The 55,273-nt window shown below is 32.5% G+C and carries 40 protein-coding genes; 24 read left to right on the top strand and 16 right to left on the bottom strand.

All coding sequences use genetic code 11. The annotated features are described in order from the left end of the window. The 9 genes from ABY285_RS04325 to ABY285_RS04285 all read left to right on the top strand — a co-directional run. Positions 1 to 1,101: glycoside hydrolase family 30 beta sandwich domain-containing protein (locus ABY285_RS04325; protein WP_372767385.1), on the top strand; the 1,101-nt coding region annotated here is incomplete at its 5' end. Positions 1,102 to 1,129: 28 nt separating this feature from the next. Further along, a complete protein-coding gene (locus tag ABY285_RS04320) occupies positions 1,130 to 2,605 on the top strand; it encodes a glycoside hydrolase family 30 beta sandwich domain-containing protein (protein ID WP_372767383.1) in 1,476 nt (491 codons plus the stop codon). A 4-nt stretch (positions 2,606 to 2,609) separates the two neighbouring features. Then, on the top strand, positions 2,610 to 4,124 hold the full coding sequence (locus ABY285_RS04315; RefSeq protein WP_372767381.1) for a sugar porter family MFS transporter: 1,515 nt from the start codon (positions 2,610 to 2,612) through the stop codon (positions 4,122 to 4,124). A 7-nt stretch (positions 4,125 to 4,131) separates the two neighbouring features. Beyond that, positions 4,132 to 5,448 (top strand): glycoside hydrolase family 2 TIM barrel-domain containing protein, encoded by a 1,317-nt coding sequence (locus ABY285_RS04310; RefSeq protein WP_372767379.1) that lies wholly within the window; start codon positions 4,132 to 4,134, stop codon positions 5,446 to 5,448. A 90-nt stretch (positions 5,449 to 5,538) separates the two neighbouring features. Next, positions 5,539 to 9,000, top strand: coding sequence for a hypothetical protein (locus ABY285_RS04305; RefSeq protein WP_372767377.1), 3,462 nt, complete (start codon positions 5,539 to 5,541; stop codon positions 8,998 to 9,000). 52 nt (positions 9,001 to 9,052) lie between these two features. After that, positions 9,053 to 10,060 (top strand): glycoside hydrolase family 2 TIM barrel-domain containing protein, encoded by a 1,008-nt coding sequence (locus ABY285_RS04300; RefSeq protein ID WP_372767375.1) that lies wholly within the window; start codon positions 9,053 to 9,055, stop codon positions 10,058 to 10,060. A gap of 54 nt (positions 10,061 to 10,114) precedes the next feature. After that, the gene (locus tag ABY285_RS04295) at positions 10,115 to 11,557 is read left to right on the top strand and encodes an MFS transporter (protein WP_372767373.1); all 1,443 of its coding nucleotides are present in this window, start codon (positions 10,115 to 10,117) and stop codon (positions 11,555 to 11,557) included. 341 nt (positions 11,558 to 11,898) lie between these two features. Further along, a complete protein-coding gene (locus ABY285_RS04290; protein WP_372767371.1) occupies positions 11,899 to 13,161 on the top strand; it encodes a glycosyl hydrolase family 17 in 1,263 nt (420 codons plus the stop codon). 73 nt (positions 13,162 to 13,234) lie between these two features. Continuing rightward, on the top strand, positions 13,235 to 15,466 hold the full coding sequence (locus ABY285_RS04285) for a glycoside hydrolase family 3 N-terminal domain-containing protein (RefSeq protein ID WP_372767369.1): 2,232 nt from the start codon (positions 13,235 to 13,237) through the stop codon (positions 15,464 to 15,466). Between the two features lie 50 nt (positions 15,467 to 15,516). Here ABY285_RS04285 and ABY285_RS04280 read toward each other — a convergent pair whose 3' ends face one another. The 4 genes from ABY285_RS04280 to ABY285_RS04265 form a co-directional block, all read right to left on the bottom strand. Continuing rightward, positions 15,517 to 16,209, bottom strand: coding sequence for a DUF6873 family GME fold protein (locus ABY285_RS04280; RefSeq protein WP_372767367.1), 693 nt, complete (start codon positions 16,207 to 16,209; stop codon positions 15,517 to 15,519). Next, complete coding sequence (locus ABY285_RS04275; RefSeq protein ID WP_372767365.1) at positions 16,193 to 17,197, bottom strand: elongator complex protein 3; 1,005 nt, start codon at positions 17,195 to 17,197, stop codon at positions 16,193 to 16,195. Before ABY285_RS04275 ends, ABY285_RS04280 begins: the two co-directional genes overlap by 17 nt. A gap of 32 nt (positions 17,198 to 17,229) precedes the next feature. Then, on the bottom strand, positions 17,230 to 18,348 hold the full coding sequence (locus tag ABY285_RS04270; protein ID WP_372767363.1) for a DEAD/DEAH box helicase: 1,119 nt from the start codon (positions 18,346 to 18,348) through the stop codon (positions 17,230 to 17,232). A gap of 200 nt (positions 18,349 to 18,548) precedes the next feature. After that, on the bottom strand, positions 18,549 to 18,986 hold the full coding sequence (locus ABY285_RS04265) for a cold-shock protein (protein ID WP_372767361.1): 438 nt from the start codon (positions 18,984 to 18,986) through the stop codon (positions 18,549 to 18,551). Positions 18,987 to 19,484: 498 nt separating this feature from the next. Between ABY285_RS04265 and ABY285_RS04260 the strand changes: the two genes are divergently transcribed. Both ABY285_RS04260 and ABY285_RS04255 read left to right on the top strand, forming a co-directional pair. After that, positions 19,485 to 19,916, top strand: coding sequence for a hypothetical protein (locus tag ABY285_RS04260; protein WP_372767359.1), 432 nt, complete (start codon positions 19,485 to 19,487; stop codon positions 19,914 to 19,916). 103 nt (positions 19,917 to 20,019) lie between these two features. Next, complete coding sequence (locus ABY285_RS04255; protein ID WP_372767357.1) at positions 20,020 to 21,255, top strand: glycosyltransferase family 4 protein; 1,236 nt, start codon at positions 20,020 to 20,022, stop codon at positions 21,253 to 21,255. A 19-nt stretch (positions 21,256 to 21,274) separates the two neighbouring features. On the opposite strand, the gene ABY285_RS04250 is transcribed toward ABY285_RS04255, so the two are convergent. The 5 genes from ABY285_RS04250 to ABY285_RS04230 all read right to left on the bottom strand — a co-directional run bounded on the left by ABY285_RS04250 (position 21,275) and on the right by ABY285_RS04230 (position 27,149). Continuing rightward, positions 21,275 to 21,676, bottom strand: a complete 402-nt coding sequence (locus ABY285_RS04250) for an acyl-CoA thioesterase (RefSeq protein ID WP_372767355.1) — start codon at positions 21,674 to 21,676, stop codon at positions 21,275 to 21,277. 707 nt (positions 21,677 to 22,383) lie between these two features. Next, entirely contained in the window at positions 22,384 to 22,611 is a 228-nt protein-coding gene (locus ABY285_RS04245) for a hypothetical protein (RefSeq protein WP_372767353.1), read from the bottom strand. A gap of 369 nt (positions 22,612 to 22,980) precedes the next feature. After that, a complete protein-coding gene (locus tag ABY285_RS04240) occupies positions 22,981 to 23,427 on the bottom strand; it encodes a MarR family winged helix-turn-helix transcriptional regulator (protein ID WP_372767351.1) in 447 nt (148 codons plus the stop codon). Between the two features lie 492 nt (positions 23,428 to 23,919). Then, the gene (gene typA, locus ABY285_RS04235; RefSeq protein WP_372767349.1) at positions 23,920 to 25,689 is read right to left on the bottom strand and encodes a translational GTPase TypA; all 1,770 of its coding nucleotides are present in this window, start codon (positions 25,687 to 25,689) and stop codon (positions 23,920 to 23,922) included. A gap of 293 nt (positions 25,690 to 25,982) precedes the next feature. Beyond that, on the bottom strand, positions 25,983 to 27,149 hold the full coding sequence (locus ABY285_RS04230) for a proline dehydrogenase family protein (RefSeq protein ID WP_372767347.1): 1,167 nt from the start codon (positions 27,147 to 27,149) through the stop codon (positions 25,983 to 25,985). An 85-nt stretch (positions 27,150 to 27,234) separates the two neighbouring features. Here ABY285_RS04230 and aroB point away from each other — a divergent pair, with 85 nt between their 5' ends. After that, positions 27,235 to 28,302, top strand: a complete 1,068-nt coding sequence (gene aroB / locus ABY285_RS04225; protein ID WP_372767346.1) for a 3-dehydroquinate synthase — start codon at positions 27,235 to 27,237, stop codon at positions 28,300 to 28,302. Here the strand turns inward: aroB and bshA are convergent. The 4 genes from bshA to dnaB all read right to left on the bottom strand — a co-directional run bounded on the left by bshA (position 28,299) and on the right by dnaB (position 33,300). After that, positions 28,299 to 29,432: an N-acetyl-alpha-D-glucosaminyl L-malate synthase BshA gene (gene bshA / locus ABY285_RS04220; protein WP_372767344.1), complete on the bottom strand. Its 1,134-nt coding sequence runs from the start codon at positions 29,430 to 29,432 to the stop codon at positions 28,299 to 28,301. The two genes, aroB and bshA, sit on opposite strands and share 4 nt — an antisense overlap. A 111-nt stretch (positions 29,433 to 29,543) precedes the next feature. Continuing rightward, complete coding sequence (locus ABY285_RS04215; protein WP_372767342.1) at positions 29,544 to 30,389, bottom strand: transketolase; 846 nt, start codon at positions 30,387 to 30,389, stop codon at positions 29,544 to 29,546. 90 nt (positions 30,390 to 30,479) lie between these two features. Continuing rightward, positions 30,480 to 31,745: an asparagine synthetase B gene (locus tag ABY285_RS04210; protein ID WP_372767340.1), complete on the bottom strand. Its 1,266-nt coding sequence runs from the start codon at positions 31,743 to 31,745 to the stop codon at positions 30,480 to 30,482. A 31-nt stretch (positions 31,746 to 31,776) separates the two neighbouring features. Continuing rightward, the gene (gene dnaB, locus ABY285_RS04205; protein ID WP_372767338.1) at positions 31,777 to 33,300 is read right to left on the bottom strand and encodes a replicative DNA helicase; all 1,524 of its coding nucleotides are present in this window, start codon (positions 33,298 to 33,300) and stop codon (positions 31,777 to 31,779) included. Between the two features lie 327 nt (positions 33,301 to 33,627). Here dnaB and ABY285_RS04200 point away from each other — a divergent pair, with 327 nt between their 5' ends. The 11 genes from ABY285_RS04200 to ABY285_RS04150 all read left to right on the top strand — a co-directional run bounded on the left by ABY285_RS04200 (position 33,628) and on the right by ABY285_RS04150 (position 48,655). Continuing rightward, entirely contained in the window at positions 33,628 to 34,701 is a 1,074-nt protein-coding gene (locus tag ABY285_RS04200; RefSeq protein ID WP_372767336.1) for a DUF3810 domain-containing protein, read from the top strand. Between the two features lie 162 nt (positions 34,702 to 34,863). Then, on the top strand, positions 34,864 to 37,830 hold the full coding sequence (locus tag ABY285_RS04195) for an amidohydrolase family protein (protein ID WP_372767334.1): 2,967 nt from the start codon (positions 34,864 to 34,866) through the stop codon (positions 37,828 to 37,830). Positions 37,831 to 37,845: 15 nt separating this feature from the next. After that, complete coding sequence (locus ABY285_RS04190) at positions 37,846 to 39,147, top strand: amidohydrolase family protein (RefSeq protein ID WP_372767332.1); 1,302 nt, start codon at positions 37,846 to 37,848, stop codon at positions 39,145 to 39,147. Between the two features lie 99 nt (positions 39,148 to 39,246). Beyond that, on the top strand, positions 39,247 to 40,053 hold the full coding sequence (locus ABY285_RS04185; protein ID WP_372767330.1) for a TrmH family RNA methyltransferase: 807 nt from the start codon (positions 39,247 to 39,249) through the stop codon (positions 40,051 to 40,053). A gap of 57 nt (positions 40,054 to 40,110) precedes the next feature. Then, positions 40,111 to 40,455, top strand: coding sequence for a four helix bundle protein (locus ABY285_RS04180; protein ID WP_372767328.1), 345 nt, complete (start codon positions 40,111 to 40,113; stop codon positions 40,453 to 40,455). A 49-nt stretch (positions 40,456 to 40,504) separates the two neighbouring features. Continuing rightward, positions 40,505 to 41,737, top strand: a complete 1,233-nt coding sequence (locus ABY285_RS04175; protein ID WP_372767326.1) for a M48 family metallopeptidase — start codon at positions 40,505 to 40,507, stop codon at positions 41,735 to 41,737. A 44-nt stretch (positions 41,738 to 41,781) separates the two neighbouring features. Beyond that, complete coding sequence (locus ABY285_RS04170; RefSeq protein WP_372767324.1) at positions 41,782 to 44,001, top strand: bifunctional (p)ppGpp synthetase/guanosine-3',5'-bis(diphosphate) 3'-pyrophosphohydrolase; 2,220 nt, start codon at positions 41,782 to 41,784, stop codon at positions 43,999 to 44,001. Between the two features lie 102 nt (positions 44,002 to 44,103). After that, entirely contained in the window at positions 44,104 to 44,547 is a 444-nt protein-coding gene (locus ABY285_RS04165; protein WP_372767322.1) for a Fur family transcriptional regulator, read from the top strand. Between the two features lie 17 nt (positions 44,548 to 44,564). Continuing rightward, positions 44,565 to 45,836, top strand: a complete 1,272-nt coding sequence (locus tag ABY285_RS04160) for an adenylosuccinate synthase (protein WP_372767320.1) — start codon at positions 44,565 to 44,567, stop codon at positions 45,834 to 45,836. Between the two features lie 99 nt (positions 45,837 to 45,935). Further along, on the top strand, positions 45,936 to 47,465 hold the full coding sequence (locus ABY285_RS04155) for an OstA-like protein (protein ID WP_372767318.1): 1,530 nt from the start codon (positions 45,936 to 45,938) through the stop codon (positions 47,463 to 47,465). Beyond that, positions 47,462 to 48,655, top strand: coding sequence for an aspartate aminotransferase family protein (locus ABY285_RS04150; protein ID WP_372767316.1), 1,194 nt, complete (start codon positions 47,462 to 47,464; stop codon positions 48,653 to 48,655). Before ABY285_RS04155 ends, ABY285_RS04150 begins: the two co-directional genes overlap by 4 nt. Before the next feature lie 358 nt (positions 48,656 to 49,013). On the opposite strand, the gene ABY285_RS04145 is transcribed toward ABY285_RS04150, so the two are convergent. The 3 genes from ABY285_RS04145 to fabG all read right to left on the bottom strand — a co-directional run bounded on the left by ABY285_RS04145 (position 49,014) and on the right by fabG (position 52,751). After that, positions 49,014 to 49,844, bottom strand: a complete 831-nt coding sequence (locus ABY285_RS04145) for a prohibitin family protein (RefSeq protein ID WP_372767314.1) — start codon at positions 49,842 to 49,844, stop codon at positions 49,014 to 49,016. Between the two features lie 120 nt (positions 49,845 to 49,964). Then, positions 49,965 to 51,992, bottom strand: a complete 2,028-nt coding sequence (locus ABY285_RS04140) for a VWA domain-containing protein (protein WP_372767312.1) — start codon at positions 51,990 to 51,992, stop codon at positions 49,965 to 49,967. Between the two features lie 12 nt (positions 51,993 to 52,004). Then, positions 52,005 to 52,751 carry a 3-oxoacyl-[acyl-carrier-protein] reductase gene (gene fabG / locus ABY285_RS04135; protein ID WP_372767310.1) on the bottom strand — a complete coding sequence of 249 codons (747 nt, stop codon included), beginning with the start codon at positions 52,749 to 52,751 and terminating at the stop codon, positions 52,005 to 52,007. 287 nt (positions 52,752 to 53,038) lie between these two features. On the opposite strand from fabG, the gene ABY285_RS04130 reads away from it, so the two are divergent. Beyond that, positions 53,039 to 55,273: TonB-dependent receptor domain-containing protein (locus tag ABY285_RS04130; RefSeq protein ID WP_372767308.1), on the top strand; the 2,235-nt coding region annotated here is incomplete at its 3' end.

The following is a 55,273-nucleotide window of genomic DNA, read 5'->3' as shown; positions in this document are numbered from 1 at the left end:
TTTGGTACCAATGAAAATGACATTTCTATAAGCTATTTAAGAATAAGTATTGGCGCGTCTGATCTAGACGAATCCGTTTTTTCCTACAATGACTTGCCTGATGGACAAACTGACATGAACTTAACACAGTTCAGCCTTGCCTCTGACATGGTTCATTTAATACCACTTTTGAAAGAAATTTTAACAATCAATCCGTCCATAAAAATAATGGGATCCCCTTGGTCTCCGCCTGTTTGGATGAAAGACAACAACAGCAGTGTTGGCGGTAGTTTACAGCCAAAATACTACGGTGTTTACGCACAGTATTTTGTTAAATATGTTCAAAAAATGAAGGAACAAGGAATCACTGTTGATGCAATTACAGTGCAAAATGAACCTTTGCATCCAGGAAATAATCCAAGTTTATTAATGACAGCTCCACAACAAACTGAATTCATCAAAAACCACCTTGGCCCTGCTTTTCAAACAGCTGCCATTTCCACAAAAATTATTATCTATGATCATAATTGTGATAAACCTGAATATCCGATTTCGGTATTAAATGATCTTGCAGCCAAACAATATATTGCTGGTTCGGCATTTCATTTATATGCTGGAGATATTAGCGCTTTATCAACTGTTCACAACGCACATCCCGACAAAGATTTATATTTTACTGAGCAATACACACCAAGTTCAGGTGATTTTTCAGGCGATTTAAAATGGCATATAAAAAATGTAGTGATAGGTTCCATGAGAAACTGGAGCAAAACCGCTCTTGAATGGAATTTGGCCAACGATGCTTCTTTTGGTCCTCATACACCTGGCGGTTGCACTACGTGTAAAGGTGCCTTAACCATCAATAGCAGTTCAAATTATGTACAAAATGTCGGCTATTATATTATAGGCCATGCTTCTAAGTTTGTACCGGCAGGTTCTATAAGAATTGCAAGTAATTTAAGTGGAAATTTAAACAATGTCGCTTTCAAAACACCCAATGGAAAAAAAGTTTTAATTGTAATAAATGATGGCAATGAATCAGCAATGTTTAACATTAAATACAATGGCAAATGGATTACAACATCATTAAGCGCTGGGGCTGTTGGAACCTATGTTTGGTAGAAAATAATTATATAAATATTATTATAAAATGAAAAAAATAACAATACTCTCACTTTTGATAATCACATTTTTTGGGTGTACCCAGAAAAAAAGTGATGTAAAAACTGAAATGGATGAAGCTATAGTTATAAAAAATAAAACAGCAATGGTTTATACATCTGCCCACAGCACAAATCTAAAACTTACACTTACAGATACGCTTCAATTCAATGATTTTAAACAGCCATTGGAGACTGAATCAGCTATTTTAATAGATCCAACCAAACAATTTCAAACTTTTGTTGGTATTGGGGCTGCATTGACGGATGCTTCCGCAGAGACATTCTATAAATTATCTGAAGAAAACCAAAAACTGTTTATGGAAGCCTATTTCAGTATTGATAAAGGAATTGGATATTCATTAGCGCGTACAATAATACATAGTTGTGATTTTTCAAGTGAAAGTTACACGTATGTAGATGAAGGTGATGCTGAATTAAATTCATTTAGTATAGAACACGACAGAAAATACAGGTTGCCATTTACAAAACTTGCCATTCAGGCTGCAGGTGGTAAATTAACCATGTATGCAAGCCCTTGGAGTCCACCGGCATTTATGAAAACAAATAATAGTATGTTACAGGGCGGGAAATTAAAAGCCGAATTCTACCAACCTTGGGCAAATTATTATGCAAAATTTATAAAAGCCTATGAAAAAGAAGGAATTCCAATTTGGGGTTTAACAATTCAAAATGAACCAATGGCTGTACAACGTTGGGAATCTTGTATTTATACCGCTGAAGAGGAAAGAGATTTTTTAAAAAATTATTTAGGCCCTACTCTGGAAAAAGAAGGGCTCGGTGATAAAAAAATTATTGTTTGGGATCATAACAGAGATTTATTGTTTGAAAGAGCTAACGTAATTTTAAATGATCCTGAGGCAAGTAAATATGTTTGGGGTACTGGATTTCATTGGTATGAAGACTGGAAAGATGGTACACCAATGTATAAAAATGTTGCTGCTGTAAATGAAGCATTTCCTGATAAAAAATTAATTTTCACTGAAGGTTGTAACGAAAAATATGATTTAAGCAGAATTGAAAATAATGATCCAAAATTAGCAGAACGTTATGGTAAATCCATGATTAATGATTTTAATAACGGAACCGTTGCTTGGACAGATTGGAATATTTTGTTAGATGAAACAGGAGGCCCAAATCATGTTGGGAACCTATGCTTCTCCCCTGTTCACGGAGACACAAAAACAAATGCGCTCACGTTTACGAATTCCTATTACTATATAGGGCATTTTTCAAAATTTATTAGACCAGGGGCCAAAAGATTGTCAACAGGAACAACTGCAAATCACTTAAGTGCAACTTCTTTTGTAAATACCGATGGTAGTATTGTAATTGTGGCTTTAAATGAAAGCGACAATACAATTGATTATATGTTAACATTAAATGGTAAAACGGCAAAATTAAATATGCCAGCACATTCAATACAAACGATAGTTTTAAACTAAAAAAATGAATAAATTATATACAATTACCATAAGTCTTGTAGTAGCAATGGGAGGCTTTCTTTTAGGCTTTGACAGCGCTGTAATTTCAGGAGCCGTAAACGGAATCAGAACCTATTTTGAAATGTCTGATTGGGAACTTGGATTCTCGGTGGGCTGCGTAATTTTCGGAGCTATGGCAGGAAACATTTTTGCAGGCCCTTTAAGCGACAAATTCGGAAGAAAAAAATTATTGATTGTAACCGCAATGCTCTTTACCGTTTCTGCGATTTGGTCAGCAACAGCCACAGATTATCTTTCGTTTGTCATCGCCCGAATTATTGGTGGCGTTGGTATTGGTGGCGCTATATTGATTGCTCCTATTTACATTGCAGAAATTGCACCACCTAAATTGCGAGGAAGCTTGGTTTCTTTAAATCAGTTAAATATTGTTTTGGGTATTTCCGTAGCTTATTTTTCTAATTATTTTTTAAAAGATTTGGAAGGTGAAAGCTGGAGATGGATGTTGGGCGTAGAAGCTATTCCTGCAGCTATTTACTTTTTTGCGCTTTTCTTGGTTCCTAGAAGTCCAAGATGGCTCATCCAAAAACTAAATGAGATAACCCTAGCTAAAAAAATACTGATAAAAATTGGTGGTGAAGAATTTGCAGATACGACCATTGGGGAAATTAAAAGAGGAATTGCAAAAAAAGAAGCCAAAGGAACTTATGCAGATTTTTTCAGCAAAAGAATGAGCGTTATTGTAATTATTGCTTTTGGATTGGCCTTTTTTCAACAAATAACAGGAATCAACGCTATTTTTTATTACGCGCCAACCATTTTTGAACAAGCAGGTGGAAGCACGGATGCTTCATTTTTACAGGCGATTGTTGTTGGACTTACCAATTTGGTGTTCACTTTTGTGGCTATTTGGTTTATAGATAAATTGGGCAGAAAACCTTTGCTGATTATAGGAACTTCGGCCATGGCAATTGCTTTAACTATGGCAACTTTAGCCTTTAACAATGCAACTTATAGCTTTAATGACGCCACCATTGAAAAGATTGGAAATATGGACATTAAATCATCTCTAACACCGTTAAACGGATCAACATTTTCTTCACAAAGTGAATTATTTTCAAATGTCGCTCCGCTTTTAAGTGAAGTGCAATTCAATGAATTTAAACAAAATGAAGTTAAACATTTCATTAGCATCAACGCCAATTTGGTATTGATTGCCATATTGCTTTATGTTGCGGCATTTGCAATTTCTTTAGGACCAGTTATGTGGACCATGTTGTCTGAAATTTTTCCAGGAAACGTAAAAGGAATTGCCATTTCCATTGTTGGATTTTTCAACTCATTGGTAAGCTATACTGTTACACAGTTTTTCCCTTGGGAACTCACCAATTTAGGTCCAACGGTAACTTTTGCAATTTATGCCGGAATGGCTGTTTTATCCGTTATGTTCGTTTATAAATACGTGATAGAAACGAAAGGAAAAACTTTGGAAGAAGTTGAAGAATTATTAATAAGATCATAACCATAAAATGAAAATTATTCCTACCTTATTAGTATGTTTATTTTGTCTGTTTGCTTGTGCCGAAGCGCCTCAAAAAACATCAACAGAATTACCTATGGAAAAACCAGCCAAAGTAACCTTAACTAATACTGAAGGAAAATACCAACTTTTTGTGAATGGCGAGCCTTTTTATATCAAAGGCGCCGGATTGGAATATGGGAATATCGCAGCTGTAGCTAAACATAATGGAAATTCCTTTAGAACGTGGAGAACGGAAAACGGGAAGCAAACGGGTGCAGAGGTCCTGGATGAAGCCAACAAAAATGGACTGATGGTTACAATGGGAATTGAAGTTGCCAGAGAACGACACGGATTTAATTATGATGATGAGGTTGCTGTAAAAGAACAGCTAGAAAGAATTAAACAGGAAGTTTTAGAAATTAAGGATCATCCTGCGCTGTTAATGTGGGCAATTGGAAATGAATTGAATTTACGTTCTAAAAATCCAAAAGTATGGAATGCAGTGAATGATATTTCAAAGATGATCCATGAAATAGATCCAAATCATTTAACAACCACAGCTCTTGCAGGAATATCCAAAAGAGAAGTAGATTTAATAAAAGAGAGAAGTTCAGATTTAGATCTTTTGTGTTTTCAAATCTATGGTGATTTAGTAAAATTACCTTCATTAGTAAAAGAAAGTGGTTGGAAAGGAGCTTATATAATTACTGAATGGGGCGCTACAGGTCATTGGGAAGTTCCTAAAACTTCCTGGGGAGCTCCTATTGAAGAAAACAGCACAGTTAAAGCTTCAAATTATTTAGCAAGATATAATCGAGGAATTGCAGCAGACCCAAATCAGTGTATTGGTTCTTACGTTTTTCTTTGGGGACAAAAACAAGAACGTACACCTACTTGGTACGGTGTTTTTTTAGAAGATGGCAGTGAAACAGAATCAGTTGATGTCATGCATTATGTCTGGAGTTCAACTTGGCCAGAGAATAGAACGCCCCAAATTCAATCATTTCAAATAAACAATAAAACAGCATATGATGATGTAACCGTTGAGTCAAATCAAGAATGTGTTGTGAATATAAAAATTCAAGATCTTGAAAAGGATGACTTAAATTATAGATGGGAAATTTTGAATGAAAGTACAGATTTACAAGATGGTGGTGATTTAGAGAAGAAACCTGATGCAGTTGACTTTGAAGTAATCAGCAACAATGAAGGAAATTTAATTTTTAAGGCACCAAAAAATAAAGGAGTTTACAGATTGTTTGCCTATGTAAATGATGGTAAAAACCATTCAGCAACAGCAAATATTCCTTTTAAAGTGTATTAAAAAAAGAGAACAAATTAAAAATTATAACCGCTTCTAAATAAGAATTTAAAAGAGGTTTTTATTAAAATAAAATAAGTAAAAAATATTTCAATGTATATAGGAGAAAATAAAGCTTCTTTTGAAGCGAATGACGTAAAAGGAGATTTAATAACTATCGGAAACGAAAGTTATTATAAGATTTCGAATGTAAGTGAAATGAGACCATTTTTCATGAGTATTGTTAGTAATTCAAATCATTGGATGTTTATTTCCAGTAATGGTGGATTGTCTGCAGGAAGAAAAAATAGCAATTATGCATTATTTCCTTATTACACTGATGATAAAATTACAGAAAGTGCTGAAATTACAGGTAGTAAAACAATAGTGCAAATTCATTTAGAAGGAAAATCATATTTGTGGGAACCATTTTCAAATAGGTATGAAGGTGTTTATAAAATCAGCAGAAATTTGTACAAAAATAGCTATGGAAATAAAGTGATTTTTGAAGAAATAAATCATGATTTAGGAGTTACTTTCAAATACCAATGGTGCTCAAGTAATGAATATGGTTTTGTGAAAGCATCAACCATAATTAATAACACCAAAAAGGATCTTAAAGTAACTGTATTAGACGGAATTCAAAATATTCTGCCTTATGGAGTTTCAGCCGATTTGCAAAACGCCAGCAGTAACTTAGTAGATGCCTATAAGAAATGTGAATTAGAAGCTGAAGTAGGATTAGGAATTTACGCTTTAAGTGCTATAATTGTTGATAAAGCAGAACCAAGTGAGGCTTTAAAGTCAAATATTGTTTGGTCTTTAGGAGTTGAAAACCCAATCTATTTATTGTCATCATTACAATTAAATAATTTCAGAAAAGGAAAAGAAATTCAACAGGAAGTTGATGTAAAAGCTGAAAAAGGGGCTTATTTTACCTGTTCAAATTTAACTTTAAAAGGGAATGCAGAGAAAAATTGGACGCTTGTAGCAAATGTGAATCAAACCATTGTTGCTGTTAATGAAATTGTGGAAACTATCAGAAATGAAAAGAATTTAGCAAACTTAATTCAAGAAAACATTGAAATTGGTACCAATAAGCTAATTCAGCTTACAGGAGCTGCAGACGGAATACAATTATCAAATGATAATTTAATTAATTCACGACATTTCTCAAACACACTTTTTAATATCATGCGTGGTGGTATTTTTGATAATAACTACCAAATTGAAAAAAACGATTTCATAAAATACATAGCAAAAGCCAATAAAAAAGTTTTAAAGAAAAAAGGTGAATTATTAGAACAATTACCGGACTTGTTTTCTCTTAGTTATTTAAAAGAATTTGCCGAACAAAGTGAAGATAAAAATTTAAAAAGACTTTGTTTTGAATACATGCCATTGAAATTTAGCAGACGCCATGGAGATCCAAGCAGACCTTGGAACAAATTTTCTATCAATACAAGAAGTGAAGTGGATGGTTCAAAAATTTTGGATTATGAAGGGAACTGGAGAGATATTTTCCAAAACTGGGAAGCCTTGGCACACTCCTACCCTGCTTTTATTGAAAGTATGATTCATAAGTTTTTAAATGCTACAACATTTGATGGCTACAACCCGTACCGTGTAACAAAAGATGGTTTTGACTGGGAAACAATTGAACCGGATAATCCGTGGTCATATATTGGTTATTGGGGAGATCATCAGATTATCTATTTATTGAAGTTTTTAGAAATTATTGAAAATTATTACCCAAATAAATTAGCTAAATATTTTAATGAAGAAATTTTTGTTTATGCCAATGTACCTTACAAAATTAAAAGTTATGAGGATATATTAAAGAATCCAAAAGATACCATTGAATTTGATGAAGAATTGGATGAAAATATTAACCAAAAGAAAATTCAGCTAGGTGCAGATGGTGCTTTGTTAAGAGATGAAAATTATTTTATTTATAAAGTAAACTTTATTGAAAAAATATTAGCGACAGTATTGGCAAAAGTATCAAACTTCATTCCTGAAGGCGGTATTTGGATGAATACACAACGTCCGGAATGGAATGATGCCAACAATGCTTTGGTAGGAAACGGTGTTTCGATGGTAACCTTATATAATTTAAGACGCTTTTTGAAATTCTTAGAAAAGTTGGTTTCAAAATCAGATTTAGATACTGTTGAAATTTCTGATGAATTGGTGGAATTTTTTAATGGTGTTTTAACAGTACTTGGGGACAATAAAAACATATTAGCAGGGAAAATTTCAGACAAAGACAGAAAAACAGTTTTAGATGGACTTGGAATTGCCGGAAGCACTTATAGAACAGCCATTTATGAAAACGGATTTTCAAGCAATAAAGGAACAGTTTCTAAAAAAGATTTAGTACGTTTTACAAAATTAACACTTCAATACATTGAACATTCAATTGATGCGAATAAAAGACCTGATAATTTATATCATGCTTACAATTTAATGACCCTTGAAAACGAAGAAGAAGTATCAATTTCGCACTTGCCTGAAATGTTAGAAGGTCAGGTAGCTGTTTTAAGTTCAGGATATCTTTCATCTGCTGCCAGTTTGGAACTGTTAGATAGTTTAAAAGCCAGTGCATTGTTCAGGCCCGATCAGTACAGTTATATTTTATATCCAAATAAAGAACTGCCGAGATTTAGAGATAAAAACAACATTTTGACAACCGATGTTAATAAATCATCGTTGTTAAAACAACTTATAAAAGATGGAAATTCTCAAATAGTTGAAAAAGATTGTTTAGGTAACTACCATTTCAATGCTAGTTTCAACAATGCCAATATTCTAAAACAAAGATTAAATGAACTTCCTGAGTCATATCAAACGCTAATTGAAAAAGACACGGAATTGGTTTTAGGTGTTTTTGAAAAAATATTTAATCATAAAGCATTTACTGGCAGATCCGGAACATTTTTTGGGTATGAAGGCCTTGGTTCAATTTATTGGCATATGGTTTCAAAACTATTGTTATCAGTTCAGGAAAGTTGTTTGATGGCTATTGAAAATAAGGAAAGTGATGTTCTTATTGGTAAAATGTTCGATCATTATTTTGAAATATACGAAGGGATTGGAGTTCATAAATCACCTAAATTATATGGCGCTTTTCCAACCGATCCATATTCACATACACCAGCAGGTAAAGGAGCGCAACAGCCTGGTATGACAGGTCAGGTAAAAGAGGATATATTGAGTAGAATTGGAGAGCTAGGTGTGTTCGTTAAGAATGGAGTGCTTCTGTTTAACCCTCAATTATTAAGAGGGGAAGAATTTTTAAAGGAGTCAAGAACTTTTAAATATGTAAATATTAATAAAGAAGTGAAAGAAATTGAATTAGATCCTAATTCCCTTTGTTTCACCTATTGTCAAATTCCTGTAATTTATAAATTGGCATCTGAAACTGGAATTGATGTGATTTTTACCGATGGTTCAAACATGCATTTTGACACATTAAGTCTTGATAAAGAAAGAAGTAATCAAATATTTGGAAGAACAGGAGAAGTTGTAAAAATAGTTGTGTCATTTCATAAAACAGTGACGTCACTTTTTTGAGCAAACAATGGACTGTAAATAAAGGAGATACTAAATATTAACAAGCATTTAAATGATAAATAAGATCAAAATAATAGTTATAATAGCTTTATGTATGGTTTCTTGTACAACAATTGTTGAGTCTCAGGTTGTGAAATTAGTGGATAACCAATTGTTTGTAAATGAATCTCCTTATTTTATTAAAGGGATTTGTTATCATCCTGTTCCAAAGGGAAGTAACCAAAGAAGTTTTTACAATTTAACGAATGACTTGGCTTTAATGGTTGAAGCAGGTATTAACACTATTAGAGTTTATGAGCCTATTGATGATGTAAAAGTTCTTGATGAAATAAATGAAGCTGGAATTAAAGTTATTATTGGTTTTGGATACAATCAAAATGGAAATTTCGATATACTGTCAGGGTCTTTTATCAATTATATAGAAAAATATAAAAACCATAAAGCAATTTTATTTTGGGAGTTAGGCAATGAATATAATTACCATCCTGAATGGTTTGAAAATGACATCAAAAATTGGTACACTTCCTTAAATAATGCTGCTGATAGTATTCATAAAATGGATACCAATCACCCAGTTGCAACTGCGCACGGTGAATTACCTGAAAATTTAGCTTTAACAATTTGTCTGAATATAGATATCTGGGGAATTAATGTTTACAGATGGGACAATCCTGAAAGCCTGTTTTCTGAATGGAAAAAAGTGAGTAAAAAACCATTATATCTTTCGGAAGCGGGTGCAGATAGTTATATGACTATTTCAAAAGATCGTTTTGAACAAGGTAATAATCAAGATGCACAAGCTGCTGCTACTAAAAATATTTTACAAGCAATTTTCAATTCCAAAGAAAGCACTTTAGGGGTTACACTTTTTTCATTTACCGATGGTTGGTGGAAAGCAGGTGAAAATGACGTACAAAATCCAGGTGGCTGGGCGCCAAATAGCAGTGGCGTTCCATATGATGGAATACCTAACGAGGAGTATTGGGGAATTGTTGATCTGGGAAGAAATAAGAAAAAAGCATTTGATGTTGTGAAGCAAGTGTATACAAAAACTAATTAATTGAAATTTGAAATAAACAAGTAATAACCAACTATATAAACTTAAGATAATAATATGAAACATTATAAAACAGCACTGGAAGACATTGTTCCTTTAGGACAAAAATTAGCTTTTGGATCAGGACATTTAGCCAATCAATTATTTCCAGCGGCCTTAGGTGTTTTCATGGTTGTGCTAGTAATGTCATTAGGAATGAATCCAATTCTTGCTGGAATATTAGGGGCACTTCCAAGATTTATCGATGCATTAACAGATCCAATAATGGGCTTCATTTCAGATAATACAAAATCTAAATGGGGCCGCAGAAAACCTTATATTTTATTGGGAAGTGTAATTTCTGGAGTTATGTACATGATTATGTGGCAATTAAATCCAGAAAATTCTGAAATGTACAATTTCTTTTATTTCTTAGTTGTTTCTATTTTCTTTTATGTTGGTTATACCATTTTTGCAACTCCACTAATTGGTTTAGGCTACGAAATGACTCCTGATTATAATGAACGAACTCGTTTAATGGCTGTTTCACAATTTATGGGGCAATTGGCTTGGGTTATTGCACCGTGGTTTTGGGTTATTATTTATGATCAATCATTATTTGATACCGCACCTGAAGGAGCCAAAATTATGGCTATTTGGGTTGGGGGTTTATGTATGGTTTTAGGAATTTTTCCAGCACTTTTTAATAAAGAAATGATTGTTCCTGATCAAGATAAAATGAAAGATTTAACAATGGGTGAATTGTCAAACAATTCAAAAGAGTTTTTTAAAGGCATTAAGCTAACACTAAAAAATAAACCTTTCTTAAAGCTTTGTGGTGCTACTTTTTTTATTTTTAATGGTTTTCAAACCATTGCCCAATTTTCATTTTTCATTATTGTTTATTATCTTTTTCAAGGAAATACAGGTGCTGCAGGGCATTGGCCAGCTTGGTTTGGCTCAATAATGGCATTAGCAACTATGTTTCTTGTAATTCCAATAGTGACTAAAATATCTGAAAAACTAGGTAAAAAAAATGCATTTATTATAGCTACATTAATATCTATAGTTGGTTATAGTTTAAAATGGTGGGGATTTAATCCAGCCAATCCTTGGTTAATGTTTATGCCAATTCCTTTCCTTTCTTTTGGTATTGGAGGATTGTTTACTTTAATGATGTCTATGACAGCAGATGTTTGTGATTTAGATGAATTGAACAATGGTGAACGCAGAGAAGGTATGTTTGGTGCTGTCTATTGGTGGATGGTTAAATTAGGTACTGCTATTGCAATGCTTACAAGTGGTATTGTTTTACATTATATTGGATTTGATGAGTCCATTGAAGTTCAAACAGTAGAAACCCTTACAAACCTTAGAATTGCAGATATTTTAATTCCAATCGGAACGGCTTTAATAGCTATTATACTTGTTTGGAAATACGATATTACAGAAACTAAAGCCAATGAAATTAGAGAGGCCTTAATAACACGTAGAGGAAAAGTTTTACATGAAAGTGAGTAATTAAAAACATAAATTTAAAAAATATAACAATATCAAAACAGGTCAAGCAAAACCAACCTTAAATGCTGCTTTTCAAGGTACTGCTGCAACACTTGGATCTACAGCAAGCGATGTGGATACTTCAGAATCATTAATTTATGATGTGTATTTTGGAACGGCAAATCCACCATCAATTAAACAAGGAGATAATCAAACTTCAAAAACTTTGAATGTGAACCTAACTTCTTCAAAAAAATATTACTGACAAGTTGTTGTGAAAGATAATAAAGGCGGACAAACAATTTGACAAATTTGGAATTTTGTAACTGATTAACAAAAAAGGATAACCTAATTAATAAAAAATGAAAAATATTATTAAAAATGTATTACTAATATTCTTGTCAATAGTACTATTCAGTTGCTCAACAACAAATGAAAAAAAAGCAATTTCTGCTAAGGAAATTTTAGGAAACCCAGTATATTTGGCAATGTCTTATGGTGGATATCGTGAAAACACACGTGATATTCAACCTACTCTTGAGGAGATTAAAGAAGACATGAAAATCTTAAGTGCCATGGGAATTAAGGTTTTAAGGACCTATAATACTAAGTTAAAAGAAGCATCAACCTTATTAGAAGCTATTTCTCAATTAAAAAAAGAAGATAGTAATTTCGAAATGTACGTGATGTTAGGCGCTTGGATAGATTGTGAAAATGCTTGGACGGATAATCCAAATCATGACGCTGAAGATGTTCAAGCAAATACAGGTGAAATCGAAAGAGCTGTAGTTATGGCAAATAAATACCCTGATATTGTTAAAATTATAGCAGTTGGGAATGAAGCTATGGTGCATTGGGCAGCAAGTTATTTTGTGTATCCAAAGGTTATTTTAAAATGGGTAAATCATTTGCAAGAATTGAAAAAAACAGAAAAATTACCTGCAGATTTATGGATTACAAGTTCTGATAATTTTGCTTCTTGGGGAGGTGGAGATGAAAGTTACCACACAGAAGATTTAACAAAATTATTAAATGCAGTAGATTATGTTTCATTGCATACATACCCTTTTCATAGTAGTCATTACGATGCTACTTATTGGAAAGTTCCAGAGAATGAAGAAAATTTAACTGCAATTGAAAAAGCGGATGCAGCAATGCTTCGTGCTAAAAATTATGCAATTGCTGAATATGAAGCTGCCGCCAATTATATAAAAAGTATTGGAGTTTCAAAACCAATTCATATTGGTGAAACTGGTTGGGCAACAGAATCAGGAACAACTTTTTATGGTGCAAATGGTTCAGGAGCTACTGATGAATACAAAGCAAAACTTTTTTATGATTATATGAGATCTTGGACCAATGAAGTAGGAATGTCTTGTTTCTATTTTGAAGCTTTCGATGAGCATTGGAAAGACGCACAAAATCCTTTAGGTTCTGAAAATCATTTTGGATTATTAACGCTGGACGGTAAAGCTAAATTTGCTTTATGGGATTTGGTTGATAAAGGGGTTTTTAAAGGTCTTACAAGAAATGGCAAACCTATCAGTAAAACTTATGAAGGAAATAAAGACTTATTGTTAGAAAATATTCTTGAAATTCCTTTAGCTATAAATTCAAAAAATTAATTTACAATTGAAAAAAATAATATTTATAACCATCATTTATCTAGTAATTCTGGGTTGTTCAAATAATAAAGAAATGGATGCTAAATCATCTGAAAATTTAACAAATATTGAATTAAAAATACAAGACTTGTTAAATGAAATGACCTTAAAGGAAAAAGCAGGTCAAATGTTAAATATTGGCTTACCAACTATACTAACTGGTGAATATTGGGATGAAAGAGATAGTGCTGTTTTTGATGCTGAAAAATTTAGAAAATACATCATTGAATATGGTGTTGGATCCATTCATAATACACCAGGTTATTTAGCAAGTAAAGAGGATTGGTATAGAATTGTAAAAGAAATTCAAGATTCAGCTATTCAAAAATCACGTTTAGGAATACCTGTGTTATATGGTATAGACAATATTCATGGGGCAAATTATATCAATGGATCTGTTATGTTTCCTCATCAAATTGGTTTAGCAGCTACTTGGAATACAGAATTAACAAAACGTAGCGCTGAAATTACTTCATATGAATCAAGGGCAGCCTCATTGCCTTGGAATTTCAACCCAAATGCGGATGTGGCAATTAACCCTTTATGGGGAAGAATTTCAGAAAGTTTTGGCGAAGATCCTTATTTGATTTCTGAAATGACGAATGCTTATATTGAAGGCTCACAAGGAGAAAGTTTAGGAAATTCAACTAATTCAGCCGTATGTTTAAAGCATTTTATAGGCTATGGTGCAGGAAGAAATGGAAAAGACAGAGCAAACGCAATCATTCCTGAAAATAATTTACGTCAATATTTTTTACCTCCTTTTGAAGAGGCTGTAAAAGCTGGAGCAATGGGAGTTATGATTAGCTCAAATGCTGTAAATGGAGTTCCTTGCCATAGTAACAGTTATTATATCAACACTATTTTAAAAGGAGAATTAGGTTTTAAAGGGGTCGTAATTTCCGATTTTAACGATATTGAATTTCTAATTGGAGCGCACGAAACGGCAAAGGATTTACGCGAAGCCACCAAATTGGCAGTGAACGCTGGGCTAGATTTAATAATGAATCCATTTGATGGTAAAATTATTGATGTTATTATTGATTTGGTTGAAAATGGAGAAATTGAAATGGGTAGAATTGATGATGCGGTTACACGAATTTTACGTTTAAAATTTCAGTTAAATTTATTTGAAGTACCGTATAATAACCCAAATGAATATCCTGATTTTGGAAGTAAAAAACACATTGCAGATAATTACACTATGGCAAGTGAATCTATTACATTGTTAAAAAACACTAACGCCATTTTACCTTTTAAAACCAATAAGAAAGTTTTGGTAACAGGATATGCTTCTAATTCAATAAATATGTTAAATGGAGCTTGGTCCAGAACTTTTTTAGGAAGAGACACTAAATATAATGACCCAACAAAACTTACCATTTTAGAAGCTATTAAAAAAGAAATTGGAGATGCTAATGTCGAATTTGTTGCAGGAACTGATTATACTGAAGATGTCAATTCGATACTTGCTGTGTCAAAAGCAAAAAATGTAGATTATATTGTTGTTTGTGTTGGCGAAATTCCTGCAACAGAAAAACCTTCAGATATAAATGAGTTAGAACTACCATTAGTTCAACAGGAACTAGTAAAAAAACTAGCTAAAACAGGGAAGCCAATAATTTTGGTAATGGCGCAAGGAAGACCAAGAATTATTAAAGATATTGAACCACTAGTCTCTGGAATTTTGATGGCGTATTATCCAGGTCAAGAAGGAGGTCGCGCTATTTCTGATGTGTTATATGGTAAAATAAACCCAAGTGGAAAATTGCCATATACGTATCCGAAATATTCTGGAAATTCTTTGACATATTATTATAAGAAAACTGACATAAGAGATTTAAATTGGAACTTTGACGGTTTTTACCCTCAGTTTGAATTTGGGTTTGGACTTTCATATACCACTTTTAACTATTCAAAATTAATAGTTTCAAGTGATACTTTAGTGGGGTCAAACAAACTTAAAATAAATGTTGACGTAACAAATAATGGTTCAGTAGATGGCAAGGAAATAGTGGAGTTGTTTGTAAAAGATTTAATTGCAACCGTGTCTCCTGATGCTAAAAAATTAATTCGTTTTGAAAAAATTCATTTAAAAGTTGGAGAAACTAAAACAGTAGAATTTTTAATTTCTTCCAAAGAATTAGGGTTTATTGGAATGGAAAATAAATGGGTAACTGAAGAAGGCGAATTTGAAATTCAAATAGGTGGGAATCCTCAAGAGTTATTGACATCAACTTTCTATTTTAAACTTAAAGATGATTGAAAAAACACCAAACTTAACGAATTGATTCTGTGTGTTTTGGAGGATTATTTTTATTCAACAAAAAACAGTCCTCCTCCATCATACAAATAATCATTTCCTAAACAAATAACTTGCTTTTGATTCGCAGTAATATAATCTCGTAATCTACTTCCATCTTTATGCTTTAAAATATTTCCCAAAAAAAACAATTTATCTTCCATTTCACCTATAGTTCCTCCGATAAATCCGTATTTGTGATCCACAATATTTATTGCTTTTGGGTCAAAATAAAAATAATCCATTTTATTGTTTTCCAACACTTTAACAATCCCTAAATCAGAAGTGATAAACTTTTGACTATTCATGGAAAACATACTGCATCTGACATAAGATTGGGGCACATGTATTAATTGTTTATTTGCACAATAATTTTGAATTGACTTGTCCGGTTTCCCATGATTGCAGAAAAAATAATCTTTGGTGCTGTAACAATTATATATGGAACTTTCTTCCAATGATTCACCAACATCTTTTATTCCTAAAGTATAATTTACTTTCTTTTTATTGAGAAAATCCATTAAATTTTTAGGAGAATTCGGCGCTATTATAAGCTTTTTTGAATCCTGAAACATAAAAATATCAGGATGGCCAGAAATGGAATTATAAGTAATATTTTCACTGGAGAACTCAAATACATCATCGACATATTTGGCTAGGTTATTTTTTACAACCTCAGGACTGCGTTGATCAATTATAGCATACATTTAATTCAAAATCTTTAAGAAAAGAATCAACGACAAAATTGATATCAAAACCTTTCGTTTTTAAATCATTTCTGTTTTTTCCTTTATATCCAATGGCGTAATTCAATTGTTTACTGGAAACACTGACAATTGACTGACCCTTTTTTACCAACTTTTTATAAAGAATATCGCCCCATAAAGCCGTTAACACCATTTCTTTAAAAGATGGATGAATTGGGCCAGCTACAAGTGACTTTCCAAGCTCAAGTTCTTCTGAAGGATGCAATCCAACCCGGAGAACTTTAATTGATGCAGCATTAAATATTTTCAGAACCTCTTTACTCCAAAGTATGGCCTCATCCAGTGAGAGCACCTTGTACTCTCCTCTTTCATACATTTTTTCCAATACGGTTCCTTTTACAACGATTGTTGGATAAATGCGTGTTGTATCTGCTCCCAGCCTAACAATGTCCTTAGCAGTTTGTATTGCAAGTTCTAAGGTGTCATAAGGAAGACCCAGCATCATCTGTAATCCAAGTTCAAAATCTCTTTTGCGAATGAGGTTAGCTGCTTTTTCGATAGCATCAAACTTATGGCCCCTCCCCGATTTTAATAATACTTTGTTATTTGTTGACTGCGCCCCTAACTCTATTGAAGTTACCCCGTATTTTTCAAGAATATCCAATATATCATCAGTGATATAATCCGGTTTTGTCGATAAACGAATGCCTTGAACTTTACCTTCTTTTACATATTCATAAGCCGCTTCTAAATAGGCAATCATTTCATTTCTGGGAATTCCGGTAAAGCTACCTCCAAAAAATGCAATGTTAATTTCTTTATTATTAGGTATGGTTTCAAGATAAGCGTCAATAATAGCGGCAATTTCATTTGGTTTTGGGACTGAAAAAGTAGCGCTTATTTTTTCCTGATTACAAAATACACATTGGTGTGGACAAGCCAATTGCGGAATAAATATAGGAATATTACAATGCTTCTTACTTTTCATTTATAAATGTATAAATGTCCTGTTTCTTTTATTTAAATTGAAATTTCAATAAACTTAATACCCAATTCTTTCTGAATTTCGTGAATTCTTTGGACTTCGTTAGGAACAATTAGGGCAATTGAAAATCCGGTTTTTCCTGCTCTTGCAGTTCTACCGCTTCTATGTGTATAATATTCCAATTGCTCAGGAAGTTGGTGGTGAATTATGAACGCCAAATTGTCTACATCAATTCCCCTTGCAGAAACATCTGTTGATATTAAAACCTGCAGACTTCCGTTTTTAAAGGCACGCATTACCTTATCCCGTTCTTTTTGTTGCATATCGCCCTCTAAGGCTTCCACAGAAAAACCTTCTTCTTTCAATTGCGCAGTTAAATTTTGTACACCAGCTTTTGTTCTGCAAAAAATAATCCCCCTGTCTGTACTCCTTCTTTCCAATATTTTAATGAGCAGGTTAACCTTATCTTTTATTTCCGTTTTAATATATTGATGCGTAATATTTACATTTACCAAATCCTTTTTGTTTACGGCAACTTTAGGCGTATTTGCAGCCATATAAGTTTTTATGATTTTTAGAATTTCTTCTGGCATAGTTGCCGAAAATAACCACGTATTTCTTGAACCGCTCGTAAATTTTAAAATCCTGTTTAAATCCTGTTTAAAACCCATACTCAACATTTCATCCGCTTCATCCAATACTATAGTTGATATTTTCTTCAAATCAACTTCTCCCCTTTCAATTAAATCAAGCAATCTTCCCGGAGTCGCCACAATAATATGCGTGGTTCTTTTTAGGGATTTCATTTGAATATCTATTTTTTCACCACCATAAACCCCTTCAACAAAAATTTTATCATCAGTATATTTGGTAAATTTAAACAGTTGTTTTTTTATTTGTTGAACCAATTCTCTTGTTGGGGCCAATATTAAAGCCTGTGTATAAGGCAAAGCGCTATTAATATTGTGCAGTATTGGAAGTCCGAAAGCTGCTGTTTTTCCTGTTCCGGTTTGTGCCAAACCTATAAAATCTGTTTTTGAATTCAATAAAACAGGAATTGCTTTTTCCTGAATTTCGGTAGGTGATTTAATCCCAAGCTCTTTTAATGCTTCTATATATTCTTTGCGAATACCTAACGCTGAAAATGTGGCCATACTTTTTATTTTTGAAAGTTGCAAAGATACGCTTATTTATAAGGCTTTAACTATTTATTATAACTTATCAAAAATGAGCATTTAACCGTTTATTTTTAGCAAAAATTATTTTCAACAAAAAATAATTCTCAACTATTAAAAAAATATCGTAAAAAAAGCCGCTTAATAAGCAGCTTTTAATTCAATTTATATTTTTTACTTTAAATCTTCTTTACTTTTACAGCATTCATTCCTTTTAAGCCGCGTTCCAATTCGAAACTAACTTTATCATTTTCTTTTATTTCCTCTAAAATTCCACTAACATGCACGAAATATTTTTCTTGGGACTCGTTCTCAATAATAAAACCAAAACCCTTTGAGCTGTCAAAAAAAGATACCTTTCCTTTTTTTTCTGTTTCCTCAACTTCTCTGTCTTCTTTTTTAGGCACACCAATTTCTATGCTAGAGGCTTCCACTTTTATTTTTCTTGATGGATCCATTGGGGTATCTGTAAGCTGCCCAAATTCATCAACATAAATAAATTCGCTCTCTTGCCCTCCAGCTTTGCGTTCTTCTTTTTTCAGCAGTTTATCTTTTTTCTTTTTTAAACGCTTTTTTTCTCTTTCTTTTTTACCAAAGGTTTCTTGTGATCCGGCCATTAATTAATTATTGTTAAAATTTTTATATTTAATCTGTTTTTCCTAAACAGTTAAGGTTGTCATCTAAAATATGAAAGAAATATTGTAAAACGACAATTCTAAAGATTGATTTACACAATGATTTATCCAATTATTGCAATGACTCATTCCCGTAAAAATTAAATATAGCGATTAAATTTTTACAGAAACTTTTGCAAATATAGAGTTTTCATTCTAATTTTAGTGAAACTTTTTATTAATTTAATTTTGAGTTTCAATGAATTACATAGGCTTACTTTTTTCTACAATGTAATTTATAATACAATTTTAGGAAATTAATTGCTGGTAAACAACATTTTATTACAGAATAGCATTTATTTTTTTGATGCAATTACATCTTTTTTTTAAGTAAATGACCATGAAAATTATAAATGCAAACAATTTGCTATATTTAATAAATTACTTAATTTTAATTCATTATTCTGAAATAATAACCAATACTAACCTACACATTTTACTATGAATGATTCAACCAACAAACCAACAAGCGCTTTTTGGATAATTAGCGCGGTAGCACTACTTTGGAGCATTTCTGGAGTTATCGCCTATTTAGGTCAGGCTTATATGACTAATGAAGTTTTAGCGACTTTGCCAGAAGCCGAGCAAGCCTATTATAATAATGTTCCTGCCTGGGTAACCGGTGTTTTTGCTATTGCAGTTTTTGCGGGTGTATTTGCTTGCGTGGGTCTTTTGATGAGAAAAAAGTGGGCTACAACGCTTTTTATAGTATCACTTGTTGCTGTAATTACCCAATTTATTTACAACTTTTTTATTCAAACTTTTATGGAAGTGTCTGGATATAAAATGATTTGGCCGATGGTTATTATTGTTATTGCACTGTTCTTAGTTTGGTTTTCACGAAAATCAGAGAAAGAAGGCTGGATTTTATAAATAAATCTCACTAAAAAATTAAATAACCTGAAGAATCAAATTCAGTTTCTTTTATGCACATATTTTTCAATCGGCTTCAATAAATTGCTACTTTTGGAATAATATGAAAAACCTTTTGATTATAGGATTTGTTTGGCCTGAACCCAATTCAACGGCTGCCGGAAGCCGAATGCTTCAATTGATTGAATTATTTCAAAAAAATGGTTTTACGGTTACTTTTGTTTGTACTGCCTCAAAATCAAAAAATTCATTTGAATTTGGGGAATTAAATATAAAAACATTCGATATTCATCTAAACGACTCAAGTTTTGATTTATTGGTAAAAAAAATTAATCCGGAATTTGTTTTGTTTGATCGATTTTTGACAGAAGAGCAATTTGGATGGCGGATTGCTGAAAATTGCCCGGAAGCCATAAGAATTTTGGATACAGAAGACTTGCATTTTTTGAGACACGCAAGGCAGGTTGCCTATAAAAATAATGACATAGTTACTTTAAATCATATAAAAAATGATTTGGCAAAACGAGAAATTTCCAGTATTTATAGATGTGATTTAACGCTTATTATTTCAAAATTTGAAATGAAATTGTTAAGAAAGACCTTTAAAATAGATAAATCATTGTTGATTTATATGCCTTTTTTAATGAATAAAATAAATTTAGAAACCATTAGCTCCTATCCTACTTTCCTAAATCGAAAACATTTTATTTCTATCGGAAATTTTAAACATGAGCCAAATTTAAATTCCGTTCAATATTTGAAAGAAGTCATTTGGCCATTAATCCACGAAAAATTACCAGAAGTTCAATTACATGTTTATGGTGCTTATGCAACTGAAAAAGTGTTGCAATTGCAAAATAAAAAGGAAGGATTTATCATAAAAGGATGGGCTGAAAGTACGGAACATGTTTTTACAAATGCTCGAGTTTGTTTGGCGCCACTTCAGTTTGGTGCAGGTTTAAAAGGAAAACTCATAGATGCCATGCAATATGGAACGCCCAGCATTACTACAAACATTGGTGCCGAAGCCATGCACAATAAATTAGCCTGGAATGGTTTTATTACTGACGATCCCTATGAAATTGCATTAAAATCGGTTGAATTGTATACCAATGAAAAATTATGGAAAAAAGCGCAACAACATGGTGTTGAAATCATTGATGTATGTTACTCAAAAGAAAAATATAAAAAAAAGCTATTTAATAAAATCGAATACATTCAAAAAAATAGTTCAGAACACAGATTAAAAAACTTTATCGGAGCTATGTTGCTGCATCACACCATACAAAGCACAAAATATATGTCGAAATGGATTGAAGAAAAAAACAAGTTGTTGTAAAATAAAAATTAGTGTTAATTTATTCCTTTTTAGACTGAAGAATATTCAATATTTCTGAAGGAAACTTAACTGGCTTCATTGTTTTTTTATCAAGCAAACACCAAATTGTTTTTGCTTTAGACAATAGTTTATCTTCCCTTCTAATTTCAACAAAACGTTCTGATTTTACGCCATAAGAATCTCCTATATAAGTGGCTACTGTAATCACATCATTAAGCATTGCTGGCAAAAAATAGTCAATTTCATGTCTAATGACAACCCATACATATTTGTTGTCTATATCATTATTACTCAGTAGGCTCCAATGTTTTTGAGCCGCATTTTGTACCCAATTCAAATAGGTTACATTGTTCACATGATTCAATGTATCAATGTCATTTTCAGAAACAATTAAAGTGTAGGTAAAACTGTTATTTATCATTTTTATAGGTTTAAAATAGAATAAAATTAAATAACTTTTACCAATATCAAAGCCATTTACAACTTAAAATAAAATATAAAAATAATTGGAATTATAAATGTTATATTTTACATTTACACCACCTGAATAAAGTTCAAGAATATTTAATCTTTTAGTTTTTTTCTAAAATATATTTAAAAGATTTGCAGTCGTAAAGCTTGTGTCAGAGAAATTATCGTGGGGACGACAGTTTTTTTCAAGTTTTTTGCGGCTGTTTTTTAAGAAATAAAGTTTTTAAAAATCAGTTGTAACATCTATATCTTTTTTACTACCGTTGTGGGGACGCCAATTTAAAGATAGTTACAACTGTTTTTTTTATGGGGACAACAGTTTTTCTCTTTTTATAAGGAAATACAACTCTTTTTTGGAGCTATTACATTTCCCTTTTTATTTTTAAATTTAAAATACGGGGTTAACGTATTTATATAAATTCGTTCTAATTTGTTTTGATGACTCTTGATGTTATTTTTTTCGATTAAAAGCATAATTCAAAAATTTTAAATTAATATTTTATAAACGATTCTTTAAATCAATTAAAGAATACTTAATTTCTGTTTTTTTGATTTATTCAAAACAAGCACCCTTTTAATTTCTTAAGCATCATCACCTTTAATTAGTTTTAAAGCTTATTTTCAATAAAAAATACAGCCGCACTATTTATCTTCCAGTTACGGTTGTGGGAAAGGTGGCTTTTGGATAAATGTGCTGCGGCTGCTTTTAATTATACCAAAAGATTTACCTGATTCGGACAAATGAAATTGTTTCAAACCAGATAAATCTTTAGTTAATATAGACTCCAAAGCCTTTGAATTTATAATTCTCCTTTGAAGCGTGCTGCTACAGAATGTAACAGCCAGAGAAATAATTATTAATACGATTAATAATATTGAACTCATGTTTGGGGGTTTTGGAGTTGGGGTTGATTTATTTGTTCCTACGTTATCATTTAATAAAAAAGAGATAGCATCAAGGTTCTTACTAACCATCTAACTTTGTGAAAAGCATTTTCGGATTGCTTTTTTAAGTATGTGACTACAGTGATACTATCTCTAAGGGTTAATTTACTTCTTCATAAATTCTTCAAGGTTTAAAAGGTTCTTACATTTTTCTTACTAATCAATTAATTTCTTACTATTAATTCTTACTACTATTTAATTAATTCTTACTACGTAATTAATTTTTACTATTTAATTTAGGTTCTTTTTAATATAATAAGTTGGGGTAATAACTCATTATTTCAGAAAATAACCAATTTTGGGGTTGATTTATTTATTCCTAATTTTTTCCAATAATTTGTTCAGCGTCAGGATTTCGTCATCTGTTAAACCTTCTACGATGTCATTTTTAAATTCTGAATGAACGTCATCAATTTCAGCTAACAGATTTAAACCTTTCTCTGTGATTCGAATTTCTACCATCCTCCTATTCTCTTCACTTTGAATTCTGCTTATTAAACCTTTTAACCGTAATTTTTCGACCAAACGCGTTGTATTACTATTTTTACTTACCATTTCGGCTTGCAATGTCAAAAGATTTGCAGGTTCGCCTCCTAATTCTCTTAAAGAACGTAATACTTGATACTGTTGGATTGATAGAGCATATTGTTTTAAATGATCTGAAAACTTTTCATTCATCCAATTACCTGTTTGCAATATATTCTCAATTGTATAATCAGGTAAGCTTAACTCATCCTTTTTATCATTTTTATTCAACTTCTGGGGGACAACAATTATCTATACTACTATTGTATATACATCAAATGTATGTACAAATGTTTAAACAACCAAACATTTTTGTTAAAAACTTTCATTTTATTTTTGTAAAATGCACTTAAATGTCTGATTTGCTGAATAAAAACAACCGGTTAATTGAATTTTTAACTACTGAGTCTTCTCTAAAAATCTCTTTGTTTACACAAGGTTTAAACCTATTTACCAATAATTACAGAGGTTTGTATGGCTATTTTCGCTTCTGTTTTTTTCGCGCAGAGGAAAACGTGTAGTTTTTGTTGAACAATGATTAAAAATTGTTGATAAGTCTATTGTATTTTGTTTAAAATGCTAACAATTAACACCTACGCCTACCCCATATCGATTGTTTATTTATAATATTATTGGTGTAAATAGGAATGTTAATTTCAATTTTTTTACAAAAAAAAACGCTTTAAAATAAATGAAAGCGCTCTTTTTTATTTCAATTAAAGTTTATTTAAACGAAATTTTTCGCATACGTAAACTTAGTGGCGTTACTTCTAAATATTCATCATCCTTAATATACTCCATACATTCTTCCAATGAAAACTCTTTCTTAGGAGCAATATTTACCGCAGTATCTGTTCCGGATTTTCTAACGTTTGTTAGTTTTTTACCTTTTGTAAGGTTGATGGCCATATCATCTTGTCTGTTATTTTCACCAACAACTTGTCCTTTGTAAATTTCCTGATTAATATCGATAAAGAAAACCCCTCTATCCCCTAGCTTATCAATAGCGTAGGCAGTTGCTTTACCTGCTTCCGCAGAAATTAAAGCGCCATTTACAACCTCAGTAAAATCACCTTTATAAGGACTAAAGCTAGCAAAATTATGATTTATAATTGCAGTACCAGCTGTTGCTGTCAATAATTTATTACGTAAACCTATTAACCCTCTCGATGGAATGGAAAATTCTAAATGCTGTAAATCACCTTTAGGTTCCATAATTAATAAATCTCCTTTTTTTAAGGATACCAGGTTAATTACTTTGCTGGATAATTCTTCAGGAACATTAATTACAAGTGTTTCGTAAGGTTCACATTTAACGCCATCAATGTCTTTCATAATTACCTGTGGCCTTCCCACTTGCAATTCATATCCTTCTCTTCGCATTGTTTCAATCAAAACAGATAAATGCAAAATTCCTCGTCCGAAAACATTAAACCTGTCTTCGCTATCTGTATCCTCTACCCTAAGGGCTAAATTCTTTTCAGTTTCTTTATACAGTCTGTCACGTAAATGACGAGATGTTACAAATTTCCCTTCTTTACCATAAAACGGTGAGTTGTTAATTGTAAACAACATACTCATTGTAGGTTGATCCACTTTTAACCTCGTTAATGGCTCCGGATTTACAAGATCGGCAATGGTATCACCAATTTCAAACCCTTCAATCCCTGTTATTGCACAAATATCACCACTTCTTACTGAAGCCGCTCTGTCTTTACCCATACCTTCAAAAGTATGAAGTTCTTTAATTCGTACTTTTTTAAAGCTTCCATCTGCTTTACAAATCGCATAATCTTTACCTTCCACTAAATCACCCCTAAAAACACGTCCAATAGCAATACGGCCAACAAACGATGTAAAATCTAAAGAAGTAATTTGCATTTGAGGAGTTCCTTCATAATACGGAGCCTCAGGAATATTTTCTAATATAGCGTCTAATAAAGGAATAATATTATCGGTTTGTTCTCTCCAATCTGTATTCATCCAATTATGTTTGGCCGAACCATAAATTGTAGCAAAATCAAGTTGTTTTTCAGTTGCATCCAAAGCAAACATTAAATCGAACACTTTTTCGTGCACCAAATCAGGTGTACAGTTCTCTTTATCAACTTTATTTACTACTAATATTGGCGTTAAACCCAATTCAAGTGCTTTACCTAAAACAAAACGTGTTTGTGGCATCGGCCCTTCAAATGCATCTACCAATAATAAAACACCATCAGCCATATTTAAGACCCTTTCAACTTCACCACCAAAATCGGCGTGACCAGGAGTATCAATAATATTGATTTTTACGCCTTTATATATAATAGACACGTTTTTTGACAATATGGTAATTCCTCTTTCTCTTTCTAAATCATTACTGTCCAATAATAATTCTGTACGAACTTTTCGTTCATCCAAAATATGGGCTTGATCAATAATTTTATCAACCAATGTAGTTTTACCGTGGTCAACGTGGGCTATAATAGCGATGTTTCTGATAGATTGCATGTTCTAATTTTTTAGGCGATGCAAAAGTAGTTGTTTTATTTTGTTTTATATCACAAAAGTTTCATAATGATTTTCCTACTTTAAAAAACTTAACTAACTGTATTTGTTTGTATTAAATATTCAAAATAATGATTTTAGAAAATCACATTTTATCGATTAATTGGTAATATGGATTATCAACAGGCATTAATAGCACCTTTAAGTATTTTTTAGGTGAATTGTCTTCTTTCAAAAATAGTATAAAATAAACTGCACGAGAGGCAGTTTATTTTGTAAATAATTTATTAAATATGTTATATTTTGCGCCTTTCACGTTCGCGTTTCAACAATTCAAGTTCACGATTTGTTTGTCCGGCCACTGAAGTATTTTCTTCGGCACGTCTTATTAGGTAAGGCATCACATCGCGTACAGGGCCAAATGGTAAATATTTAGCAACATTATAACCTGCTGCAGATAAATTATAACTTATATGATCACTCATACCATATAATTGACCAAACCAGATTCTCTTATCTTTTTTGTTGAAATTATATTTATCAATTAAATTCATAAACAAGTAAGAACTGTCCTCATTATGCGTTCCTGCAAAAATAGCCATGTCATTAATGTTTTCCATCATATATACCAAAACATCATTGTACATTGTATCGGTAGCAGCTTTGTTAGCGCAAATTGGGTCTTTGTAACCATATTCTTCTGCACGTTCCCGTTCTTTTTCCATATAAGCGCCACGAACCAATTTCATACCAATTTTAAAACCTTTTTCTTTGGCACGATTGTGCAATTTTTGAAGATAGTCCAATCGATCCCAACGATATAATTGCAAAGTCCCAAATACAATCGCTTTTTCTTTATTGTATTTTTCCATCATTTCTTCAATTAAATCGTCTGCTGCAAGTTGCATCCAACTTTCTTCAGCATCAATTAATAAAGGAACATCATTCTCAAAAGCAGCTTTACTTACAATATCATATCTTTCTTTGATACGCTTCCATTCCACTAATTCATGCCTGTCCAATTTGGTGCCTTCTGTTATTTTTTGGTAAATTTCCAAACGGCCAAATCCTGAAGGCTTAAACACGGCAAATGGAATACTTGGCTTTTCAGTGCCAAATTTAATGGTGTTCAATGTTTTTTCCATTGCCAAATCAAATTGTTCTTCAACTTCTTTGCCTTCAGCTGAATAATCCAAAACAGAATGTACATTTTTCGTGTACATTTTATCAATTATTGGCATACAATCAATTTCGGAAACGCCACCGCAAAAATGATCAAAAACGGTAGCTCTAATAATTCCTTCAACAGGCAAATGCGTTTTAAGGGCAAATCTGGTAACGGCAGTTCCTATTTTAACAAGAGGCTCGCGCTTAATCATTTCAAACAAATAGAAGGCTCTTTCCAGTTCAGAATTTGTTTTTAAAGCAAAGGCAACTTCAGTATTGTCAAATATTTTTTTCATTGTAAATTCTATTTGTACAAAGATACCTACAAAGTGTTTATTTTTTAATTTTTTTACCTTTAATTTGCACAAAATATTATCCAACATGCAACCTATTTTATCCAACAATTACTATGTAAACTTTAATGAAGACGCTTATAAAAAACTTAATGTTTTTATTTCTGATTACAACCCTTCTGCAATTTTTATTTTAGTTGACGAAAATACCAATAACTATTGTTTATCCATTTTATTGGAATCGGTGGAAACGGAAGCTCAAATTGAAATTATTGAAATTGAATCTGGTGAAGAAAATAAAAATCTTGATACCTGCTCTGGGGTTTGGCATGCTTTAACGGAATTAGGCGCCGATAGAAAGAGCCTAATGATTAACTTAGGTGGTGGTGTTATTACGGATTTGGGTGGATTTGTAGCTTCTGCCTTTAAACGGGGAATTGCATTCATAAATATTCCTACAACTCTTTTGAGTATGGTTGACGCCTCTGTTGGAGGTAAAACAGGCGTGGATTTAGGTGTTTTAAAAAATCAGATCGGGTTATTTTCTGACCCTGAAATGGTGCTGATTGACCCGCTTTATTTAGAAACCATTTCGGACCGTGAACTGCGTTCAGGATTGGCAGAAATTATAAAATATGGAATTACTTATGATATTAAACTATGGAATGAGATCCTCAATTTTAAAGAATTAAATATCATTAATATAATCAAATTGATTCATCGTTCTATTGAAATTAAAAATGAAGTGGTTACCAAAGATCCCAAAGAAAAAGGATTGCGCAAAGTTTTAAACTTCGGACACACATTGGGGCACGCCATTGAATCTTATTTCTTGGATTCGGATGATAAAGAAAATTTAACTCATGGAGAAGCCATAGCTATTGGAATGATAACTGAAGCTTTTATCTCTCAAAAACTATTAGATTTCCCTTATAAACAAGTAAAAGTTATCAAAGAAACCATTCTGAATCTTTATACAAAAGTGCATATTGATATTGATGATTATGAAGGAATTATTGCGCTTTTAATTCATGACAAGAAGAATGTGGGCGGACAAGTAAATTTTGTTTTGTTAACTGATTTTGAACAATTTAAATTGGATTGTAAAGTTGAAAAAGCATTGCTTATAGACGCTTTAAATTATTACAACGCCTAACAACAATTGACAAGAACTTCCCGGTAAACTTCCTTATATGCCGGTAAAATATTATCCAAACTAAATTTTTTGGCCTGTGCTAATGCATTATGTTTAAATTGCTGAAGCCGGTCCAAATCCTCTAAAATATAAATTCCGTTTTTTGCCATATCATCCGTATCCCCAACATTGCTTAAAAAACCGGTAACGCCTTGAATATTTACTTCTGGCAATCCTCCTGAATTTGTTGAAATTACGGGTGTTCTCGCTGCCATTGCTTCTAATGCCGCAAGTCCAAAACTTTCTGTTTCTGAAGGCAATAAAAACAAATCGGAATAACAAAGGAGTTTATTTACCTCATTGCTGTTTCCCAAAAAGAGCACTTTGTCCAAAATCCCTAATTCCTTAGCTTGTTGCTCAATACTTTCCCTCTCAGGACCTTCGCCAACTAAAAGTAATTTTGAAGGAATCTTCTTCTGAATTTTATAAAAAATAGTAATTACATCGGCAGCTCGTTTTACTGGACGTAAATTACTGATATGCGCAATAATGCGTTCATTTTCATTTGCAATAGTATGGCGCTGACATTCTTCAGAATGAATTTCGGGATATTTCTCAAAATCAATAAAGTTATAAATCACTTTTATGTCTTTGGAAATATTAAATAATCGCAAAGTATCTTTTCGCAAACTCTCTGATACTGTGGTAACTACATCAGAATGATTGATGCTAAATTCAACAGCTGGTTTATAATTTGGATGACTTCCTACTAAAGTGATATCAGTTCCATGAAGTGTGGTGACCACTTTAATATCAATTCCTTTTTCTTTAAGCATTTGTTTCGCCATATAGGCTGCGTAGGCATGAGGAATTGCATAGTGCACGTGTAGTATTTCTAATTTGTACATCTGCACCACTTCCACTATTTTGCTTGAAAGAGCCAATTCGTAAGGCTGAAAATGAAATAAAGGATATTCTTCCACAAAAACTTCATGAAAATGAATATTATTTGAAAGAAAATCGAGCCGGACAGGTTGTTTATAGGTTATAAAATGAACCTGATGATCTCTTTGGGCCAAAGCCATTCCCAATTCTGTTGCCACTACGCCACTTCCCCCAAATGTTGGATAACAAACAATACCTATTTTCATGTAACTAATTTAAAATGTATTTGAACAGACGTAAATATAGATTATTCTTACAATTATCAGAACCGAATTTTAACCTATCATAAAAAAATCCTGCAAAAGCAGGATTTCTATTTAGTAATCTCCTAATGTTTCAGGATTTTGATTTAAAGCAATTTCCAATTGTGCATCATTTGGTGCTTTGCCATGCCATGCATGGGTGTGCATCATAAAATCTACGCCGTTACCCATTACAGTATGCAATAAAATACAAACAGGTTTTCCTTTTCCTGTCAAAGATTTGGCTTTTGCCAAACCTTTTTTAATACTATCAATATCATTCCCTTTTTCAACATCCAACACTATCCAGCCAAAAGCTTCAAATTTAGCTTTTAAACTACCTAAAGGCATTACATCATCAGTTGCGCCGTCAATTTGTTGCCCGTTATAATCTATCGTTGCTATATAATTGTCAATTTTTTTACCGGCAGCGTACATAGCTGCTTCCCAAATTTGACCTTCCTGCATTTCACCATCTCCGTGTAATGAGTAAATTAATTTTGAATCTCCATTTATTATTTTTGCTTGTGCAGCACCAATGGCAACACTCATTCCTTGGCCCAATGAACCCGATGAAATACGGATTCCCGGTAAACCATCATGGGTAGTTGGATGCCCTTGTAAACGTGAATTTAATTTTCTGAAAGTTGCCAATTCACTCACTGGAAAAAAACCACTTCGTGCTAAAACACTATAATAAGCAGGTGAAATATGTCCATTTGACAAAAAGAATAAATCTTCATTTTTTCCATCCATTGAAAAATTGGTAGGATAATCCATTACTTCTTGGTATAAAACCGTTAAAAACTCGTTACAGCCCAATGAACCCCCTGGATGACCAGAATTTACGGCGTGCACCATTCTAACGATATCTCTTCTTACTTGTTGCGAAAAATCCTGTAATTGTTGTGTTGTTGGCATTTATTAAAATTTAATTTAAAGCAGCAAAAATACTGTTTTTGAATTTTGAAACACTTAAATAATAAAAAAATTATTATGCGGTTATTAACATTATGTTTTCTGATTTTTCTTTTTCGCCGCTGGAAATAACACATTGTTTAAAATCAATCGGTATCCCGGCGAATTTGGGTGCAAAGCAAGTTCAGTTTTTGGATCGCCTACTTTGTGCTGGTAATCTTCCGGGTCATGTCCGCCATAAAAAGTAAACATTCCTTTGCCTTTTACACCATGAATATAACGGGCTTCACGATTTGATTTATTTTCACCCATTACCAACAAATTCGATTTTATTGTTTCCCTGTCAAATGAGGTAGTTTGCCCCATAAAACCTTTAATTATTTGGGTGTGGTTTTGGCATAACATAGTTGGAATCGGGTCCCATTTTGCTGAATATTCCTGCAATGAAAAATAATCGGATGTTCGGGTTATCTTTCGTTTTTGGGTCATATCAATGGAAGAAAATTCATATTCAGCCGGATTTCTAACCAGCGTAAAATCTTTAAAGACAAATGTTTTATTGAAATCAATTTTTTGCTGATAATCCATTTCTGAGGGATCTCCATCAAACATTGTTTCGCAAATATCAACGCCTTCTGCAGCAAGTGAGATGTCAAAACTATCGGTGGCAGAACACATGGCGAACATAAATCCGCCGCCAACCACAAAATCCCTGATTTTTTTTGAAACTGCCAATTTCTCTTCCGAAACTTTTTTGAAACCTAATTTTTTAGCCAATTTCTCAGCCTCTTTTTTTTGTTCTATATACCATGGTGCCGTTCTGTATGCACCGTAAAACTTACCAAATTGCCCTGTGAAATCTTCATGATGCAAGTGAAGCCACTCATATAAAACCAATTTTTCTTCTAAAACTTCTTCGTCATAAATAACATCAAAAGGTATTTCTGCATAGGTTAACACCAATGTTACAGCATCATCCCAAGGCATATTGGTTTTAGGGGAATAAACTGCTATTTTTGGCGCCTTTTCAAGCGTGACAGCCTCCATATTTTTTGACGGACTACTTATTTCTTCTAAGATTTTAGTTGCTTCAGCAAAGGAAATGACATGAAAAGTAACGCCTCTAATTTTACATTCGTTTCTGGTTGCCTCGTTGTCTTCCAACAAAAAGGAACCTCCTTCATAATTTAACAGCCATTTGGCTGTATTGCCTTTTTGAAGCGACCAATAGGTAATTCCGTAGGCTTTTAAATGATTTGTTTGGGTAATATCATCCATCGGTATCAAAATAAATGACGCATAAATGGAATGAGAAAAAATCAAAAATAAGGCTATCAATGATTTTTTCAATATTGACATTAGGTAAATTTTTGTTTTAAAACTTGCATATTTAGAATGGTACGTCATCCTCGTCATAATTATCTGGAGCACCAAAAGCATCTTCGGCACTTGCGAAATTGCGTTGCGGAATAGCATTGTTCATTTTCGAATGAAATTCACTTGCAATACCATCATCTAAATTACTGAATTGTGCCAAATGCGGTGTGAATTTTAGTCGAATATTCTCCAATCCACCATTTCTGTGTTTGGCAACAATAAATTCTGCCTGACCTTCACAAGGTGTTCTTTCCTCATCATCCCATTCAGTAAGTCCGTAATATTCAGGTCGATAAATAAATGAAACGATATCGGCATCTTGCTCAATAGCACCAGATTCACGTAAATCTGATAATAATGGACGTTTACTTCCTCCCCTGGTTTCAACGGCACGTGATAACTGTGAAAGTGCAATCACAGGAATATTTAATTCTTTGGCCAGCGCTTTTAAATTTCGTGAAATAGTTGAAATTTCCTGCTCGCGATTTCCTCCTCCTTTTTGTGAAGTTCCTGCAGTCATTAACTGCAAATAGTCAATAATTATAATTTTTATTCCGTGTTGTGATGCCAAACGACGTGCTTTTGCACGTAAATCAAAGATGGATAACGATGGGGAATCATCAATGAAAATAGGCGCTTTTGTTAAGTTTTTAACTTTAACGTTTAACTGTTCCCACTCATGAGGTTCTAGGTTTCCCTTTCTTAATTTTCCAGAAGAAATTCCGGTTTCACTGGAAATCATACGTGTTATTAATTGAACGGAAGACATCTCCAATGAAAATATAGCAACCGGCTGATCAAAATCTATAGCCATGTTTTTTGCCATGGACATTACAAAAGCCGTTTTCCCCATACCTGGACGTGCAGCCAAAATGACCAAATCTGAAGGTTGCCAGCCTGAAGTTAACTCATCCAAACGCGTAAATCCGGTAGCGGCACCGCTCATACCTTGTTTGTTCGATATTTCCTGTATTTTTTTTATCGCTAGTGCAACAAGTCCTTCAGAAGTTTCAGACCCTTTTTTTAGATTTCCTTGTGTAACCTCAAACAATTTGGTTTCGGCATCATCCAATAAATCGAAAACATCAACGGTTTCATCATAGGCTTCTTCAATAATTTCAGATGAAATGGAAATTAATTTGCGTTGAATATATTTTTGAAGAATGATACGTGCGTGAAATTCTATATGGGCAGAAGAAGCAACTTTTTGGGTTAAACGAACCAAATAAAAATCACCGCCAATAGATTCTAAATTATTGGTTTTTCGCAACTGATTTGCAACTGTCAATAAATCGGTAGGTTCAGAGTTTTTAAATAAAATAAAAATAGCTTCATAAATTAATTGGTGCGCTTCTTTGTAAAAAACTTCTGAATGTAAAATATCAATAACGTCATCAACACCCTTTTTGTCAATCATCATAGCTCCTAAAACTGCCTCTTCCAAATCTAAAGCCTGCGGTGGAATTTTTCCTTTTTCAAGACTAATTATAGTGCTTTTTTTGGGTGTAAATGATTGTAAGGGCTGCAAATTTTTCACTTGTTTAATACTTTCTATATGTTTGTAAATCAGTTATTTTTATTAAAAGAGCATCTGTCATATTTTAGATTTTTAATATACCGTTGAATCAATTTTTAAAGAGGCCTTAAGATACTTTATTTAAAATTAAAATTCATTGTCTTGGTTATTTTCTTAAAAAAAAACAAAAATTCCGATTGCAATTTATTAAAAGCAAATGTAATTTTAATTGCACAATTATAACTTGTAATTTCAATTTTATTTTAGGTAAAAGTTATTAACAAGCAACACTTATTTATTAATTGGCCAAAGGAGGTTTTCTGAAAAAATATTTCATATTTTTGAGGCATGAACAATAAAAAAACGTATAAAATTCTTACCATTTTATTGCTTATGCAATGGGCTTTTCTTAGAATTGTTGTCCAATATCCGGCTGTAATTGAAAAATATTACGCCCAAGGTTTATACGTATATATTTCAAGGTTTTTAAGTCTTCTTTTTAGATGGATTCACTTTTCAATTGGAGATATTTTATACACTTTATTGGTAATTATGATTGTTAAAAACATTTACATCGCCATAAAAAACAGAAAGCTTCACTTAAAAAACACCTTATTTAAAATTTTTGGAATTATTTCAATAGTTTTTTTTGTTTTTCATTTAAACTGGGGTTTAAATTATTTCAGGCAACCCGTTTATAAGTCCTTGAATTTTGAAAATAAAAAGTACTCCTTAAATGATTTGACGGATTTCTCGGAAAAACTAATCGTAAAAATCAATCACGTACAGCTTTCCATCACTAAAAATGACACCATTGTTGTTGAAAACAAATTAAATAAGACTGAAATAAACGAGGTTTCATATGCTGTTTACAAAGAATTTCAAAAAAAATATTCACAATTTTCACATGAAAATTTAAAAGTAAAATCCTCAATATACAGTGTTCCTTTAACTTATATGGGATTTGCGGGCTACTTAAATCCCATTACCAATGAAGCACAGGTAAATTCTTTAATTCCTAAAAACGGTTATCCTGTTATTGTCTGTCATGAATTAGCACATCAGGCAGGCATTGCTTCGGAAAGTGAAGCAAATTTTATAGGTTATTTGGCTGCAACAAACTCCAGCGATGTCGCTTTTAATTATTCCGGATATTTAATGGCGCTGCGTTTTTGTATGTTTGAAATTTATAAAAAAGATCCTGCAAAATTTGAAGCCTTAAAAATTGAAATAAATAAAGGAATTTTAAAAGACATTCAGCAAAGTGAAGCTTTTTGGGAATCTTATCAAAACTGGACAGAAAAGTATTTTAAAACTTTTTACGATACTTTTTTAAAAGCCAACAAGCAAGAAGATGGAATTAAAAGTTACAATAAAGTGGTGTCACTTTTGGTAAATTACTACAAAATGCATCAATTATAGCTTAGTGTTTTAAAAAAGGTTTTTGAAAATTCAAAAGAGTCATCCATAAAAATTTTATTTTAAATTAAATAGTATTGTCGATTTTTTATTATATTTCCATTCAAAAAGATCTTAATCATGTTATAAGAATAACTTAATTAACCAAACTCTAAACTTCTTTTAATGAAAAAAATACTTTTTGCAATGCTGTTTTTGGTAACACTCAGCATAAAAGCACAGGAATATTTTCCGGCAAACACTGGTGTAAAAACAACAGAAACAAATACAGTTGCTTTTATTAATGCTAAAATTTTTGTGACTCCCACCCAAATTATTGAAAACGGAACTTTACTTATTAAAGATGAAAAAGTCATTAATGTTGGTGTCTCCGTTTCCATTCCTAAAAATGCTGAAATCATTGATTTAAAAGGGAAGTCTATTTATCCATCTTTTATCGATTTGTATACCAGTTTTGGAATTGAAGCACCTAAACGAGTTAGAAACACAAGCGCCGCACCGCAATATGATGCCGGTAGAGAAGGTTATTATTGGAATGACCATATTCGCCCTGAAACAAATCCCATTGCTGTTTTTGAATTTAATAAAAAACAGGCGGAAGCGTTGTTGAAGGAAGGTTTTGGTGTGGTAAATACACATTTACAAGATGGCATAATAAGGGGGAACGGACTTTTAATTGCATTAAATCCTAATGTGACTGATTCCTACAGAATTTTAGACACGAAATCTGCTCAATATTTATCTTTCAAAAAAAGTGCACAATCCAATCAAATTTACCCAAATTCCTTAATGGGTGCAATGGCTTTAATCAGACAAGCATATTATGATGCTGAATGGTATTCAAAAGGTTTGGCAAAAAACAAAGATTTATCATTGGAAGCACTCAATAATAACAAAAATTTAGTTCAAATATTTGAAGCTGAAGGCAAACAAAATAATTTACGCGCCGATAAAGTTGGTGATGAATTTGGTATTCAATATGTAATTGTTGGTGGTGGTGACGAATATGAAAATATTGAAGAAATAAAAGCCACAAATGCAACCTATATTATCCCCGTAAATTTCAGAAAAGCTTATGATGTAAGCGAACCTTACATGGCCGATGAAATTGCGCTAGGCGATTTGCGAAAATGGAATCAGGAACCAGCCAATTTGCAAATACTTCAAAAGAATAAAGTTCCATTTTCATTAACTACAAACCAATTAAAAGTCATTTCCGATTTCAATAAAAATCTTCAAAAAGCATTTGATTATGGTTTTGATAAAACTACAGCTTTGGAGGCTTTAACAACAGTACCCGCGAAGATTTTGGGAAAATCAAATGAAATTGGCTCTTTAAAAAAAGGCAGTTATGCTAACTTTTTAATCACTTCCGGCGAATTATTTGACAAAGAAACAACGCTATATGAGAATTGGGTGCAAGGTTCTAAAAATACAGTTAACTCAATGGCAGTTAAAGAAATTTCAGGTGATTACGAACTTTCTTTAAACGCTAAAAATTACGATTTATCCATTACTGGTAAATCTGACAAATCAAAAGTCGCTGTGAAAGATGGAGAAACAAAATTAAAATCGAAATTAATTTATAAGGACAATTGGTTAAACCTGATGATTAACAGTCAGACGGATTCCACAAAATTCAACCGACTTATCGCAAGAGTTTATTCAAATTCCGACAATTTAAGCGGTACAGCCATTGATGAAAAAGGAGTTGAATCCACTTGGAATGCCATTAAAAAAACAACTTCCAAAGAAAAGGAAAAGGAAAAAAAAGAGGCCGTTGAAAAAATAATTATTATACCTGTCACCTACCCTAATATAGCATTCGGCTTTACGGAAAAACCAAAACAAGAAACCATTTTATTCAAAAACTCAACCGTTTGGACAGGCGAAAATGAGGGTGTTTTAAAAAATACTGATGTATTGATTACAGCCGGGAAAATCTCAAAAATTGGGATAAACTTAACTGCCAAAGACGCAAAAATAATTGATGGAACCGGCAAACATTTAACTGCAGGAATTGTTGATGAACATTCTCATATTGCAACCGTAGCGGTTAACGAAGCAGGTCAAAATTCCACTGCTGAAGTTTCTTTAGAAGATGTGATAGATTCGGATGATATTCAAATTTACAGAAGTTTGGCCGGCGGTGTCTCCACGGTTCAAATATTACATGGTTCTGCAAATCCTATAGGTGGGCAAGCAGCACTTGTGAAGTTAAAATGGGGAGAAACAGCCAATAATTTGCTTTATAAAAACAATGATAAATTTATAAAATTTGCTTTGGGTGAAAATGTAAAACAGTCCAATTGGGGAAATACGGAAACTGTTCGTTTCCCGCAAACAAGAATGGGTGTTGAAGAAGTTTATACAGATTATTTCCAAAGAGCCAAAGAATATGACGCCATTAAAAAGAGCGGAAAACCTTTCAGAAAAGATTCAGAAATGGAAATTTTAGGCCAAATTTTAAATAAGGAACGTTTTATAACTTGTCATTCCTATGTGCAAAGCGAAATTAATATGTTAATGAAAGTTGCCGATAAATTTAATTTTACCGTAAATACTTTTACGCATATTTTGGAAGGTTATAAAGTGGCCGATAAAATGAAAGCACATGGTGCCGGCGCTTCTACTTTTTCTGATTGGTGGGCGTATAAATATGAAGTAAACGATGCCATCCCCTATAATGCAGCAATTATGCATAATGTAGGAATTACCGTTGCCATAAATTCTGATGATGCAGAAATGAACAGACGGTTAAATCAGGAGGCAGCAAAAACCATCAAATACGGAAGATTAAGTGAAGAAGAAGCTTGGAAATTAGTAACTATTAATCCGGCGAAATTGCTCCATATTGATGCTCGGGTTGGAAGTATTAAAGTTGGAAAAGATGCCGACGTTGTTTTGTGGAGCGACAATCCGCTATCCATTTATGCAAAAGCTGAAAAAACCCTCGTTGAAGGCGTTATTTATTTTGATATAGAAAGAGATTTACAATTAAGGGAACAAATAAAAAATGAACGAAATTCTTTAATTAATATGATGTTGATTGAAAAAAATAACGGTAATGATGTTCAGCCACCAACTAAAAAAACACCGGTGCATTTTCATTGTGATACTGTGCTAGACTAATAAAAACTCGAAAAAATGGAAAAACAATATTTATACAACCTGATATTTTTATTTTTAACAATAACTATTTCTGCGCAGCAAACACCGACAGCAAAGCAATCAACTGATTATAGTATTGAAGGTGCTACAGCGCATTTAGGGAATGGAGAAGTGATTGAAAATTCATTGATTATGTTTTCAGCAGGAAAAATTGCATTTGTCGGAAGTTCTTTAGTGAAAATTGCACGAATGGGCGAAGTTATAAACGCCAATGGGAAACACGTTTATCCAGGATTTATCATTTCAAATTCAAGTTTGGGTTTGGGAGAAATTGATGCTGTGAAAGCTACTTTGGATGCCAATGAGGTGGGTTCCATGCTTCCACATGTAAGAAGCTTAATCGCATATAATGCCGAATCAAAAGTGATTGAAAGTATGCGACCGAATGGGGTGCTTTTGGGACAAATAACGCCAAGAGGCGGTGTAATTTCAGGCACATCCTCCATTGTGCAATTTGATGCCTGGAATTGGGAAGATGCGGCCATTAAAACAAATGACGGAATTCATTTAAATTGGCCACAAAATTTTTCTGTCGGAAGACCATGGAGAGGCGAAGAAGAAGGTGCAAAACCTAATAAAGACTATCTTAAAGAAGTAGAAGAGATAAGTTCATTTATGCAGAATGGAAAAAACTATTTAAATGGCAATAAATCTCCAAAAAATTTACCTTATGAAGCTTTAAAAGGTTTATTTAAGGGTTCAGATAATTTATATGTGCATGCCAGTGGTGTTAAAGAAATCACGGATGCAATCAATTTAAGTAAAAAGTTGGGTATTTCTAAATTGGTAATCGTTCATGGTAACGATGCTTATAAAATTGCCGATTTATTGGTTGAAAACAAAATTCCTGTAATCATTGAAAGAGCTCACAGATTACCCGAAAATGAAGATGATGATTATGATTTACCATATAAAACCGCAAAATTACTTGTTGAAAAAGGAGTAGTCGTGGCCATTGGAATGGAAGGCGGCATGGAGCGCATGAGCTCCAGAAATTTGCCTTTTTATGCTGGAACTTGCGCAGCTTATGGATTGGACAAAGAAGATGCTCTAAAATTAATTACTTCTAACCCTGCTAAAATTTTAGGAATTGATCAATTTACAGGAACTTTAGAAGTTGGCAAGGATGCAACCCTATTTATTTCTGAAGGTGATGCTTTGGATATGCGAACCAATAAATTGACAGATGCCTTTATTCAAGGAAGAAAAATAAGTTTAGAAACACACCAAACTGAATTATGGCAACGGTACGAGAGAAAGTACAGTTCACCAGAATAAATTAAAAAAGCCCTTAGTAATTTTAGGGCTTCTTTTTCTCAACAAAGCGCTATTTATAAAATTTTAATTATTAGTATCTTTACGGCTTATTTCAGCAAAATGCACAAACATATTACAAGCGCACAAAATTCTTATATAAAAGAACTTGTTCAGCTTAAAGAAAAATCACGTTTACGCAAACAAACACAAACTTTTTTAATTGAAGGTTTGCGTGAAATCTCTTTAGCTATTCAAGGAAATTATCCTATAGAAACCATTTTGGCAGCCACTTCAATTATAAATAATGAAGAAATTGAAAAATTAATGAGCTCAGTGAATTATGCAATTGAAGTTATTGAAATTTCAAATGATGTTTACCAAAAATTGGCTTTACGTGAATCTACTGAAGGTATATTAGCAGTTGCCAAGAATAAAGATTTATCGCTTAATTCAATAAAATTTAAGAATAAGAATCCGTTAATATTAGTTACTGAAGCTCCTGAAAAGCCAGGGAATATTGGCGCACTTTTAAGAACTGCTGATGCCGCAGGAATTGACGCAGTGCTTATTGCCAATCCAAAAACAGACATTTACAATCCGAATATCATTCGCTCAAGTATTGGTTGTGTTTTTACAACGCAAATAGCGACAGGAACAACTTCCGAAATTATTTCATTTTTAAAAGAACATCATATTAATATTTATGGTGCTGCCTTAACTGCATCAGTCGCGTATCAAACTCTTGATTACACGCAACCAAGCGCTATAATTGTGGGAACAGAAGCGACCGGATTGACTGATGAGTGGCTTCAAAACACCTCAAAAAACATCATTATCCCAATGCGAGGAGCTATTGATTCCATGAATGTTTCCGTTAGTGCCGCAATTATTTTGTTTGAAGCAGTAAGGCAGAGACAAAATAATTAGTAATTAACAATAATTGATGAATAATTATTTATTGATAATTAAAAATGAACAAATGTTATGAAAGAAAATTTAATTGCTGATAAAACGTATGATTTTGCTATTAAAATTGTACTCTTAAGTAAAAAATTATGTGCACAAAATGAATATGTGTTATCCCGACAAATTTTAAAATCTGGCACGTCAATAGGAGCAAATGTTGAAGAAGCTATTGGAGGTATTTCAAAAAAAGATTTTAGAGCAAAAATGTCAATATCATATAAAGAAGCTAAAGAAACTAACTATTGGTTAAGAATACTTAAAGATACAAATTATATTGAAATTGAAGAATTCAACTATTTAAATGATGAAATTACAAGTATTTTAAAAATTTTATATGAAATAATTGAATCCTCAAAAGAATAAAAAACCAAACATCATTAATCACTCATTGTTAATTACTAATTAGTATCAAATGACTCCACAAAAACTGTTTTATATACTAATAAGTATTATAATTGTTAAATTTTTATTTGACGCTTTTATTGATTACTTAAATGCTAAACATTTTAATGATGCTATTCCACCGGAATTGGAAGGTATTTATAACGAAGAAGAGTATTTAAAATCGCAGGCATATAAAAAGGCAAATTATAAATTTTCAGTAGTGACAAGTATCATTTCTATTGTTGCAACATTGTTGTTTTTTATTTTTGAAGGATTTGCATTTGTTGATTATATTGCGAGAAGCTTTTCGGACAATACCATTGTTATCACATTAATTTTCTTCGGAATTATCATTTTCGCAAGTGATATTTTATCACTACCATTTTCTTATTATGCCACATTTGTTATTGAAGAAAAATTTGGCTTTAACAAAACTTCAAAAAAAACATTTGTTTTAGACAAAATTAAAGGCTGGTTAATGATGATTTTTGTTGGTGGCGGAGTTTTGGCTTTAATTACCTGGTTTTATCAATTGACAACCAGTAATTTTTGGCTATACGCCTGGGCGTTAATGACGGTTATCACCATTTTTATGAATCTTTTTTATTCTAAATTGATTGTTCCTCTTTTTAACAAACAAACGCCTTTGGAAAGTGGTGAATTAAAAAATGAGATTGAAAATTTTGCAAGAAAAATAGGATTTAAACTTGAAAATGTTTTTGTGATTGACGGCTCTAAAAGATCCACAAAAGCAAATGCTTATTTTTCTGGTTTTGGGAAACAAAAAAGAATTACACTATATGACACGTTAATAAATGATTTGGAAACCGATGAAATTGTCGCTGTTTTGGCGCATGAAGTTGGACATTACAAGAAAAAACATATTATTTATAACTTATTGGCTTCTATCTTATTAACCGGATTCACCTTTTATATTTTATCGTTATTGGTTGGGAATTTATCATTGTCGATGGCTTTGGGAGTTGAAACTGCCAGTTTCCATATCGGACTTATCGCTTTTGGCGTTTTATACAGCCCTATTTCTGAAATTACAAGTTTATTTATGAACGTATTATCTAGAAAATTTGAATATGAAGCGGATGATTATGCAAAAGAAAATTTTGACGGAAATGGCTTAATTTCAGCCTTAAAAAAATTATCAAAAAATAGTTTGAGTAATTTAACGCCACATCCTTTGTATGTAAAAATTCATTACTCCCATCCTACGCTTTTACAACGTTTTTTAAACTTAAAAAAATAAATTCAAATAATTGGTTAATCAATTTTTATCATTATTTTTAAGCGATGATATACAACTTATCCATAGAAGAAGAAAATAAAGAGATAGCGAGGCGCTACAAAGATTTGTTGAAAGGAGCCTATCAAACATTTACGGCTACCGATAAAAAAGAAATCAGAAAAGCCTTTGAATTGGCGTTGGAAGCTCATAGCAAGCAACGCCGTTTAACTGGCGAACCTTACATATTTCATCCTATTGCCGTATCAAAAATTGTCGCCTATGAAATTGGGCTTCATGCGACCTCTATTATTGCTGCTTTATTGCATGATGTTGTGGAAGATACCACATATACCGTTGAAGATATTGAGCGGTTATTTGGTGAAACTGTTGCTAGAATTGTTTTTGGATTAACAAAAATTTCTCACTTAAAAAAGGATCAGGACGCTTCTCTTCAGGCTGAGAATTTTAGAAAAATGCTCTTAACTTTAAATGATGATGTAAGGGTTATTCTAATAAAAATTGCTGATAGGTTGCATAACATGCAAACTATGGAAGCAATGCCGGCAGACAAGCAGGTAAAAATAGCCTCTGAAACCTTATATATTTACGCACCGCTTGCGCATCGGTTAGGGCTTTACAATATAAAAACAGAGTTAGAAAATCTTGGTTTAAAATTTACAGAACCTGAAATTTATAATGATATTCTTGAGAGAATAACACAAAGTAAGGAAGAACAAGATAAGTATATTGAATCATTCTCCAACATTATAAGTGAAACTTTAGATAAGGAAGGATTCGAATATTTAATTAAAGGTCGAAGAAAATCTATTTATTCCATTCATAAAAAAATGCTTTCACAAGGCGTAATTTATGATGAAATTTATGACAAATTTGCCATTAGAATAATTTATAAATCAACTGACAAAGATGAAAAGTTTGATGCCTGGAAAATATATTCCATTGTAACTGATCATTTTAGACCTAACCCAAGCAGGTTACGAGATTGGATCAGCCAGCCCAAATCTACCGGGTATGAATCTCTTCATATTACAGTGATGGGTCCACAAGGAAAATGGGTTGAAGTACAAATTCGTTCAGAAAGAATGAATGAGATTGCGGAAAAAGGCTATGCAGCCCATTATAAATATAAAAACCAAAATGAGCGCGAAAGTGGTTTAGAGGATTGGTTAAATAAAATTAAGGAATCATTTGAAAATTCAAATGGCAGTGCAATAGATTTTGTGGAAGATTTTAAATTAAATCTTTATGCCAAAGAAATTTTTATATTTACGCCAAATGGTGATTTAAAAGCCTTGCCCAAAAATTCGACAGCATTAGATTTTGCTTTCGCAATTCATACTCAAGTGGGGATGAACTGCAGAGGAGCAAAAGTAAATGGCAAATTAAAAACAATAAGTCACGTATTACAAAGTGGAGATCAGGTTGAGATAATTACTTCAAAAAGTCAAAAACCAAATGTTGGATGGTTGGACTTTGTGGTAACAGCCAGGGCCAGAAATCGTATTAAAAATGCCTTAAAGGAAGGTCAAAAGAAAATTGCAGAAGAAGGAAAAGAGATCTTAACGCGGAAACTTAAACATTTAAAAATTGACCTCAATGAAAAAGTGGTCAACGAGCTTGTAATACATTTCAAATTAAGAACAAGTCAAGATTTATTTTACAGAATGGGCATTGGCTCCATTGAAAATCCCCAGTTAAAAGAATTTGTCAGAAAGCGAAATAATGCTTTTGTAAGTTTCTTTAAAAATAGAATTAAACGCAGTCCACCGCAGCATGAAGCCATTGAAAAAGATGAGATTACAGATAAATATGATTCTTTAGTCTTCGGTAAAGAAGAAGAACGCTTAGATTATAAAATGTCCCCATGCTGTAACCCAATTCCAGGAGATAAAGTATTTGGATTTATTACCATAAATGATGGTATTAAAATTCACAAGCAAGATTGTCCAAATGCTATTAGTTTACAGGCAAATTATGCCTATAGAATTTTAAGTACAAAGTGGATAGATTCAACAAAACAGGAATATAAGGCCATTATTAAAATATTAGGCGTTGATCATGTTGGAATGGTTAATGAAATTACTCAGATTATTTCGAATAATATGAGTGTAAATATTCAAAGTTTAAATATTTCGGGCCATGATGGGCTTTTTGAAGGGAACATTACCGTAACTGTCAAAAACAGATTACAACTTCAAAAACTATGTGACCGTCTTAAAAAAATTGAAGGCATTGATACTGTAGACAGAATTTACAAACATTAAATTTGTTCACAATTCAAAGTTAATAAATATGCAAATTACCTACCCTTTTATTAAAAAAATAGAATTAAATTTGTTTAGTTTTAAAAGTCAATTAAGATAATTATGAGTAATGAAGATCAAAAGATTGTAAAGGCTGTTTTTGTGAATTTTCTTGAAACAAACAACCATAGAAAAACGCCTGAACGGTTTGCTATTTTACAAGAAATTTATAATTTAGACCATCATTTTGACATTGAATCTCTCTATATCCAGATGAAAAACAAAAATTATCGGGTAAGTAGAGCTACACTTTATAATACTATTGAATTATTATTGGAATCTGGTTTGGTCAGAAAGCATCAGTTTGGACAAAATCAGGCATTCTATGAAAAGTCATATTTCGACAAACAGCATGACCATGTTATTTTAACCGATACAGGTGAAGTCATTGAATTTTGTGATCCAAGAGTCCAAATTATTAAAAAGGCCATTGAAGAAACTTTTAATATTGACATTCATAAACACTCGCTCTATTTCTACGGAACAAAAAAAACAAACAACAATTAACATATATAATTAAGCAAATGGCTGTAAATTTATTATTAGGACTGCAATGGGGAGATGAAGGAAAAGGCAAAATTGTAGACGTCCTCACGTCTAATTACGATATCGTTGCTCGATTTCAGGGTGGTCCAAATGCAGGGCATACTTTAATTTTTGATGGGCAGAAACACGTTCTACACACCATTCCTTCAGGTATTTTTCATAAAAACGCCATGAATCTTATTGGAAACGGCGTGGTGATTGACCCCGTAATTTTCAAAAAAGAATTAGATAACTTAGAAAAATTTAATTTAGACATAAAATCTAAATTGTTAATATCAAGAAAAGCACATTTAATACTACCAACACATCGCCTTCTTGATGCTGCCAGTGAAACTTCAAAAGGAAAAGCCAAGATTGGCTCCACTTTAAAAGGAATTGGTCCAACTTATATGGATAAAACCGGAAGAAATGGTATGCGCGTTGGAGATCTAGAATTGGAAAACTGGAAAGAAAAATATTACGCATTGACAGAAAAGCATTTGAGAATGCTTGAATTCTTTAAAGTTGAAATTGAATATGATTTACCAGAATTAGAAAAAGAATTTTTTGGAGCCATTGATGTTTTAAAGCAACTTCCTTTTATAGATAGTGAAGAGTATTTAAACAATGCCATAAGAAACAAAAAAACTATTTTGGCTGAAGGTGCTCAAGGTTCCTTGTTAGATATCGATTTTGGAACCTATCCTTTTGTGACTTCTTCCAATACAACAGCAGCCGGCGCTTGCACCGGTTTAGGTGTAGCACCAAATAAAATTGGTGAGGTTATCGGAATTTTCAAAGCATATACCACTCGCGTTGGTTCAGGTCCTTTCCCAACTGAATTATTTGATGAAGACGGTGCAACAATGGGAAAAGTAGGACAAGAATTTGGCGCAACAACAGGAAGACCGCGCCGTTGCGGCTGGTTGGATTTGGTGGCATTAAAATATGCGGTTCAAATTAGTGGGGTAACCCAATTGATTATGATGAAAGGTGACGTACTTTCAGGATTTTCAAAACTAAAGGTCTGTACTTCATACAACTATCAAGGAACTGAAATCAGCCACTTGCCTTACAATATTGAAGAACATAATGTAGCACCAATTTATACCGAGTTTAAAGGTTGGAAACAAGATTTAACAGGGATGACAAATGCAACGTCATTGCCAAAAGAATTAAACGACTACATTAAGTTTATTGAAGATTTTACGGAAGTACCCATAAAAATTGTTTCTGTTGGTCCAGACCGAAAGCAAACAATCTTGAGATAAAAAATAAAAAAGCTTCAAATTTTGAAGCTTTTTTATTTTAGTTCAACTTCATATTTTTCTAATCACTTTTTTATTAGTTTTGTAACAAAATAAACAGTTTTGAAAAAATTACTTTTCGTCATAATTATATTTATTAGTTTTACAGGAATTTCCCAAACAAAAAAAATTAAAATTCTAAAAGCTGATAACACTTTTACTGATCCCAAATTTCCGGATGCAACCATTTCCATGGGAAATGTTTTCATAGAACATGAAGGCGCAACATTGCGTTGTGACAAAGCCTATATTTATCAGGAAAAAAAGTTGGTGAAAGCCATGGGTAACGTTGTCATAAATCAGGGCGATACCATTGTGCAAACCAGTAAATATACAGATTATGATGCCCAATCAAAAATAGCTACTTCCTGGGGAAATGTTGTTTTAAAAGATGATGTAATGACTTTGTCAACGGATACCTTGAAATTTGACAGAGAAAATCAACAGCTCTTTTACAAAAGCGGTGGAATAATTACCGACGTAACCAATGTTTTAAAAAGCAGAATTGGAGATTATTATTTACGAACCAAAAAATTTCAGGCATTAACCAATGTTGAAGTTACCAGTAAAGACAGTAAGGTTGTATCAAACCATCTTGATTATTATACCAATACAGGCATTGCAGACTTAATGGGACCTTCAACCATAACAAGCAAAGAAAATTCTATATATACAGAAAAAGGGCATCACAATTCAAAAACGAATATTTCTCATTTTTTAAAGAACTCAAAAATATTTTATAACGACAGAACCATAGAAGGTGACAGTTTATATTATAATAAAAACATTGAATTTGCTTCTGCAACTGGAAATATTATTGTGGTGGATACCGTAAACAATTCGATCATAAAAGGAGGCTATGCTGAATATTTTAAACTGAAAGATTCTGTTTTTATAACAAAAAAAGCGGTCGCTATTTCTATTATAGAAAAAGATTCTGTTTTTATTCATGGTGATAAATTAATGGTTACAGGGAAAATTGAAGATCGTATTGTAAGAGCCTTTAATCGCGTAAAAATTTTTAAATCAGATTTACAGGGAAAATGTGATTCCTTAATAACCTTTGAAAAAACAGGATTGACAAAATTAATTAGAAATCCGGTTATGTGGACTCAGGGAAATCAGATAACGGGTGATACGATCCATTTAATATCTAACCCCAAAACAGAACAGCTCGACTCTTTAAAAATATTGGATAATGCCTTTATGGTTCAAAAAGATTCAGCAGGATTTAGCCAATTGAAAGGTAAAAATATGTTCGGAAAATTTAAAGACAATGCGTTAAAATCGTTAGACGTGGTTGGAAATAGTGAAGTTGTTTTCTATATTAGAAATGACCTTCAGGAATTGGTAGGAATTACGAGAATGAAGAGCAGTAAAAATATTTTTATCACTATGGAAAATAATGAAATTGAAACCATCGATTTTATTGAAAAACCGGAAGGAAAAACCTATCCTCCTTCAAAACTTCCTGAAAAAGAGAAAATTTTAAAAGGATTCATTTGGAGAGAAAAAGAACGTCCACTCAATAACGACGGAATTTTCATTTATGATGAATTAGAAACCAAAGAAAAAGAAATTACAAAAAATTGAAAGAAGATTTCTTTAAATATCAGGCACAAACGTCCCCTCACCCATTGGCCATAGAAATTTCCCATGCCAATGGCTGTTATATTTATGGTGCAAACGGTAAGGAATATTTAGATTTTATTGCCGGCGTTTCGGCAAATACTTTGGGGCATAATCACCCAAAAATTTCACAAGCCATAAAAGATCAGGTTGATAAATACACCCACGTTATGGTTTACGGAGAATTTGTACAGCAGCCTCAAGTTGATTTATGTAAGTTATTAGCGGCAAATTTACCAAAGCCTCTGGAAACGGTTTATTTAACAAACTCAGGTACAGAAGCTACTGAAGGTGCCATAAAATTAGCCAAACGTTTCACAGGAAGAAGTGAAATTATTGCGGCCAAAAATGGTTATCACGGCAATACTCAGGGATCCATGAGTGTTTGTGGCGCAGAAGAACAAAACAGCGCTTTCAGACCATTAATTCCTGGAATAAAATTTATCAACTTCAACAACCTAAATCATTTAAATAAAATAACCACAAAAACGGCTGGGGTTATTTTAGAAACCATCCAAGGCGGAGCGGGTTTTATTGAGTCCCAGAATGATTATTTAAAAAAGGTAAAAGATAAATGTAACGAAGTTGGCGCTTTGCTTATTTTAGATGAGATACAATCGGGAATCGGACGTACAGGAAAACTTTTTGGATTTGAAAATTACAATGTCGTTCCTGATATTATTGTTGCGGGAAAAGGTTTGGGCGGCGGTATGCCTATTGGTGCTTTTATTTCTTCATTTCAAATTATGGACTGTTTAAAACAGCAACCAAAACTTGGACATATCACAACTTTTGGCGGACATCCAGTGATTGCGGCGGCGGCTCTTGCAACCTTAACGCAATTGCTTAATTCCGACTTAATGGAACAAACCCTCTATAAAGAAACTTTATTTAGAAAATTATTGGTTCATCCTTTAATAACCGAAATTAGAGGTAGAGGATTAATGCTCGCTCCTTTAGTCGAAAGCAGTGAAATGGCCTCTAAAATCATATTAAAATGTCTTGATAAGGGTCTAATCATGTTTTGGTTATTGTTTGAAGGAAAAGCAATCAGAATAACGCCGCCACTTACCATTTCGGAAGATGAAATATACAAAGGCTGTAACGTTATTATTGAAGTTCTAAATGATGTTTTGGCCGAATACAATCAATAAAATCAAATATCCCATCCTCTAACCTGCTACCTGATAACGCATTAGTTAAATTTTTGTTAATATAGTACTATGTAATACATAATAGTGTAACATATTTTGTTTTAAGGCGTCTTTTAATAAAACACTAACAACTTATAACCATATATTATGAAAACAACAGATTTAAACCAATCGGAAAAAAGCACTAAAAATATTGCGTTTGTAAACTTTACATCGGCTAAAAGATTGCAATGGAATAGATATAGGAGATATGGACTATTTGTTTCCTAAATTTAAATACGCCAACTATAAAAAAGCCAAACTTAACACAAAAAAAATGCACCCAACTCAGGTGCATTTTTGTATTATGTTTTACTGATTATTGGTTTCCTAAAATAATTGGAAGTCCGCCTTTTCCACCACCAATAACAATAACTTTGCTATTAGGCGATTCAGATAATTTAATCGTAGCTTCAATTCCTTTATCCCGAAGAATTTGATCATTCAGTGAAGCGCTCAAAATACGGTTGGCATCTGCCTTACCTTTTGCCTCAATAATTTGTTTTTCAGCCTCTTTTGCTGCTGTTACCAGCCTAAATTCATATTCTAATGATTCCTGTTCTTGCTTCAATTTACTTTCTATTGCCGTTTTAATTGTTGGAGGCAAAGTTACATCTCTAACTAAAATAGCGTTCAACTGAATATATTGCGGCTCTACAATTTTTTTTGTTTCTTCATAAATTTCAGCTTGTATAGCGTCTCTTTTTGTTGAATATAATTGTTCAGGTGTATATCGACCTACCACGCTTCTTGTTGCAGAACGAACCGCAGGAACAATTACACTATTAAGATAATCCTGACCTCTTGTTTGGTGCAAGAATCCAACAGTGTTAGCTGTAGGCTGATATAAAACAGAAGCATCTAATTTTATTTCAAGGCCATTAGATGATAGTACTGACATCGATTTTTCTAACAACTCTTGTTGTCTTACATTGTAAACAAATACCTTATTCCAAGGTGCAACTATATGAAATCCTTCACCCAAAGGTGGCTCTTCGGTAACTACACCGCCACTAAATGTTTTATACAACACCCCTACTTCTCCTGAATTGATGGTTGTTGTTGATTTTGATAAAAAGATAACAAGTATAATTACACCTATTATTATTGGCATTAAATTTTTTGGCAATTGTAATTGTCCGTTGCTCATTTTTTTTATTTTATAAGTTTTGTCAAATATACAAAACAAAATTAGAATGTCTAAATTTGCTTAACGTTTAAATATCAATTTATTATTAAAAAAAATCACATATAATTTTTTGAAAGAAAATCAAATCTTGCCGTAATACTTTCTGGCAAACCATTCTATGCTTAATGAAAGGATAATCAATCCTAAAATCCATTTCCAATCGATTAGTGGTGTTTTTGAAATAATACTTTTTTGAACGCTTTTAAAACGATTGTCTTTTATTAAATAATCGATTAAATTTTGCTCCTGCTTGTTATAAAAAGTGAATCCTTTCGTATCTGTTGCAATATTCTTTAACTGCTGATAGTTGGCGTTGGTATATTGCGCTTCAATCTCAAAAGGCAGAATCTTAAAACTTCCCGAAACACTGTTGTCCTGATTTTCAACTGAAACAGTATATTTATATTCCCCAAAAGGAATTGTTGGAAGTTCAACAATAAATCGATTATTTAATACCGCAAAAGGAATTTTTTTAATAAAATTTGCCTCTTCATTAGTTACCGTTAACCAAAGTTTGCTTCTATTGTCAAAATTGAAATTTTCATCCAAATAACTTGCTGAAATTTGAATAATTTCATTCGCATAATAAATTGGATTTACGTTTACGTTCAACCTGTTTTTTGAATCGGATGAAACTAAATAGTGAATTAACCCTGCGAAAAATCCATCAAAACGTTCAAAAGATTTATTTTCGACAAAACTATTCATCCGCCATCGCCAAGAATTTTCTCCAAATAAAATGGCTGATTTTTGATTGTTATTTTCAAAAGTAGCCAATAGCGGCTTTTCAGTTTCAATATTTCCTATTTTTTGAAACAATAAGATCTGGTATGGAACTGAAAATGCAATATCCCCAAAATAATCTTCAATAGGCGCAAAATTTGAAAACCCAATATCTGTACTTAAAAAAGTAGCATAATTTGAATTGAAAATCGGACTGTAATTTTCTTTTTCTGTACTCACTTTCTTTGAAAAATTGGATTGAGCCGTATTCAAAAAATTCCAATCAGTACTTCTTCCGGTAATCACAAAATAATTTAAATTATTTTGGCTAATTTCTAAAAAGATATTTTTAAATATGACTGTGGGCTGATACAAAATAACCAATTGATAATCATTTATTTTGCCTTTAAAATCAGAGACAGTCGAAATAGTTGCCGTTCTTTGTTTATTGCTTTCAATGGATTTCTTCAGCATTCCCAAATCTGGATGGACAACAGACGTTAAAATAAGGATGTCCGATTTTTCTTCAATCACATCAATACTGAAATTTTCTGTGTTATTCTGCGTATTTTGTTCATTGTCAAGTTCTTCAACTTTAGCAGTATAATATTGATTTCCTTTATCAGTGGATTTTAAAAAAAACGAAGCTGTTCTGACATTTTGATTTTTTGAAAATTGAAATTTCTCGGAATAAACTTTAGTTCCTTTATGAAAAACGTTGAGGTTTTTAGTAATCGGTTTGCTTCCAGTGTAATTGATAAATAGCTCAACAGGCAGTTGATTATTAATAAAAGTAAATTGATTTATATTTAATTGGCTGATGTAAATATCTTCAAAAATAGTGGTGTCTCCAACAATAAATGGGAAAACCGGACTTTTATAATTTACAAATTCAACAGCGTTTCCAACAGTTTGGTTTCCGTCGGAAATTAAAATTACCGGACTTGAACCAGTTTTATACAATTTTGAAAATTCCTGAAAAGGGATTGACAAGTTGGTTTGACTTTCCTCAAATTTTAATTCCTCTAACGGATATAAGCCTGAACCAAAACCAAAAAAACTAATGTTGTATTTGTTATTTAATTCAGAATTTTTTTTTATTTTTTCGACCAAACTTTTTACAACTTCATTTTGAGAATTGTATTTAATAGACTTTGAATTGTCAACTGCAACTAATAAATTTGGTTTTATAGTTTCAACATTAATTTTTTTTATTGCAGGGTTTATAAGCAATATTAATATAAAAAAAATGGTTGTAAATCTAAAAAAAGAAAGCCAATAATTTAATTGCCTTCTCTCTTCATTTTTCGATAAGTATTGAAAAGCAGCAATACTAAAAGCAACGAATAACGCTAAGAGTATCCATAAAAAAGTGACTTTTTCCAACAGCAAAAAATTTTAGGTTAACATTCCTCCATCAACACTTAAAGTTTGTCCAGTAATATAAGCACTCATATCAGAAGCTAAAAATACGCAGGCATTTGCAACATCTTCAGGAGTTCCTCCTCGTTTTAACGGAATGCCATCTCTCCATTGTTTCACCATTTCTTCCGGCAAACTTGCGGTCATTTCAGTTTCAATAAAACCCGGCGCAATCACGTTGCAACGAATATTTCTAGAACCCAATTCCAAAGCAACCGATTTAGAAAACCCAATAATTCCGGCCTTGGAAGCCGCATAATTTGTTTGCCCTGCGTTTCCTTTTAAGCCGACCACTGAACTCATATTAATAATAGAGCCAGCGCGTTGCTTCATCATTGGCCTAATAACTGCTTTTGTTAAATTGAAAACCGATTTTAAATTTACTTCAATTACGGTGTCAAAATCTTCTTCAGAAATACGCATTAACAAATTGTCTTTTGTAATTCCCGCATTATTTATTAAAATATCAATTGTACCGAACTCTTTTAAAACTTCAGCTGCCAATTCTTGAGCAGCTTCATAATTTGCGGCATTCGATTTGTAGCCTTTTGCTTTTACACCCAAATTCATTAATTCTTTTTCCAATGCTTCCGCAGCTTCCTTGGAAGAACTGTAGGTAAATGCGACATTTGCTCCTTGTTTTGCGAAAGTTTGTGCAATTCCTTTTCCTATCCCTCTTGTTGCTCCGGTAATTAAAGCTGTTTTGTTTTCTAAAAGTTTCATTTTTTATTTTTTATTTAATTTTTTCGATTTTAATAAGTCAAATATACATAATTGTATAAAAATAAACTGCTCTCAATTTGTATCAATTTTAAAATCTCTATTAAACAATTAATAAATTAAGGTATTCAACATTAAATCATTTTTCAGATTTATATATATTTTTTTTCAATAAAATAATGATTTTTATCAGATTTTATTTTTTATGTAACAAAAGATACCTATTTATTCACTAGTTATTAAATTTTTTTTATACATTGGTCAATATTAATTAACAAAATAACCAAAACATGAATTCAAAAAAACAATTTATTTTAGGGATTTTCCTTCTTTTTACGATGGCCATGTTTGCGCAATCATATCAAGTTACGGGAAATGTAAAAGACACAGATAACCAGCCGATGCCTGGTGTTTCTGTAACTATTGAAGGAACCTCCAGAGGAACCACTACCGATTTTGACGGTAACTATGCCGTTATGGTAGAAAGCAGTGAAAACCTCATATTTTCTTATGTGGGGTACAACGAAAAAAAATTACAGATGGACGGCACAAAAATATTTAATGTCGTTTTAGTTTCTGGTGTAGCATTAAAAGAAGTTATGGTTCTTGGATCAAGAAATCCTAACAGAACAGCTGTTGACACATCAGTACCTGTTGACATTATTGATGTAACTGAACTGCTAACGGCAGGACCACAAGTTAACTTAAACCAAATATTGAATTATGTGGCTCCTTCATTCACGTCGAACACCCAAACTATTTCTGATGGTACAGACCATATAGATCCGGCTTCTTTAAGAGGTTTGGGTCCAGATCAGGTTTTGGTTTTAATCAATGGTAAAAGAAGACACAATTCATCATTGGTAAATGTGAATGGTACATTTGGGCGTGGTAGTGTTGGTACTGACTTAAATGCAATTCCAGCCGCTTCAATAGAACGTATTGAGGTTTTAAGGGATGGCGCAGCTGCGCAATATGGTTCTGATGCCATTGCAGGTGTAATTAACATTGTATTAAAAAGAAGTACCAATGTATTAAACCTAAATGTTACAACCGGTGCAAACTTTACCGAAAATGCAAATGACCAAACTGGTGGTGTAGATGGTGAAACAACCAATGTTAGTGCAAACTACGGGCTTCAATTAGGTGATAAAGGTGGTTTCATCAATTTTACAGGTGATTTTGACGTAAGAGAAGACTACAGCAGAATGAAAGAATGGGAAGGCACTATCTTTAATAAATATAATACTGTTGAACGATTTGCGAATAATGCAGGTTATGATTTATCTAAATTATTGGATGATGATGTTTCTGATGTCATTCAATATGGTAATGCAGCTGGGTTTGCATTAGACCCTAATGCTACTAAAGCTGAATTAGGAACAATTTTAGGCGCTGATAACACAGCTGCTGAATTAGCAGCACGTAGTTTAGAAAGAAGTGATTTCAATATGAGGGTTGGTCAATCCTCTTTACGTGGTGGTCGTTTCTTCGCAAACTTTTCGCTTCCTTTAGATGAAAAAGGAACTGAATTTTATTCCTTTGCCGGAATGAGCTCAAGAACAGGAAATTCTGCAGGATTTTACAGATTGCCAAACCAAAGCAGAACCTATACACCTGCTTACATGAATGGTTTTTTACCTGAAATAAATTCTAATATTGCTGATAAATCGTTTTCAGTAGGTATTAAAGGAAAAATTTCTGATTGGGATGTAGATTTTAGCAATACGTGGGGTAAAAATGCTTTCATGTACACTATTGGAAATACATTCAATGCTTCTATGCAAAATGCATCTCCAACATTATTTGATGCAGGTGGATTTTCATTTGCACAAAATACCACAAATTTAGATGTAAGCCAATTTTTTGAAGACACTATGGCTGGTTTAAACGTTGCTTTTGGAGCTGAATACCGTTTGGAAAATTATGAAATTGTTGCTGGAGAATTAGCTTCTTATGCGCAATATACTGCGAATGGACAAGCTATCACCTTAGCTTCACAGGTTGCCTCAAAAGATTTCTTTGGAAACTCAAGACCAGGCGGGTCTCAAGTATTCCCTGGGTTTGCTCCTGCAAATGAGCTTTCACGTGGTAGAAGCAGTGTTGCCGGTTATGTAGATGTAGAAGCTGATGTTACTGAAAATTTATTATTAAGTGGTGCAGCTCGTTATGAAGACTATTCTGATTTTGGTTCTACATTAAACTTTAAAATTGCAACAAGAATAAAAGCTGGTGAAAATACCAATATTAGAGCTGCGTTTAACACTGGTTTTAGAGCGCCTTCATTGCACCAATTAAATTTCAATTCTACTTCAACAATTTTTGACAATGAGGGTAATCCTCAAGAAGTTGGTACTTTTGCCAATGACAGCAGGGCTGCGAAGTTGTTAGGAATTCCTCAATTGAAAGAAGAAACCTCTAAAAGTGTTAGTTTAGGATTTACCTCTAAATTACGAGAGGCTCATTTAACTTTTACTGTTGATGGCTATTTTGTTGGCATTAATGACAGAGTTGTATATACTGGT

This window comes from Lutibacter sp. (genome assembly GCF_041555395.1).
GTDB lineage: Bacteria > Bacteroidota > Bacteroidia > Flavobacteriales > Flavobacteriaceae > Lutibacter.
The sequence above is the reverse complement of the archived record's forward strand: the minus strand, read 5'-3'. Positions and strand labels throughout refer to the sequence as shown.

Excerpts from the sequence above, each read along its gene's own strand:
- ABY285_RS04320 (WP_372767383.1), top strand. The coding sequence starts at position 1,130 with ATGAAAAAAATAACAATACTCTCACTTTTGATAATCACATTTTTTGGG.
- ABY285_RS04315 (WP_372767381.1), top strand. The coding sequence starts at position 2,610 with ATGAATAAATTATATACAATTACCATAAGTCTTGTAGTAGCAATGGGA.
- ABY285_RS04310 (WP_372767379.1), top strand. The coding sequence starts at position 4,132 with ATGAAAATTATTCCTACCTTATTAGTATGTTTATTTTGTCTGTTTGCT.
- ABY285_RS04305 (WP_372767377.1), top strand. The coding sequence starts at position 5,539 with ATGTATATAGGAGAAAATAAAGCTTCTTTTGAAGCGAATGACGTAAAA.
- ABY285_RS04300 (WP_372767375.1), top strand. The coding sequence starts at position 9,053 with ATGATAAATAAGATCAAAATAATAGTTATAATAGCTTTATGTATGGTT.
- ABY285_RS04295 (WP_372767373.1), top strand. The coding sequence starts at position 10,115 with ATGAAACATTATAAAACAGCACTGGAAGACATTGTTCCTTTAGGACAA.
- ABY285_RS04290 (WP_372767371.1), top strand. The coding sequence starts at position 11,899 with ATGAAAAATATTATTAAAAATGTATTACTAATATTCTTGTCAATAGTA.
- ABY285_RS04285 (WP_372767369.1), top strand. The coding sequence starts at position 13,235 with ATGGATGCTAAATCATCTGAAAATTTAACAAATATTGAATTAAAAATA.
- ABY285_RS04280 (WP_372767367.1), bottom strand. The coding sequence starts at position 16,209 with ATGTATGCTATAATTGATCAACGCAGTCCTGAGGTTGTAAAAAATAAC.
- ABY285_RS04275 (WP_372767365.1), bottom strand. The coding sequence starts at position 17,197 with ATGAAAAGTAAGAAGCATTGTAATATTCCTATATTTATTCCGCAATTG.
- ABY285_RS04270 (WP_372767363.1), bottom strand. The coding sequence starts at position 18,348 with ATGGCCACATTTTCAGCGTTAGGTATTCGCAAAGAATATATAGAAGCA.
- ABY285_RS04265 (WP_372767361.1), bottom strand. The coding sequence starts at position 18,986 with ATGGCCGGATCACAAGAAACCTTTGGTAAAAAAGAAAGAGAAAAAAAG.
- ABY285_RS04260 (WP_372767359.1), top strand. The coding sequence starts at position 19,485 with ATGAATGATTCAACCAACAAACCAACAAGCGCTTTTTGGATAATTAGC.
- ABY285_RS04255 (WP_372767357.1), top strand. The coding sequence starts at position 20,020 with ATGAAAAACCTTTTGATTATAGGATTTGTTTGGCCTGAACCCAATTCA.
- ABY285_RS04250 (WP_372767355.1), bottom strand. The coding sequence starts at position 21,676 with ATGATAAATAACAGTTTTACCTACACTTTAATTGTTTCTGAAAATGAC.
- ABY285_RS04245 (WP_372767353.1), bottom strand. The coding sequence starts at position 22,611 with ATGAGTTCAATATTATTAATCGTATTAATAATTATTTCTCTGGCTGTT.
- typA (WP_372767349.1), bottom strand. The coding sequence starts at position 25,689 with ATGCAATCTATCAGAAACATCGCTATTATAGCCCACGTTGACCACGGT.
- ABY285_RS04230 (WP_372767347.1), bottom strand. The coding sequence starts at position 27,149 with ATGAAAAAAATATTTGACAATACTGAAGTTGCCTTTGCTTTAAAAACA.
- aroB (WP_372767346.1), top strand. The coding sequence starts at position 27,235 with ATGCAACCTATTTTATCCAACAATTACTATGTAAACTTTAATGAAGAC.
- bshA (WP_372767344.1), bottom strand. The coding sequence starts at position 29,432 with ATGAAAATAGGTATTGTTTGTTATCCAACATTTGGGGGAAGTGGCGTA.
- ABY285_RS04215 (WP_372767342.1), bottom strand. The coding sequence starts at position 30,389 with ATGCCAACAACACAACAATTACAGGATTTTTCGCAACAAGTAAGAAGA.
- ABY285_RS04210 (WP_372767340.1), bottom strand. The coding sequence starts at position 31,745 with ATGTCAATATTGAAAAAATCATTGATAGCCTTATTTTTGATTTTTTCT.
- ABY285_RS04200 (WP_372767336.1), top strand. The coding sequence starts at position 33,628 with ATGAACAATAAAAAAACGTATAAAATTCTTACCATTTTATTGCTTATG.
- ABY285_RS04195 (WP_372767334.1), top strand. The coding sequence starts at position 34,864 with ATGAAAAAAATACTTTTTGCAATGCTGTTTTTGGTAACACTCAGCATA.
- ABY285_RS04190 (WP_372767332.1), top strand. The coding sequence starts at position 37,846 with ATGGAAAAACAATATTTATACAACCTGATATTTTTATTTTTAACAATA.
- ABY285_RS04185 (WP_372767330.1), top strand. The coding sequence starts at position 39,247 with ATGCACAAACATATTACAAGCGCACAAAATTCTTATATAAAAGAACTT.
- ABY285_RS04180 (WP_372767328.1), top strand. The coding sequence starts at position 40,111 with ATGAAAGAAAATTTAATTGCTGATAAAACGTATGATTTTGCTATTAAA.
- ABY285_RS04175 (WP_372767326.1), top strand. The coding sequence starts at position 40,505 with ATGACTCCACAAAAACTGTTTTATATACTAATAAGTATTATAATTGTT.
- ABY285_RS04170 (WP_372767324.1), top strand. The coding sequence starts at position 41,782 with ATGATATACAACTTATCCATAGAAGAAGAAAATAAAGAGATAGCGAGG.
- ABY285_RS04165 (WP_372767322.1), top strand. The coding sequence starts at position 44,104 with ATGAGTAATGAAGATCAAAAGATTGTAAAGGCTGTTTTTGTGAATTTT.
- ABY285_RS04160 (WP_372767320.1), top strand. The coding sequence starts at position 44,565 with ATGGCTGTAAATTTATTATTAGGACTGCAATGGGGAGATGAAGGAAAA.
- ABY285_RS04145 (WP_372767314.1), bottom strand. The coding sequence starts at position 49,844 with ATGAGCAACGGACAATTACAATTGCCAAAAAATTTAATGCCAATAATA.
- fabG (WP_372767310.1), bottom strand. The coding sequence starts at position 52,751 with ATGAAACTTTTAGAAAACAAAACAGCTTTAATTACCGGAGCAACAAGA.